Here is a 57,671-nt window from a genome sequence, read left to right as displayed (position 1 = left end):
CGTTGACGGTGTTCCTGCTGCTGCGGGTGTTGTACGGCGTGGCGATGGGTGGGATCTGGGGCGTGGCATCGTCGCTGGCGATGGAAACCATTCCCGATCGTTCTCGCGGCCTGATGTCGGGGATTTTCCAGGCCGGTTACCCCTTTGGCTACCTGTTGGCGGCGGTGGTGTATGGCCTGCTGTTCGAGGTGATTGGCTGGCGCGGCATGTTCGTGATCGGTGCCGCCCCCATTTTACTGTTGCCGTTTATTTACTACTGCGTGCAGGAATCGCCGGTGTGGTTGGCGGCCCGAGAACGCAAAGAAAGCAGCGCATTGCTGCCGGTGTTGAAGAGCCATTGGAAGCTGTGCGGCTACTTGGTATTGCTGATGGCGGCATTCAATTTCTTCTCGCACGGCACCCAGGATATGTACCCGGTGTTTTTGAAAGTTCAGCACGGGTTCGATCCTAAAACCGTCAGTATCATCGCCATTAGCTACAATATTGCGTCAATCATCGGCGGCGTTTTCTTTGGGGCGTTATCGGAAAAAATCGGCCGCAAGAAGGCGATTATCATCGCTGCGTTGCTGGCGCTGCCGGTGATCCCGCTATGGGCATTTTCCAGCGGCTCGCTGATGCTGGGGATTGGCGCATTCCTGATGCAGTTCATGGTGCAGGGGGCCTGGGGCGTGGTGCCGACTTACCTCACCGAATTGGTGCCGGCCAATACCCGCGCGGTGCTGCCGGGATTTGTTTACCAATTGGGCAACCTGATTGCCTCGGTCAATGCCACGCTGCAGGCGACGATCGCCGAGCATAACGGCCACAATTACGGGCTGGCGATGGCGATTATCGCCGGTACGGTGGCGATCGTGATTGCGTTGCTGGTGTTCTTCGGCAAGGACACGCGCGGCAAAGCGATTTCGGGGGCCGTGAAGTCTTCGGGTGTGCACGCTAACGTTTGAAAACCGGATATTTTGCACGAGGTATGACCAGATTGCGCCGAATAATAACGCAAAAAAAGTGTTGTCATGCCGCGCGGGACTATGGTACCTCTGTAGGCATTAGTTCGAAACGAGCACAGTGAACAAACCCATTATGAAAGCCTTTGCCCAAGTGATTAGCCTAGTCGTGATTAGCGTGGTGGTGATTATTATCCCACCGTGCGGGGCTGCACTTGGACGAAGAATGGCTTAGAAAACAAGCCGGAATCGCAAGAGAACCCCCGCACCGAAAGGTCCGGGGGTTTTTTATTGGCAAGAGAAAAGTGAAGCGAGGATAAGAAAATGAACAACAGAACAAAATCCTGCAGTTGTCGAAGTAAGGCGGGGAAATAACTATGAATGGGGCTCAGTGGGTAGTACAAGCATTGCGTGCACAGGGAGTTGATAAGGTTTTCGGCTATCCGGGCGGCGCAATCATGCCGGTCTACGATGCATTGTATGACGGTGGGGTGGAACACCTACTGTGCCGCCACGAACAAGGCGCCGCAATGGCGGCCATTGGCTATGCTCGCTCAACCGGCAGAGTCGGCGTTTGTATCGCCACCTCTGGTCCCGGTGCCACCAATTTGATCACCGGCCTGGCCGATGCGCTGCTGGACTCGGTTCCGGTGGTGGCTATCACCGGCCAGGTGGGCTCTGCGCTGATTGGCACCGATGCCTTTCAGGAGATCGATGTTCTCGGCCTGTCTCTGGCCTGTACCAAACACAGCTTCCTGGTGGAATCACTGGACGCGCTGCCGGGTATCATGGCGGAAGCCTTCGCCATTGCCTGCAGCGGGCGCCCTGGCCCGGTGCTGATCGATATCCCGAAAGACATCCAACTGGCCCACGGCGAACTGCACCCGCATCTGGTGCCGGTCGTTGAGGAACTGCACTACCCGGCAGCGGAGGTGGCGCAGGCTGTCGAATTATTGGCGCAGGCACACAAGCCGATGTTGTACGTCGGTGGCGGCGTGGGCATGGCGCAGGCGGTACCGGCGCTGCGTGAGTTTATCGCGGTGACTCAAATGCCCAACGTTGTCACGCTGAAAGGGCTGGGCGCGGCCGATGCCGCCGACCCGTATTACCTCGGCATGCTCGGCATGCATGGCACCAAGGGCGCCAACCTGGCAGTGCAGGAATGCGATCTGTTGATCGCCGTCGGCGCGCGTTTTGACGACCGCGTGACCGGCAAACTGAATGCTTTTGCTCCGCACGCCAAGGTGATCCACATGGATATCGACCCGGCGGAAATGAGCAAATTGCGTCAGGCGCACGTCGCGCTGCAGGGCGATTTGAAAGCGTTGTTGCCGGCGTTGCAGCAGCCGCTGAAGATTGCCGCCTGGCAGCAACGGGTGGTTGAGCTGAAAGAAACCCATACCTGGCGTTACGACCATCCGGGGCAGCCAATCTACGCGCCGTTGCTGTTGAAACAGCTGTCCGAGCGCAAGCCGGCCAATAGCGTGGTTACCACCGACGTGGGCCAGCACCAGATGTGGACCGCTCAGCACATGACTTTCGAACGCCCGGAGAATTTCATCACCTCCAGCGGTTTGGGCACCATGGGGTTCGGCGTGCCGGCCGCGGTTGGCGCCCAAATGGCACGCCCGGAAGATACGGTGATCTGCGTGTCGGGCGACGGTTCTTTCATGATGAACGTACAGGAACTGGGCACCATAAAACGCAAGCAACTGCCGCTGAAAATCGTGTTACTGGATAACCAGCGTTTAGGCATGGTTCGCCAGTGGCAACAGCTGTTTTTTGACGGGCGTTACAGCGAAACCAATCTCTCCGATAACCCCGATTTCCTGATGCTGGCCAACGCCTTCGGCATTCCCGGCCAACGTATCACCCGTAAAGACCAGGTGGCAGACGCACTCGACGCCTTATTCAACAGTGAAGGCCCTTATCTGCTGCATGTGTCGATAGATGAACTCGAAAACGTCTGGCCGCTGGTGCCGCCGGGTGCCGGTAACGAAACCATGTTGGAGAAAATCTCATGATGCAGCATCAACTCTCGATCCAGGCCCGCTTTCGCCCTGAAATGTTAGAGCGCGTATTGCGCGTCGTGCGTCATCGCGGCTTTCAGGTTTGTGCTATGAATATGGTTTCGGCGTCAAATACCGACAAGATTAATATTGAATTGACCGTTGCCAGCCAGCGCCCGGTGGATCTACTGTCATCTCAGTTGAGCAAACTGATGGATGTCTCCTGCGTTGAGATCCAACAACAAACATCACAACAAATACGCGCCTGATGCGTGAGAAGGATAAAGAACAATGACGAAGAAAGCCGATTACATTTGGTTCAATGGTGAGATGGTTCCCTGGGCTGACGCCAAAGTGCACGTGATGTCGCACGCACTGCACTACGGCACTTCGGTGTTTGAAGGAGTCCGTTGCTACGACTCCCATAAAGGTCCGGTGGTGTTCCGTCACCGTGAGCATATGCAGCGCCTGCATGACTCGGCAAAAATCTACCGTATGCCGGTATCGCAAAGCGTTGATGAACTGATGGAAGCCTGCCGCGCCACGTTGCGTAAAAACAACCTGGTCAGCGCTTATATTCGCCCGTTGGTGTTTGTGGGTGACGTCGGCATGGGGGTTAACCCGCCGGACGGTTACAAAACCGACGTGATTATCGCGGCGTTTCCTTGGGGCGCGTACCTGGGTGAAGAGGCGCTGGATCAAGGTATCGATGCCATGGTTTCGTCCTGGCAGCGCGTAGCGCCAAACACCATCCCAACCGCGGCCAAAGCCGGCGGTAATTACCTTTCCTCCTTGCTGGTAGGCAGCGAAGCGCGCCGCCACGGTTATCAGGAAGGGATTGCGCTTGACGTGCACGGCTATATTTCCGAAGGCGCGGGCGAGAACCTGTTTGAAGTGAAAGACGGCGTGTTGTTCACCCCACCGTTTACCTCTTCCGCACTGCCGGGCATTACCCGTGACGCCATCATCAAGTTGGCGAAAGACATGGGCTTCGAAGTGCGTGAGCAGGTGCTGTCGCGTGAGTCGCTGTACCTGGCCGACGAAGTGTTCATGTCCGGCACCGCAGCGGAAATCACCCCGGTGCGCAGCGTTGACGGCATCCAGGTCGGCATTGGCAAATGCGGCCCGGTGACCAAACAAATTCAACAGGCGTTCTTTGGCCTGTTTACCGGCAAGACCGAAGACAAGTACGGTTGGCTGGATCCGGTAAACCCATAAATAACGACGTTACCTGTTAGGGTAAAGCGACAGACAGACAAGAATATCCAGGCGGTTCGTTCGCCGCCTGTAATAAATACATTTGGAGTGAAGAGCATGCCTAAGTACCGTTCCGCCACCACCACCCACGGCCGCAACATGGCGGGTGCCCGCGCATTATGGCGCGCGACCGGAATGACCGATGACGATTTTGGCAAACCCATTATCGCGGTGGTTAACTCCTTTACCCAGTTCGTTCCGGGCCATGTGCATCTGCGTGATTTGGGCAAGCTGGTTGCAGAACAGATCGAAGCCTCAGGCGGCGTAGCCAAAGAGTTCAACACCATTGCGGTGGATGACGGTATCGCCATGGGCCACGGCGGCATGCTCTATTCCCTGCCGTCGCGCGAACTGATCGCCGACTCGGTCGAATACATGGTCAATGCCCACTGTGCGGATGCGATGGTGTGCATTTCCAACTGCGACAAAATCACCCCGGGCATGTTGATGGCGTCACTGCGCCTGAACATTCCGGTGATTTTCGTTTCCGGCGGCCCGATGGAAGCCGGTAAAACCAAGCTCTCCAATCAAATCATCAAGCTGGATCTGGTCGATGCAATGATCCAGGGGGCCAACCCGAACGTCAGCGACGCCGACAGCGAACAAATTGAACGCTCAGCCTGCCCGACCTGCGGTTCCTGTTCCGGCATGTTCACCGCCAACTCAATGAACTGTTTGACCGAAGCGCTGGGCCTGTCGCAACCGGGTAACGGCTCGCTGCTGGCGACCCATGCCGACCGTAAGGATCTGTTCCTCAACGCCGGTAAACGCATCGTTGCCCTGACCAAACGCTACTACGAGCAAGACGACGAAAGCGCACTGCCGCGCAGCATCGCCAACAAGGCGGCGTTTGAAAACGCCATGACGCTGGATATCGCCATGGGCGGGTCGACCAATACCGTGCTGCACCTGCTGGCTGCCGCGCAGGAGGGCGAAATTGATTTCACCATGGAAGATATCGACCGCCTGTCACGCAAGGTGCCGCACCTGTGTAAAGTGGCGCCAAGCACCCCGAAATACCATATGGAAGACGTGCACCGCGCCGGCGGCGTGCTGGCGATCCTCGGTGAGCTGGACCGCGCAAACCTGCTGAACCGCGATGTGTACAACATCCTGGGGCTGACCCTGCCGCAGACGCTGGATCGGTACGACATCATGCTGACCAAGGATGAGGCGGTGAAAAAAATGTTCCGCGCCGGTCCGGCGGGCATTCGTACCACCAAGGCGTTCTCGCAAGATTGCCGCTGGGATACGCTGGACGATGATCGTGCCGAAGGCTGTATCCGCTCGCTGGAAAATGCGTTCAGCCAGGATGGTGGCTTGGCCGTGCTGTACGGCAACATGGCGCTGGACGGCAGCATCGTCAAGACCGCCGGCGTCGATAAAGACAACCTGACTTTCCGTGGTCCGGCCAAAGTGTATGAAAGCCAGGACTCCGCGGTGGAAGCGATCCTCGGCGGCAAAGTGGTTGCCGGCGATGTGGTGGTGATCCGCTACGAAGGGCCGAAGGGCGGGCCGGGCATGCAGGAAATGCTGTACCCAACCACCTACCTGAAGTCGATGGGCCTGGGCAAAGCCTGTGCGCTGATCACCGACGGACGTTTCTCGGGCGGGACTTCGGGCCTGTCTATCGGCCACGTTTCTCCGGAAGCGGGCAGCGGCGGCCTGATTGCGCTGGTCGAAGATGGCGACATGATCGACATCGATATTCCTAATCGCAGCATGGTGCTGGACGTCACGGACAGCGAACTGGCGGCTCGCCGTGAAGTGGAGCTGGCGCGTGGCGATCTGGCCTGGACACCGAAAAACCGTGAGCGTCAGGTTTCCTTTGCCCTGCGTGCCTATGCCATGTTGGCGACCAGCGCCGACAAAGGTGCCGTACGCGACAAGAGCAAGCTGGGAGGCTAAGCATCATGGCGGTATCGCAACCCCTACCCGACGCCCCCTGTGGCGCGGAGTATTTGCGAGCGGTGCTCCGCTCGCCGGTTTACGAGGTGGCTCAGGTCACCCCGTTGCAGGCCATGAGCAAAATTTCTTCGCGCCTCGGCAATACCATTCTGGTGAAGCGCGAAGATCGTCAGCCGGTGCACAGTTTCAAGCTGCGCGGGGCCTATGCCATGATCGCCAGCCTGAACGAAGAGCAAAAAGCGCGCGGCGTGGTGACGGCTTCGGCCGGCAACCATGCGCAAGGCGTGGCTTATTCCGGCAAACGGCTGGGGATTAAAACGCTGATCGTCATGCCGGTGTCCACTGCAGACATCAAAGTGGATGCGGTGCGTGGTTTCGGCGGCGAAGTGCTGTTGCACGGCGCTAATTTTGATGAAGCCAAGGCCAGAGCGATCGAGCTTTCGCACAAGCAGGGCATGACCTTCGTTCCCCCGTTTGATCACCCGACGGTGATCGCCGGGCAGGGCACGCTGGCGATGGAACTGTTGCAACAGGACGCGCACCTTGACCGGGTGTTTGTTCCGGTTGGCGGCGGTGGCCTGGCGGCCGGCGTGGCGGTATTAATCAAGCAACTGATGCCGCAGATCAAAGTGATCGGCGTGGAGGCGGAAGACTCCGCCTGTCTGCGAGCGGCGCTGGATGCCGGGCATCCGGTGGATCTGGCGCGTGTCGGGCTGTTTGCCGAAGGCGTGGCGGTGAAGCGCATCGGTGACGAAACCTTCCGCCTGTGCCGGGAATATCTGGACGACGTGATCACCGTCGACAGCGACGCTATCTGCGCGGCGGTCAAAGATTTGTTCGAAGACGTACGCGCCATTGCTGAACCCTCCGGCGCGCTGGCGTTGGCCGGGCTGAAGAAGTATGTGCAGCAGCACAACATCCAGGGCGAACGCCTGGCGCATGTGCTGTCCGGCGCCAACCTGAACTTCCACGGTTTGCGCTATGTGTCGGAACGCTGCGAATTGGGCGAACAGCGCGAAGCCCTGCTGGCGGTGACCATTCCGGAGCAAAAAGGCAGCTTCCTGAAGTTTTGCCAACTGCTGGGCGGCCGGTCGGTAACCGAGTTCAATTACCGTTACGCCGATGCGGATAACGCCTGCATTTTCGTCGGTGTCCGTCTGACGCGCGGCCATGCCGAACGTCTGGAAATTATCGATGAACTGAACGCCGACGGTTATCAGGTGGTGGATCTGTCCGACGACGAAATGGCCAAGCTGCATGTGCGTTATATGGTGGGCGGGCGTCCTTCGAAACCGCTGCGCGAGCGGCTGTACAGCTTTGAATTCCCGGAGTCGCCGGGCGCGTTGCTGAAGTTTTTGCAAACCCTGGGCACCCACTGGAATATTTCGCTGTTCCATTACCGCAGCCACGGCACCGACTTTGGCCGCGTGCTGGCAGGCTTTGAGCTGTCGCAGACCGAACCTGAGTTTGAGCAGCATCTGCAGGCGCTGGGCTACGACTGCCACGATGAAACCGATAACCCGGCGTTCCGCTTCTTTTTGCAGGGCTAAGGGAACCGACAAGGACGGCGCATGACGGATCAATTTAACGGCTTTAGCCAACAGGGCCTGAATTTTCTGCAGCAGGTGCGGGTCGAGAACGACAAAGAGTGGTTTGAGGCCAACCGCGGCGTTTACGATAGCGAGCTGCTGACGCCGTTCCGTTTGCTGGTGGCTGAGCTGGCCCCGACGATGCTGGCGATCGATCCACAGTTCGAAACCCGGCCGGCGATCGGCAAAACGCTGTCGCGCATTCACCGCGACACGCGTTTTTCGCACGACAAGTCACGTTACCGCAGCCGCATGTGGCTGACGTTCAAACGGCCGAGCAAAGACTGGAAGGACGCACCGGTTTATTTCTTCGAACTGGGGCCGGACATGTTGCGCTACGGGTTGGGCTATTACAGTGCCAACAAGCCAACCATGGACCTGTTTCGCCATACGCTGCAACGTCGTCCGCAGCCATTTCTCGACGTCGCGGCCTGCTGTCGACCCCCTTTCGAGCTGGTGGGGGAAAGCTACAAACGCCCGCTGGTTAAAGAGCAGGCGGCAGACATCGCTACCTGGTACAACCGTAAATCCTTCGCCGTGATGGCCACCGATAGCCAGGTGGAGAGGTTGTTCAACGCTGGTCTGACACAGAGGCTGGCGCAGGGCTTCCGGCAGTTGGAGCCGCTCTACCACTGGTTGATGCAGGTGGAGGCGATGAAGCAAGTCGACCCGGCAGATTTATGACAGCAAGCGCCAGAAAGCATCGATCAGTGGATCGCTGAGGCGTTTTTTCTGCACGCAGACCCCCAGCTCGAACGGCTCGACCATGGAGATGTTCTCTAACTGCGAGATGCGGTTACGCACCGGCTCCGGGCTGTTGTCCACCACCACGCCGGGGATCAGCGCGATGCCGCAACCCAGAGCCACCATGGAAACTATGGCTTCGTGGCCGCCGACGGTGGCGTAAATCAGCGGATTGGCGATGCGCTGGCGGCGGAACCACAGCTCGATGCGTTTTCGTGACGGGCCATGCTCCGGCAGGATAAACGGAATATTGGCCCAGTCGGGCTGCTCGGCAAAGGCCTGACTGCGCACGGCACACGGTAGCGCCGGGGCAATCAGCACCAGCGGGATCTCGCCGATTTTGGTGAAGGCTACGCTGGTGGGCAGGGTTTCAGGCCGGCCGGCAATACCCAGATCGGCTTCGTTGGACTGAACTTTATCGACCGCGTCGGCAGCATCGCCGGTGGTGAGTTTAATTTCTACCAGCGGATGCTGTGCGCGGAAGCGGTCGAGGATCGGCGGCAGGTGGCTGTAGGCGGCGGTGACCGAGCAAAACAGCCGCAGTTCGCCGCTCAGCGAAGGGCCATGTTGGCCTAGCGAATGTTTCAACTGCTGGTATTGCAACAGCGTCTGCTGAGCAAAATCTTTTAGCTGTTCACCGGCATTGGTGAGCTGCACAGTGCGGTTATCGCGCAAAAACAGCGGCTGCCCGAGGATCTCTTCCAGCCGTTGGATCTGGCGGGAAAGCGTCGACGGGCTGACGTGCATCGCCTTGGCGGTGCGGCCAAAGTGATGGCTTTCGGCCAGATGAAGAAACAGCTTTAAATCACGCAAATCCATATCAGTACGCTCGCAGCAAGAGTGTTGCATAAATTGCAATATCACGTTCGTAATATATCAATTTAAGCAACGCGTTTCCTGTTATACATTGAGTTTAACGAATCTCCGCACAGACAGGGCGGGGAATGAAAATAACATCGATGACCAAAATCGACACAACATCTAACTGGAGTACCACCATGGCTAACTATTTCAACACATTGAACCTGCGTCAGCAGTTGGCGCAATTGGGTAAATGCCGCTTTATGACACGTGACGAATTCGCTGACGAAGCCGGCTACCTGAAAGGCAAAAAAGTGGTGATTGTCGGCTGTGGCGCCCAGGGTCTGAACCAAGGCCTGAACATGCGTGACTCGGGCCTGGATGTTGCCTACGCCCTGCGCAAAGAAGCCATCGACGAAAAACGCCCTTCATGGCGTAAAGCGACCGAGAACGGTTTCAAGGTGGGGACTTACGAAGAACTGATCCCGCAGGCAGACCTGGTGGTTAACCTGACGCCGGACAAGCAGCACACCTCCGTAGTGCGTGCCGTACAGCCGCTGATGAAAGACGGCGCGGCGCTGGGCTACTCTCACGGCTTCAACATCGTTGAAGTGGGTGAGCAGGTGCGTAAAGACATCACCGTGGTGATGGTTGCGCCAAAATGTCCGGGCACCGAAGTGCGTGAAGAATACAAACGCGGTTTCGGCGTACCGACCCTGATTGCGGTTCACCCGGAAAACGACCCTAAAGGCGAAGGCATGGCGATTGCCAAGGCTTGGGCTGCCGCGACCGGCGGTCATCGTGCCGGCGTACTGGAATCTTCCTTCGTTGCCGAAGTGAAATCTGACCTGATGGGTGAGCAAACCATCCTGTGTGGCATGTTGCAGGCGGGTTCACTGCTGTGTTTCGACAAACTGGTTGCTGAAGGCACCGAACCGGCTTATGCAGAAAAACTGATCCAGTTCGGTTGGGAAACCATTACCGAAGCGCTGAAGCAGGGCGGCATCACCCTGATGATGGATCGCCTGTCCAACCCGGCTAAACTGCGTGCTTATGCGCTGTCCGAACAGCTGAAAGAGATCATGGCGCCACTGTTCCAGAAACACATGGACGACATCATCTCCGGCGCCTTCTCCAGCGGCATGATGGCCGACTGGGCAGAAGACGACGTGAAACTGCTGAACTGGCGTGAAGAGACCGGCAAATCGGCGTTTGAAAACGCGCCGCAGTTTGAAGGCAAAATCAGCGAGCAGGAATACTTTGACCACGGCGTACTGATGGTCGCGATGGTTAAAGCCGGTGTTGAGTTGGCGTTCGAAACCATGGTGGATGCAGGCATCATCGAAGAATCCGCTTACTACGAATCACTGCACGAGCTGCCGCTGATCGCCAACACCATTGCGCGTAAGCGTCTGTACGAAATGAACGTGGTTATCTCTGATACCGCGGAGTACGGTAACTACCTGTTCGCCAACGCGGCAGTGCCATTGCTGAAAGAGTTCATGACCACCCTGCAAGCGGGTGACCTGGGCAAATCCGTGGCCGGCACTTCAGTCGACAACGCGCAACTGCGTGACGTGAACGAAGCGGTGCGTAATCACCCAATCGAATCCGTTGGCCGTAAGCTGCGCGGGTATATGACGGATATGAAACGTATCGCGGTAGCAGGCTAAATACCCGTCGTCTTTCAGGCTGTAGCGTTGTTACCTGCACTATCACACCCCAGTCACTTACTAAAGTAAGCTCCTGGGGATGAGATAGCTTGGCGCCTGGCTACAACCTGAAATCCATAGGGTATTAAGATGGATTTTCGAGTCCAATAAAAAGGCCAGCGTTGATGCTGGCCTTTCGCATTTCTACGGAACCGGAATTACTGCGGCATGGCTGCGAGCGGAATAATGGCGCCGCGATGCTGGATCACCGTGCTGGCCGTCAGATGGCCGCGTTGCGCCGCTTGTGCGGTATCACCGCCGGTTAAGCGCACCGCCAGGTAACCGGCGCTGAAGGAATCTCCGGCCGCTGTGGTATCCACCACTTTTTCTTTCGGCAGCCGTACCGCCGGGATTTCCAATTCCGTGCCTTCGGCGCTGAACACCAGACAGGCATCCGCACCGCGTTTGATCACAATCTCTGCCACGCCCAGTTGTTGCGTACGCTGCACCACCTGTTCCACCGGCTGTTTGCCCCACAGCAAATCTTCATCATCCAGCGTCAGGAAGGCGATGTCGGTGCAGGCCAGTACCTCGCGATAAACCTGCTGCGTTTCCTCCCTGTTTTGCCACAGGCGCGGGCGATAGTTGTTATCGAAAATCACCTTACCGCCGTTGGCTCGACACTGACGCAACAACGCCAGCAGCTTGGTGCGGCTGGCCGCGTCGAGGATCGCCACGCTGATGCCGCTAAGGTATAAATAGTCGAAATGGGCCAGTTGCTCGCACAAACTCTCTGCCTGCGGGCTGGTCAGCCAGTAGCGGGCAGCCGCGTCGTTACGCCAGTAGTAAAAGGTACGTTCGCCGGTTTCATCGGTTTCGATCACGTACAACCCCGGCAGCTTGTTTTCCAGCCGTTGGATCAAACCGATGTTCACCTTTTCCTGCTGCCAGGCCTGCAGCATTTCCTCGCTGAAACTGTCGGTGCCGAGTGCGGTAACGTAATGCACCTGCAGCGTGGTTTCCGCCACCTGGCGGGCGATGTAAACGGCGGTGTTTAGCGTATCGCCGCCAAAACCGCGGCTAAGGTCCGCGCCTTTCTGCGACAGTTCAATCATGCATTCGCCGATCACGGCAAGATTCTGGGTGGTCATAGTCAACGAGCCCTGGCTGAAAGAAGAAGGTGGATGGATGCGAAACGCATCCAGTCTCAACGCAAGGGACGGGGGAGTCAATAAAAATAAAACAACGTTTTAATTTAATCATGACGGCGATCGGGAAACCCAAAAGTTTCCCGATCCAGGGGCCAGATCCCGGCGTTATTTAGCGGCGGCGCGCAGGTCGGTGACGCATTTGCCGCCGATACCCCAGTTGTCGGTTTCCACTTCATCGATGACCACCACGGTAGTGGCCGGGTTTTTCCCCAGCGTATCTACCAGCAGTTGGGTTACACCGGCGATCAACTGCTTCTTTTGCTCCGCTGTCGCGCCTTCACGGGTAATTTTGATATTGACGTAGGGCATGTTTTTTTCCTTGGTGTTTGATATCGCTATTCACTGTAGAAGGCTTTCGCCGCCGCTTAAAGTTTTATCGCCCGCTGCCGATAAACCCAAGGGAGCAATCACGCAGCCTGAGCGTTTTCATTTCCCTTCAATGGCGATAGTCCCAATGACAACCAAGATGATTTCTGGTCTGCTGGCGCCATTCCTTGCCGTATGCACGCAGGTAAAAGCGCAGCATTATTGGCGGCAATGCCGGCGGCAGTATACCTTCCAGCCGATCTACCGCACCTGCGGCACTTTACTGGCGCTCGAACTGCTGACGGCGGTGTCGCATCCTGCCGCGCCGGACAAGCCCCTGTCGCCTGAGCATTATTTTGCCGCCCTCGATGTTCGCAAGCGTCTGCAGATCATTCAGGAACAACTGACGTTGCTCCAGCACTGGCAGCCGTTGCTGACCCGCCAGGCGCTGATGGTATCGGTCAATATCGATGGCATTGCGTTGCAGGCGCTACAGCGGCACGGCGCATTGCAACGCCAGATTGCCGGCATGCCTTATCTGCGCTTCGAGCTGGTGGAGCACGCAGGCATGGCTTTGAACGGCTCGTTGCAGCAAATTGCCGGCGCAGAGCGGCTGTGGCTGGATGACTTCGGCAGCGGGCTGGCGAACTTCTCCGCCGTCAGTACCTGGCGCTATCAATACATCAAGGTAGCGCGTGAATTATTCACTTTGCTTAAGCAAACGGAAGATGGGATCCAACTGCTCTCCACCCTGGTCAGAATAATGAATCAGCACAGCGAAGGGGTGATTGTCGAAGGGGTGGAAACCGAGCAGGAATGGCGGCTGGTGCAGCGTTCCGGCGCCCTGGCAGCGCAGGGCTACTACCTTTCCCGTCCGGCCCGTTTCGAAACCCTGCAAACCTTGCCCAGGTTGTTTTCCGCGCCAGCGGCCTGATCCCGGTCCCCCTAAAGCGTGAACTCTTGCCTATCCTCGGCTAGGCTTGATAAAAGTGGCTTATCAATTATTGGCAAGTTATCGCGTTCAGGGAGCCGTTATGACAAGAACAGGAAAAGCGTTCACTTGGGTGGGGGGGATTGTGCTGCTGATCATCGCTGCGTTGGTGATCTTTGCGCTGGCCTTCGACTGGAATCGCCTCAAACCGACTATCAATGACAAAGTGTCTGCCGAGTTGCACCGTCCGTTCGCTATCCGTGGCGATTTAGGCGTGGCGTGGACGCGCGATAAGGAGGAAGGCGGCTGGCGCGCCTGGGTACCCTGGCCGCGAATTCATGCCGAAGACATCGTGCTGGGTAACCCGAAAAATATCCCGGGTGACCACATGGTCCAGTTGCAACGCGTCGAAGCCAGCATCTCGCCGCTGGCACTGCTGGGCAAAGAAGTGTTGATCCCGCGTATCTGGCTAAAGCAGCCAAACGCCAGCCTGCAGCGCCTGGCCAACGGCGAGAATAACTGGACCTTTAACCTGGCCGGCGATCCCAACCAGCCGCCGTCCGCCTGGTCGGTGAACATTCATGACATCGTATTCGATCGCGGCCAGATTGCGTTCAAAGACGCCACGCTGAAGGCGAATTTTCGCGCGGAGATTGACCCGCTCGGCAAACCTCTGCCGTTCAGCGAGGTGACGGGCAAAAAAGACGCCGACAAAGCCATCGCGCCTGACTATGTTTTCGGTTGGAAGGTGAAAGGCACCTATAACGGCGAGCCACTGGCAGGCAGCGGCAAGATCGGCGGGATGCTGTCGTTGCAAAGCGCCGATCAGCCATTCCCGCTGCAGGCCGATGTACGTTCCGGCACCACCCGGGTGGTGGTGGCGGGCACGCTGTCTGATCCGATGAACCTCGGCGGGCTGGACTTGCAGCTTAAATTCTCCGGCGACAGCCTGGGGAATCTGTATGGCCTGACCGGCGTGCTGCTGCCCAATACCCCGCCGTATTCCACCGATGGTCACCTGATTGCCCGGCTGCACGAAAAAGGCGGTGCGGTATTCCAGTACCAGAAATTCGACGGCAAAATCGGCGACAGCGATATTCACGGCGATTTGAAATATGTCGCCGGCAAACCCCGGCCGAAGCTGAGCGGTGAAGTGCTGTCGAAACAGCTGCGTTTCGCCGATCTGGCGCCCCTGATTGGGGCGGATTCCAACACGGAAAAAGCCGGACGCGGTGAGAAGAGCCGCCAGCCGGCCGGCAAGGTGCTGCCGGTAGAGAAATTTGAGACCCAAAGCTGGAAGGTGATGGATGCGGACGTCAAATTCACCGCCAAGCGCATCGAGCACGGCAGTTCGCTGCCGCTGAGCGATCTCTATACCCATTTGCAGTTGGATAACGGCGCCATCCTGATGGATCCGTTGCGCTTCGGCGTGGCCGGGGGCAACTTAAACTCTACCCTGCGCCTCGACGGCAGTAAAAATCCGATGCAGGGCCGGGTGGATATGCATGCGCGTAAATTCCAACTCAAGCAGTTGCTGCCGAATGTGGGATCGATGAAACGCAGCCTGGGGCAATTGAACGGCGATGCCAAACTGACCGGCCGCGGCAATTCGGTGGCCGATCTGCTGGCGACCAGCAGCGGCGATCTGCGCATGGTGATCAACAACGGGGTCATCAGCCGCAGCCTGATGGAAATTCTCGGGTTAAACGTCGGCAACTATTTGGTGGCGCAGCTGTTTGGTGACGACGTCGTGGGCATCAACTGCGCGGCGGCGGATGTCGGGATCAGCAACGGCGTGGCCGCCCCGCGGTTGTTTGTGTTCGACACCGAGAACGCGATTATCAATATCAGTGGCAATACTAATTTCGCCACGGAGCGGCTGGATTTGTCCATCGATCCGGAAAGTAAGGGGATGCGCGTGCTGACGCTGCGTTCGCCGCTGTATGTGAAGGGGACGTTCGCGCACCCGGATGCCGGGGTGAAGGCCGGCCCGTTGATTGCGCGCGGTGCGGCTGCGGTGGCGCTGGGGGTGGTACTGACACCGGCTGCGGCCCTGCTGGCACTGGTTTCCCCAAGCGAAGGCGGCGAGGAAAACCAGTGCGGCCAAATTCTGCAGCAAATGAAGAAGAAAAAATGACTGTAACGGCCCGCACTGCGGGCCATTTTTATTGCAGAACCCGGCAGTCGTGATCCTGAATTTCTTCCGCCGAAGCCAGGGTAAACGGCAGCAGACTGCGCTCGGTGGCCAACAACAGGAAGTCGCCACCCGGCAATGCGGTCATCGCCAGGCCGAAACTGCCCATACGGCCCTCTGTGCGTTGTACGCCCTCCGCCAGCAAGCGGAACGCACCCTGTTTTTCCAGGTCGTCAGCGGTGACCTTACGCACCAAATAGTCATGCCCAAGCAAGCCGCCCGGCATCGGCTCCCACTGTTCGCTGTAATCCTTCGCATACTGCGCCAGCCGCGTTTTTACCGCCGGCAGCAGGCAGGAGATGTGGATGTGCAGCTGATTCTGAGTTCGCCCATATTCTGAATTGATCGCCAGCGAAATATCAGCGTCATCAATCTCTTTGCCGTACTTATCTGCCATGAAATGCCGCGCCGCCCAGGCTTGCGCAAAGAAATTCGGGGTGTCGGCTTCCAGTACTTCAGGGCTTTCAATACCGGTGATTTTTGCGGTTGGCATCAGCAAATACTGCAGCGGCCCGTTGCGGTCCTTAAACACCACAAAACCGGCCTGTGGGTCGACTTGCGCACAGGGAGCGGGGTTGTTATGCGCTTGCTGGTTGGGCAAACACTGCTGGCTGACGATGCGCCACAGCGCGTTTGAGTGGGAGGGCATCAACCAGAACCAGATACCCAGCGCAATGGCGATCACCACCAACGGCGCAACGTACAAAGACAGCCTGCGGCGCAGAGACATTATTGATTTCCATTTCCGTCAAAAGAGAAGCATTCAGCATAGTCTGATTTTATGACAGGAGACAACGCGGGAAGTGCGGCCCGCCTGACGGGGGCCGCATAAGCAGGGTTACAGCGACTGGTCGCGGGTCTCTTTCATCAGCAACAGGGCGATCAGCGTGAGGCTGGCCATCGCCGCCAGATACAGGCCAACGTAGAACAGACCGTAGTGCGTTGCCAGCCAGGTGGCGATATAAGGTGCCACCGCGGCCCCGAGGATCGACGCCACGTTGTAGGAAAACGATGCGCCGGTATAACGGACTTCGGTCGGGAACAGCTCTGGCAGCAGCGCGCCCATCGGACCGAAGGTCAGCCCCATGATGCTCAGGCCGCACAGCAGGAAGCCCATCACCAGCGTCTGGTTACCGGAGCCCAACATGCTTGGGAACAGGAAGGCGAAGGCGATCATCAGCAGGGTGATGACGATCATGGTCTTGCGGCGGCCAAAGGCATCCGCCAGCAGGCCGGCAATCGGCACCATAACGCCAAAGCCGATCACCGCCACCATCAGCATCCACAGGAAGCTGTTACGCGAGTAACCCAGCCCCAGCGGTTGCGGTGTGGTGCCATAGGTCATCGAGTACACCGTCATCAGGTAGAACAGCGTATAGGTCGCCAGCATGATGAAGGTGCCGAGGATGGTCACTTTCAGATGCTTGCTGAGCAGGGTACCAAGTGGAATTTTCACCTGTTTGCCGGCTTTCGCTACCTTGGCGAACACCGGCGTTTCATGCAGCGATACGCGCACGTACAGGCCAATCAACACCAGCGCGGCGGACAGGATAAACGGCACGCGCCAGCCCCATTCCATAAACTGTTGGTCAGTCAGCAGCCAGGAGAGCAGCAGGAAGGTGCCGTTGGCGAAGAAGAAGCCGATAGGGGCGCCCAACTGCGGGAACGAGCCGTACAGCGCCCGCTTTTTGGCCGGGGCATTCTCGGTGGCCAACAAGGCCGCTCCGCCCCATTCACCGCCCAGACCCAAGCCCTGACCGAAACGCGCCAGTGCCAGCAGGATAGGGGCAAAGATGCCAATGGTTTCGTAGCTTGGCAACAGGCCGATCAGCACGGTGGAAATCCCCATGGTGAGCAGCGAGGCGACCAGCGTCACCTTACGCCCCACGCGATCGCCGAAGTGGCCGAACAGCGCCGAACCAATCGGACGCGCCACGAAAGCGACGGCGAAAGTGGCCAGCGACTGCAGCGTAGCCGTGGTGGGATCGCCCTGCGGGAAGAAGATATGCGGGAACACGATCACCGCCGCGGTGGCGTAAATATAGAAATCGAAAAACTCGATGGCCGTCCCGACCAGCGAGGCGACAATCACTTTTCCGCGTGAGTTAACCGGTGTTGACGCGTCGTCGGCGTCCAGAGTTGGTGCGATGGAGGCTTGCATAATGTTTCTTATATTTTGAATTTGTAAAAATCCATCTTAGTCATAGCAAAATGCCTTTTCAATGATGAAACTTTGTACAATGCCGTGATTAACCGGTTAAAAAGCTTAATGTTTCATTGGTGCGTTCTCGCATAGATTTTAACGTTGCCAAATGAATGATTTGCAGACTGAACATCTGTAAAAGCCGGAAAGAAAAGTTAGCCGGTAGTTTGTTATGCTGGTTTTGGCCGGTGTGGTGTCTTTGAATTGGTTTTATATGCTGGATTTTCGGCTTAAATGCGGAATAAAAAACCGGCCATTAGGAAATGACCGGTATGATTGCGTTGATTTAGGGCACGGATTGTTCTGACTCCGGCAGGGTTTTATCCTCTTTATACTGCGCCGTCGCGATCCAGGCAGCGCAAAACAGCGTCAGGCGGGCGAAGAAATAGAAAAACGCCATCAGCCCAATCACCGAACCAAAGGCGGCGCCGGAAGGGGATTTTGCCACCTGCGGCAAGGTCATGGTCATTACAAACTTAATCACCTCGAAACCGATAGCGGCAAGCAGCGTACCGCGCAGCAGCGCTTTCTTCTTCGGCTTATGCCGTGGCAGCATCCAGAAGATCCACAGGAACAGCAGGTAGTTGGCAAAGATGGAGATCGACAGCGCAATCAGCGTCATCGCCGGTCGCAGCCATTCGATGCCTTCCAGGCCCAGCGCGTGGACGATTGCTGCCTGTGCCGAACCGGCGATTGAGGTCAGCGTCAGGGTGATAATCAGCGCCACCACCAGGCCGGTCAGCGAGACAAAGTCGCGGGTGTATTTGAAGTAGATTTTTTCCTGATCCTGCGGATTGCGTTCCCAGACGTCACGCGACTGCGCGCGGATCGCCTCACGCAGGTTGCCCATCCAACTGATCCCTGAATACAGCGCCAGCGCCAGGCCGGTTAACCCGACCGTGGTACGTTGCTGAATGGCGGTATTGACGGTGTTTTTCAGCGTGCCGGCCAGGGTCGGATCGCTGATGCTGCCGACAATTTTATTAATCAGCCCGGTCAGCAGGTCCGGGTTGGATGCCAGTACAAAGCCGACGGCGGCGAACGACACCATCAGAATCGGGATCAGCGAAAGAAACGAGAAATAGGTGATGGCCGCGCCGAATTGGCTGCCCAGACGATCGTTAAAGCGCTCGGTAGCGCGCAGCAGGTGGGCGATGCTTGGCCAGGCCTTGATACGCTCAATCAGGCGTGAAAATCCGGAAATGCGCCGGTCAATTTTCTGGTGGCCGGTCTTGATGTCGATCAGCGGTTTTTGCGGCGCTTCACTGTTGGGCTGATGGGGGTCTTTATCTGATCCTGTAGGCATTACGTCACGATATCCTTAACGATAAATAAGCTGTCTCAATTTTGATTATAGCCAAAAGGCTCGGCGTTTTGGCTGTCGGGGGCGGCAACCGGCTAATTTGTGAGCTTAGCGCGTTCGCCCTCCCGGTGAAATGTTGCGACGCGCCGATGGGTAAAATTCTTATGTCAGCCGCGTCCCAGCGCGGTTTTTTTCATTCTCCGACCTTCAATTTTTATCTGTTTCATCACCAAGAAAGCGTTTACTCATGATGTGGCGCAGCGGTTTACCCACCGTTGCGCGACTGCAGCCGTAGGGGCTGGAACGGTTTCAACTGTTATCACTAGAGAAAATGGAAGGTCATTATGAAATTACTTAATCATCCCACCTGTCGTCCGTTTACCGAAGCGGGTCCTTTGACACAGATTTCTGCCTATTATGAGGAGGGGCGGCGCATCATGTGGATGCTGCTGCGTGCCGAGCCGCGCCCTTGTTTCAACCAGGCGTTAATCGAAGACATCATGACGCTGGCGCAGGCAGCAAAAGAGTCCTCATTGCAGTTTGATTTTTGGGTCACCGGGTCGTTGGTGCCGAATATGTTCAATGTCGGCGGCGATCTGCAGTTCTTTGCCGAGGCGATTAAAAACCGCAAACGTGAGGCGATGATGGCTTACGCCCGCGCCTGTATTGACTGTGTACATGCGGCGGCTCGCGGGTTCGATACCGGCGCGGTCAGTATTGCGATGGTGGAGGGCAGTGCGTTGGGAGGCGGTTTTGAAGCGGCGCTGGCGCACCATTTCGTTCTGGCGCAGAACAATGCGCGTATGGGGTTCCCGGAAATTGCGTTTAACCTGTTCCCCGGCATGGGCGGTTATTCACTGGTGGCGCGCAAGGCGGGCATGCGCCTGGCGGAAGAACTGATCTGGGGAGGCGAGTCACACACCGCAGAATGGTTCGAAAGCCGTGGTCTGGTCGATCAACTGTTCCAGCCCGGTGATGCCTATGTGGCCACCCGTACCTTCATCGATACCATTCGGCCCAAACTGAACGGGATGCGCGCGATGTTGCGCGCCCGCCAGCGGGTGCTGCAGTTGACGCGTTCGGAGCTGATGGATATTACCGAAGACTGGGTGCATTCGGCCTTCACCATCGAGGAAAAAGATCGCGCCTATATCGAACGTCTGGTTATGCTGCAAGACCGCCATACGTTAAACCTGCGTCGTGCAGGCTAATATGACCCTGCCCGCATCACGCTGAGGGGGGCTGCGGGCGATAAGATTGCAGCCAATGTTCCAACTGGTCCGGGAGCATTGGCCGCGCAAACAGAAACCCTTGCTTCTCATCCACGCCGACCTCATCGAGGAATTGGTTCTCGCTTTCGGTCTCTACGCCTTCAGCAATCACCCGGAACCTGAGCGCTTCGGCCGCGGCCACGATGGCACGCACCAGCGACTGCGAAACCGGATTGCCATTCACGCCACGCACAAAGCTTTTATCCAGTTTAATGGCATCCAGCGGAATACGTGCCAGTTGCGCCAGCGATGAGTAGCCGGTACCAAAATCATCGAGATGAACCTGCGCACCCAAATCGCGTAACCGGGTAATCACCTCGCGCGCACGTTTTTCATCCTCAATCAGGCTGCTTTCCGTTAGCTCGAAGTCCAGCAGGCAGGGCGACAGCTGATTGCACTGCAATACCTGAGCGAGATCTTCAACGATGGAGTCATCAACCAACTGCCGGGCCGAAAGATTAACCGCCACCCGCAATTTCAGCCCCTGGCGTTGCCACTGTGCGGCCTGCCTGGCGGCGGTTTGCAGCACCCAGCGGCCGAGTGGGCCTATCAGACCGGATTCTTCGGCATAAGAGATAAATTGCAGCGGCGGGATCAGCCCGCGTTCGGGGGAATCCCAGCGCACCAAGGCTTCCACGCTGCACACCTGGCCGCTGAGCGCCTCGATTTTGGGCTGGTAATACACCACCAGTTGATCTTGTTCCAGCCCCTTTCGCAGGTTGGTATCCAGCCACATATATTCAGCGACGCGTTTATTCATTTCCGGCGAGAATACGGTATAGGTACGTTTGCCGTGCTCCTTGGCGACGTACATGGCGGTATCGGCGCTGCGGATCAGACTGTCGAGATCGTTGCCATGCTCGGGACACAGCGCGATACCGATGGAACAGCCGGTATACACCTCGATAAGGCCGATGCGGAAGGGCGTTTTCAAGCGGTCGATAATGCGCTGGGCCAACCGTTGCAGCATCTCGCGGTCAGCCTGCTGGGCTAATACCAGAAATTCATCTCCGCCCAGACGCGCCAGGGTTTGGTCGGGATCCAGGCAACCAAGTACTGCCAACGACACTTCCACCAGTAAACGATCGCCGAACATATGGCCGTAGGCGTCGTTAACTTTTTTAAAGTTGTCGAGATCGAGATACACCAGCCCAACATGGTTGCCGTCGCGCGCGGTTATCGCCTGGGTGATTTTGTCCTGAATGGCATTGCGGTTGGGCAGGCCGGTAATAATGTCGGTATTGGCCAGCACCCGCAAACGTTCCTGGGCGCGGCGCTCTTCGGTAATGTCGGTGCCGGAGCAAATCAGGAAGACTTCATTTTTACCGCTGCCGCTGTGGACGAACTTGTTGCGGAACAAAAACAGCCGTTCGCCCTTTACCGTTTTGATCCAGCGCTCCACCTCATAGGAGGATCCGTTGCGGAAAAAGCCGGCGATGTTACGCCGTGATGCTGCCGCTTCTTCCGGGCTCATAAACAGTTGAAAGACGTTTTTACCAATCACATCATGTTCGTGCAGGCCGGTGTACTCTTCGCTCAGCCGGTTAAAGCGCTGTATGCGGCCGTGCTGGTCGACAATCACAATCACGGAGTTGGCCTCTGACACCACCTGTTCGGCAAAGGAAAGGCCGTGCACCAGATCGCGGGCGACCGATTGGGTATCACTGAAGGCGGAGGCGGTCCCTGCCCATTCCAGATTGTTGATCCGGCGGCCCACCAGATGCAGGTGTATCGGCTCGCCGCTCAGCGTGATGGTGATGTCGAGGCTGGCGGTAATGCCGCTCAGACGGCGGATCTTGGCGGCCTGCATGGCGCTGAGCGCCACGGCCATATGGGTTTTGCCTTTGACTGCCGACAACGCCAGGGCATTGCTGTCAAACGTCAACCGCCAATAAGGGCTGTTGGTGCCGAAGTGGGCATTAAGAAGCATAGGGCCTTGGTCTGCGAACATGATGATTCCTCAAAAGGGCACGACGGCCGGCTCGGTGCGAGGGCGCAACAGCAACTGCTGGCCCGGTAGTGGCCGTAGTGCACGTATCTCCATCATATAACACGTTTTTCACGGGCAGAGGATGAAACTATTATATCGCCAATAATTAGTTTTGCAGTGTAAGTGTCGTGTTGCCGCTGCTGTAGAAGGCTACCCTGCGCGTCGGATCCTGACGTTCACACCGCTTGTGGATACCAGCTTAAGTGTAAGTGAGAACCGGCGCTTGCGAGAGATTCGTACGATTGTTGCTGTTCGACGCCGTCGTCATCTTGTTGCAGAATGGTTGCAGTGGATAAGCCTAAATTATAATAAAGTCGGCCGATGACAGGAATAACCCCATCGGGGTGAGTGGCCTCATCGGGCGAAAATCATGTTATGGGAAACCAAAATTTCCAGATAATACACAGCATCTCCATAATTCATTCATTATTGCCGAATAAATCTGTTGTGGGCTTTAATAAATTTACACAGCATCGCATTACTATATATTTATCGGCCTATTATTATCTCCGACGAAAGATGAGCCTGTTCACGTACAGCGCTCCTGATGAAGAATAATTTTAAGGAAATGATTATGCGTAAACTAACCGCTTTATTTGTCGCCTCTACTCTGGCACTGGGTTCTGCTTCTATGGCTTTCGCTGCAGATACTACGGCGACACCGGCGACAACGGATGCCACTCCGATGAAAATGATGCACCACAAAGGTGAAGGTAAAGGCGGGCCATTCGCCGGTCTGAACCTGACTGAACAGCAGCGCCAGCAAATGCGCGACATCATGAAGGAATCGCACCAGAAGCGCGGCGCCGGCATGAAAGAGGATCGTCAGGCCCTGCATAGCCTGGTTGCCTCCGACAGCTTCGATGAAGCCAAAGCGAAAGCCCAAATTGACGCCATCAGCAAAACGCAGTCCGAGCATATGCTGGAACGCGCCAAAGCTGAAAATAAAATGTACAACCTGCTGACCCCAGAGCAGAAAAAACAATACAATGAGAATTATCAGAAACGTGAACAAAAAATGATGGACCACATGAATAACATGAAGTCGAAAATGACGACCGAACAGTAATAATTTCATGCGGTAAATAAAAAGGGCCAGAGGATAACTCTGGCCCTTTTGCCTATCTCACTGCAACTTCACTTCCCGCTAATTAGCGGGTTTCCCCTAGTGTTGTGTGCGAGAGAGTTATTTCCCCGTCAATTTTCTGCTAATGCTTTTAAATTGACGTGTAGTTTCAGTCAAGGCGAGCTCTGTAGGTAACCGTTCCATTGAACTGGCACCGTAGAAACCGTCCACTAATGGGCAATGTTGCATGATATAAGCAGCGTCTTCAGGTGTGGCTATTGGACCGCCGTGACACAGGACGATCACGTCTTTGCGGACTTTTTTGGCTGCCTGAGCCCAGTCGTTAATGAGTGGAACACAATCAGCCAGGGTCAGTGCCGTTTCTGCACCAATGCTGCCTCCTGTCGTCAACCCCATGTGCGGTACTATGATATCGGCGCCAGCTTCTGTCATGGCGATCGCATCTTGCGCATTAAAAACGTAGGGGGTGGTCAGTAGATCTTTTTCATGCGCCAGACGAATCATATCCACTTCCAACGCATACCCCATCCCGGTTTCCTCAAGATTGGCGCGGAAGTTGCCGTCAATCAGACCGACCGTCGGAAAGTTTTGTACTCCTGCGAAGCCTGTGCTCTTGATCTCATCAAGAAATTTATCAAAATGGCAAAAAGGATCCGTGCCGTTTACCCCAGCTAAAACCGGGGTTTGTTTGACTACGGGTAATACCTCTTTAGCCATGTCCATCACGATTTCGTTTGCATTGCCATAGGCTAACAGGCCCGCCAGAGAGCCGCGGCCCGCCATGCGATATCGGCCCGAGTTATAAATGACAATCAGATCGATACCGCCAGCCTCTTCACACTTGGCCGAAAGCCCGGTGCCGGCGCCGCCACCGATGATCGGTTCGCGACGGGCGATCATTTCCCGGAATTGACTAAGTAATGCTTGTCGAGTGTGTTTGGCCATTTGTAACTCCAATCAATAAGAATGAGAGATCTCCCTAAACTGTTGCACGGCAGCGTCGGCAAAGTGGGGATCGTTAATGTTGTAAGGAATTTTGATCAAACGGTGTTTTGCTGTGGGGCGCCATGTTGTTTCCAGCGCATCAACGAAAGCAGCCAACGCCTCAGGGTGCCAAAATGCTTGTCCTGGGGCATCGAGCGCCGAAACGCCGCCTTCAGGGATCAGGAAGCGAACCTCTCCTGAACATGCGTTAAGCCTTTCACCGATCCAACGGCCCATTTGCGTATTTTCCTCTGGTGTAGTCCGCATCAGAGTCACTTGGGCATTGTGGTTATAGAACTGACGGTCAGCGTAACGGGAAGGGATGGTGTCGGGGTGTCCAAAGTTGATCATATCCAAAGCACCACAGGACATGACGCAGGGAATACCGGTACGGGATATGGCGCCGAAACGATCTTCTGTGCAGGCCAGCACGCCACCAAACAGATGGTCACAGACTTCGGTGGTGGTTAAATCGAACACACCGCTTAACAGGTGGCTATCAATGAGCTTTTCCATCGCCCGGCCACCGCTGCCGGTTGCATGGAATACCAGGCAATCCCATTCATTTTCAATTGCTGCGGTTACCGCCTGAATACAAGGGGTCGTGACACCAAACATGGTGAGGCCAACGGCAGGCTGACTGTTGGTATCAACCTGGGTTGCAAAACGAACGGCACCGGCAATTTGATGGGCGGCATTACCCAAGACGATACGTGAAATACGGTTCAGCCCCGCGACGTCGGTAACCGAATACAACATGCTGATATCGCTGGCGCCAACATAACCGGAGGTATCGCCAGAAGCCATGGTCGACACCATCAACTTTGGCAGGCCAATGGGGAGTTGTTGCATGGCGGGTGTAATCAATGCGGTACCGCCGGATCCACCGAGGCCAAGTAATGCTGCGACATCTTGGCGCGAAAGCATAAAGCGTTCGAAAGCTATGGCCATGGCGGCAATGGCTTTACCTCGATCGCCACAAAATACCGCTTTTTCGCCTGCCGGGTGATAGCTGGCGACGGTGGCGGCAGAAATATCTGCAGGGTAGCTGGCCGGAACATGATGGGTAGATAAATCGACGGTGAGCGTGGGGAGGCCGGTATCGGCGATCAGGCTACGAACATAAGCCAATTCTCGCCCTTTGGTATCCGCCGTCGTCGCAATATAAATAATCGCTTGTTTATTATTCATTAGCCTGTTCCTGAATTGTAGGTCCGGATGGCCGCCACGCTATATAATATATTTTCTTATAATTTAATTGGTTAGATAAATTGAATCCCTGGTGCTGACTAAGGTTGCTGAGCGTAGTCGGTGAATTCGTCATCATAATGAGACGACTGTATCATTTATGCAAGAGGGTTTGGTTAAAAAATGAGACTAAAGTCTCATTTGAGAGAGGCGGGAAAATTTACCGTATCTCCTGCATGGCGCAGTGTTGGGCAAGTTTGTTACAGTGAACTTTATTCGCCTGAGCTATTGTTCTGGCCAGCGTTATAATTGGTGAAAAGAGGTCTCAGTGCCATCAACCGTGCCCCAAAATTTGACCCACACCCGAGCAAAAACCCGTAAGTTATTACTCGCCAGCGCAATGACATTGTTCGATGGCGGAGCCTTTCCCTCAATCACTGAATTGGCCCAGCATGCGCAGGTTTCCCGTGCTACGGCTTACCGTTACTTCCCCACCCAGAGCGCATTGATCACGGCGGTCGTCGCAGAGAGTTTAGGACCTATTCTCGCATGGCAACCGACAGACGATGATGCCGGGGTTCGTATTCAGCAATTATTGGGCTTTGCTTACCCGCAAATGGAGCAGCATGAGGGCGCTTTGCGTGCTGCATTGTTGCTGTCTCTCCAGCAATGGGCTGAGGCGCGATCCAACTCTCTTAAACCCGTGGAAAAGTTTGTCCGTGGCAACCGCAAGCGGCTGCTGAAACTGGCGGTAGAACCGCTGCAGGATAAACTGCCGTCTGAGGCGTTACAGCGGGTGATTCATTCTTTCTCACTGATTTATGGTTCGGAAGTTTTCCTGGTACTGAAAGATATCTGGGGGCTGGATCTCGGTGGTATTCAGGATGTGACGCAGTGGATGGCGAAAGCCATTATCCGTCAGGCCGAAGAAGATGCGACGAACAGCAGAAAACCGCTAGCATGATAGTCCAATTTTTACTGCCCTTCTCAGCGAAAACCAGCACATTTCACTGAGTGAATATTGGCAATTGTTATAATTAAAAGTAATAAAAAGAGCGTATTAAGCATTTTTAAACAGGCCGAAGGGGGCATCCTCCTTCGGCCTGTTTCGTTTATATTATCCCTATTTATCATTTAATTATGTTTTTTGAATGCCGTCATCAACCGGCAGTTTCCGCTGGCTTTCAGCCATTGGAGATCCTTATGTTTATTCCCCTATTTGCCCGATTCTTGCGCCTGCCGATGGGCCCCTTGTGCCAATGACACATTAGGCGGGCTTGAGATTGTTGTGCTTTATTTATTTGGTGTTACGAAACTGTTACACAAAATAAATCAATAAAACATTTGCAAACAACAATGGACGGTATCTGGGATGGAAAATAGACGTAGAGGAGTCAAGCCTGTTCAGGCAGCCTTCGGCTGGCCTGAAATTGGCGTTAACCGCGCACAGTGGAGCGCGATGCTTTTTTGCCTGGCGGCGATCGGTGGGGCGCAGGCTGCACCCTATGTAGAGAGCGGTAAGTCGGGCGATCCTGCCAGTTGGCGCAGTAATGAATTCAATGCCGAATGGGGCCTGGGAGCGATCCACGCCGATCAGGCCTACGCCGCCGGTTATACCGGAAAAGGCGTCAAGCTCGGTATTTTCGATCAGCCGGTGTACGCCAAACACCCGGAGTTCGCCAGCCAGGACAAAGTGGTCAATTTGGTGACTACCGGCATCCGCGAGTACACCGATCCCTATATCCCGGTGAAAAAAGGCGACGTATTCCGTTATGACGGGACGCCGAGCGTGGATTCCGACGGTACGCTGGGCTCGCATGGTACCCACGTGGGCGGGATCGCCGCCGGTAACCGCGATGGTGGCGAGATGCACGGCGTGGCGTTCAACGCACAAATCATCAGTGCGGAAAATGGCGACCCGGGGCCGGAAGACGGCATCATTCTCGGCAATGACGGTGCGGTATATCAGGCAGGTTGGAATGGGTTGATCGCCAGTGGCGCGCGCATCATCAACAACAGCTGGGGCATCGGCATAACCGAGAAATTCGATCAGGGCGGCAAGGATCCGGCCTATCCCCATTTCACGCTCGCCGACGCGCAGAAACAGTTCGATCAAATCAAACAGATACTCGGCACCAAAGCCGGTGGTGCTTATCAGGGCGCGATCGATGCGGCGCGCAGCGGCATTGTCACCATCTTTGCCGCCGGTAACGATTACAACCTGAATAACCCCGATGCGATGGCCGGTCTGGCCTATTTCGTGCCGGAGATCGCCCCTAACTGGCTGTCGGTCGCCAGCCTGCAGGATCCAAACAACACCGGCGACTACAGCATCAGCACCTTCTCCTCGCGCTGCGGCTATACCGCCAGCTTCTGCGTTGCCGCACCGGGCACCAGGGTGTACAGCTCGATCATCGAAGGCAACAGCGTAGATAACCTGACCACTGGCTATGCCAAATACAGTGGGACTTCCATGGCGGCGCCGCACGTTGCAGGCAGCATTGCGGTGCTGATGGAGCGTTTCCCCTACATGACCGGCGCGCAGGTGGCTTCGGTGTTGAAGACCACGACCGTCGATATGGGGGCGCCGGGCATCGATGCGCTGTACGGCTGGGGCATGATCGACCTGGGCAAAGCGATTAACGGCCCGGGCATGTTCGTCACCGAGCAGGATATTCCGGAGGAATTCCGTGTTAGCGGCGCTTATGGGCCGGAACAATTTGTGGTGAATCTGCCGGGCATCGGCGCGGTGTTAGACCAGGGTAAACCGACCGAACGCGTATGTGACGATATCCATTGCGGATTGGATGTCTGGAGCAACGATATTTCCGGCCACGGCGGCCTGACCAAAGAGGGTATCGGCACATTGGTGCTGACCGGCGACAACCGCTATGCAGGGCCAACCCTGATCAATCAGGGCCTGCTGGCCGTCAACGGCTCGGTGACGTCTGACGTCACGGTACAAAACGCCGGCGTACTGGGCGGCTCCGGTACTGTGGGGTCACTCACTGCCCGCAGCGGCGGTACCGTGGCACCGGGCAACTCGATCGGCACGCTGAACGTGAGCCACAACGTCAGCTTCGAACCGGGTTCCCGTTACGCGGTGGAAGTGGCACCCAACGGCCAGAGCGATCGGATCCAAAGCAACGGATCGGCGACGATCGGCGGCGGTGAAGTGGCGGTATTGCAGGAACAAAACGCCAATCTGCTTTCACAGGGCAGCGCAGGCAGCCTGATTGGACGGCAGTACAACATTCTGACGGCCCAGCAGGGCATCAGCGGGCAGTTTACTTCCACTTCTACCTTCTCTCCCTTCCTGAACGCCGGGCTGACCTATCAGCCGAATCAGGTGACGCTGAACGTCGATCGCAATGACACCAGCTTCGCCAGCGTGGCGGCAACCCAGAACGAGCGTGCGGTAGCCGCGGCGGCGGATGCGCTGGCCGCGGGCAACCCGGTGTTTGAGAGCATTCTCAACGCCGGTTCGACGGGGGAGGCGCGGCAGGCGTTCCGCCAGCTGTCCGGCCAGATCCACGCCGATATTGCCTCGGCACAGGTCAACGACAGCCGCTACCTGCGTGATGCGCTTAACGGCCGCCTGCGTCAGGCGGAAGGGCTGGCGACCTCGCCGGACATCAAGGCTGATGACGACGGCGGTGCCTGGGCGCAGTTGCTGGGGGCCTGGGACCATGCGTCGGGGGACGCCAACGCCACGGGGTATCAGGCATCGACCTACGGCGTGCTGGTGGGGCTGGACTCGGCACTGGCGGATGAATGGCGGTTAGGGGTGGCGACCGGCTACACCCGCACTTCACTAGACGGCGGTTACGGCTCGAACGCTGACAGCGACAACTACCACCTGGCGGTGTACGGCGGCAAACAGTTCGGTGAACTGGCGCTGCGTGCCGGTGGCGGTTACACCTGGCACCGTTTTGACACCTCGCGCTCGGTTAACTACGGCATGCAGTCGGATCGTGAAACCGCGAAATACAGTGCGCGTACCGAGCAGGTGTTCGCCGAAGCGGGCTACAGCATAAAAGCGGCCTGGGTGAATCTGGAGCCATTCGCCAACCTGGCGTACATCAACTTCCAGAACAACGGCATCGCGGAAGACGGCGGAGCGGCGGCGCTGCATGGCGACAAACAGCACACCGACGCGACGGTGTCGACACTGGGGCTGCGTGCAGACACCGAGTGGCAGGCGAGCAAAACCACCGCGGTGGCGCTGCGCAGCGAGCTGGGCTGGCAGCATCAGTACGGCGATCTGGATCGCGGAACCGGGCTGAAGTTCAACGGGGGCAGCTCACCGTTCGTGGTGAACAGCGTGTCGGCGTCGCGTGATGGTGCGGTGCTGAAAGCCAGTGCGGAAGTGGCGGTGAACCAGAACGCCACACTGTCGCTGGGCTACGGTGGGCTGCTGTCGCAAAACTACCAGGACAACAGCGTCAACGCCGGTTTTACCTGGCATTTCTGATCTTAAAAAACAAACGGAACAACCGCCCCGCCTGGGGCGGTTTTACGAACAACAAAAAGGGATAAGGGAATGAAGCAATCTGCAGGAAACAACAAACCGGCATTGACGCCGACATGGAAACTGAATGCCCTGTTATGCGCGCTGTTGGCGGCCGGTGGTGCACAGGCCGCGCCTTATACCGAGGGGGGTAAGAGCGGCGATCCGGCCAGTTGGCGCAGCAATGAATTCAATGCCAACTGGGGGCTGGGGGCGATCAACGCCGACGAGGCTTACGCGGCGGGTTATACCGGCAAAGGGCAAAAGGTGGGGATCTTCGATACCCCGGTGAACCAGCATCCGGAATTTGCCGGTGACGGCAAGCTGACTAACGTTGTCACCAAAGGCTATCGCGCCTATACCGACCCGCATCGTGAGGGGATTAAAGCCGGCGATTATTTTTACTTTGACGGCACTTTCCATTTTTACAGCGGTTCACAAGGCCAGTTAAGCAACCACGGCGTCCACGTCGCCGGTATCAGCGGAGCCAACCGTGACGGCACCGGCATGCACGGTGTGGCCTTTGATTCGCAAATCATCAGCGTCGATAACGACAACGATGGCCCGGCTTACGGTGAGTTCCTCGGGCTGGATGGCAGCGTGACCAACGCGGGTTGGCAGGCGATGATCAACAACGGCGTACGGGTGATCAACAACAGTTGGGGCGTCAGCATTCCGGATTTCCTCTCGGATAATGGCAAAAACCCCGATGCTCTGCATTTCGAACTAAAGGACGCACAGGAACAGTTTGATCAGGTGAAGCCGCTGTTGGGCAGCCTGGCAGGGGCGGGTTATCAGGGCGCGATCGATGCGGCGCGTAAAAATATTCTGGTGCTGTTCGCCGCCGGTAACGATGGCAATTACAACCAACCGGATGTGATCAGCGGCCTGGCCTATTTTGTGCCGGATATTGCGCCTAACTGGCTGTCGGTTGCCAGCGTTGCGGAAGATGCCGCCTCGACCAACAGCGTGCCTTACACCATCAGCAGCTTCTCTTCGCGCTGCGGTTATACCGCCAGCTTCTGCGTCTCGTCACCGGGCAGTAAAATCTACAGTACCGTCGCCAACGGTTCAGATCCGAACCAGTTGGTCTCCGACTATGGCAATAAAAACGGCACCTCCATGGCGACGCCGCACGTGACCGGCGCGGTCGCGGTCTTGCTGCAGCGCTTCCCGTACATGACGTCGGCGCAAATTGCCGATGTGCTTAAAACGACCGCCACCGATATGGGCGCGCCGGGTATCGATGCGCTGTACGGCTGGGGGATGATCAACCTGGGCAAGGCGATTAACGGCCCGGGCATGTTCTATACCGTCGAGGATATCCCCAAAGAGTTCCGTATTCCGGATCCGACAGGGGTGGCTTATGGTTCGTCGCAATTCGTCGCCAATATTCCCGGTGAGGGAGCGATCATCGATCAAGGCACATTGCACGCCAGGGTTTGTGATGATTACCACTGCTCGTTTGAAGTGTATTCCAACGATATTTCCGGCCACGGCGGTCTGACCAAAGAGGGCCAGGGGGCGTTAGTGCTGACCGGCAGTAATACTTACTCCGGCCCGACGTGGGTCAATACGGGTTTGCTGGCGGTGAATGGTTCGGTGACGTCTGACGTGACGGTGCAAAACGCCGGCGTGTTGAGCGGCTCCGGCACGCTAGGGTCACTGACCGCCCGCAGCGGCGGTACCGTGGCACCGGGCAACTCGATCGGCACGCTGAACGTGAGCCAAAACGTCAGTTTCGAGCCGGGTTCCCGTTACGCAGTGGAAGCGGCACCCAACGGCCAGAGCGATCGGATCCAAAGCAACGGATCGGCGACGATCGGCGGCGGTGAAGTGACGGTATCGCTGGAAAACAGCAGCAACCTGCTGTCGCAAAGCGAGGTTCGCAGCCTGCTGGGCCAACAATACAACATTCTGACTGCGCAACAGGGTATCAGCGGGCAGTTTGATTCTGTGGCGCCGAACTACCTGTTCCTCGGTACCGGGCTGACTTACCAGCCGAATCAGGTCACGCTGAACGTCGGTCGTAACGACACCAGTTTCGCCAGCGTGGCGGCAACCCAGAACGAGCGTGCGGTGGCCGCGGCGGCGGATGCGCTGGCCGCGGGCAACCCGGTGTTTGAGAGCATTCTCAACGCCGGTTCGACGGGAGAGGCGCGGCAGGCGTTCCGCCAGCTGTCCGGGCAGATCCACGCCGATATCGCCTCGGCACAGGTCAACGACAGCCGCTATTTGCGTGATGCGCTTAACGGCCGCCTGCGTCAGGCGGAAGGGCTGGCGACCTCGCCGGACATCAAGGCTGACGACGACGGCGGTGCCTGGGCGCAATTGCTGGGTGCCTGGGACCATGCGTCGGGTGATGCCAACGCCACGGGTTATCAGGCATCGACCTACGGCGTGCTGGTGGGGCTGGACTCGGCACTGGCGGATGAATGGCGGTTAGGAGTGGCGACCGGTTACACCCGCACCTCACTGGACGGCGGTTATGGCTCGAACGCGGACAGCGACAACTACCACCTGGCGGTATACGGCGGCAAACAGTTCGGTGAACTGGCGCTGCGTGCCGGTGGCGGTTACACCTGGCACCGTTTTGATACTTCGCGCTCGGTTAACTACGGCATGCAGTCAGATCGTGAAACCGCGAAATACAGCGCGCGCACCGAGCAGGTGTTCGCCGAAGCGGGTTACAGCCTGAAGGCCGGTTGGGTGAATCTGGAGCCGTTCGCCAACCTGGCGTACATCAACTTCCAGAACAACGGCATCTCGGAGGACGGCGGAGCGGCGGCGCTGCACGGCGACAAACAGCACACCGATGCGACAGTCTCGACACTGGGGCTGCGCGCAGACACCGAGTGGCAGGCAAGCAAAACCACCTCGGTGGCGCTGCGCAGCGAGCTGGGCTGGCAGCATCAGTACGGCGATCTGGATCGCGGAACCGGGCTGAAGTTCAACGGTGGGACATCGCCGTTCGTGGTGAACAGCGTGTCGGCATCGCGTGACGGTGCGGTGCTGAAAGCCAGTGCGGAGGTGGCGGTAAACCAGAACGCCACACTGTCGCTGGGCTACGGCGGGCTGCTGTCGCAAAACTACCAGGACAACAGCGTCAACGCCGGTTTCACCTGGAAGTTCTGATCCAACTCATTTCAATCTGGGGTGTTAAACCATGGGGTCAGCTTGCTGGCCCTATTTTTTTGCATTGATTAACAGACGAAAAGGGGGAACGGATGATCCCGCACGCGGTATTGCGGAAAAAACGGCAAGAAAAAACCGGGACCCTTGCGGATCCCGGTTCAAATGCGGGTAAAACAGATTAGCGCTACGGCCCAAGTTTCGGTGAGGGTCTGTTGCATACATTCTCTCGGTACTGCAACCGAAACGAGCTTTCCCTGGTGTTATTGTGATTATTGGTGATGCGATCTTACTATTGTTATATTTTTATTGTGGTGTTGCTGTGTGTCTCTTCTGATACCATGTTTGACTATATGATGTGGTATGTCAAGCAATGTTTAGACAATACATTGTACCATATACCAGTTTTGGATCGCTTTTTTGCACGACAAGTATGAAACCGACTGAAAAAACAGCAAAAAAAATCGAAGGAAAAAATGGATAACAATCACCAGAAATTCGATTCACAGTCGATTGCAAACCGGGTCAGGGAACTGTTTGTACATTATGGGATTGGTAAGCGTCAGCATGCCAAGGAGCTCAGCCGTATTCTGGACCTGAGTTTTTCGCATGCGCATCGCAAACTGAAAGGGCAAAGCCCCTGGACTCTGGAACAGATTAACCACGTCGCGACGGCATTGGGAGAAACGCCGGCAGCGATCGTGGATACCGGCGCTGAACATGACGTCTCTGCGCAAACTATTGCACGGGATGCCATCTTTTACGTGGGCGGGGCGGAGTTAGCCTGCGTCGCTTATGTCGGCCATGAGCTGGTTGGCGGGCGTACCGCGGAATATGTCGCATTGCAGCAGGCTGGACAATGGGGAATTTATCGCGCGGATGATGCGCCACAAGGGCAACGTTATTGCGTGGAACTGATAGAAGTTCGTCCTGCTGCCGTCGAAGACGAGCGCTTGAGCATCGCGGTGCTCGACGATTCGCACCTGGCGGCCGATGAGCTGACCAAATATCTGAACGGGCGCGGTTTCCATGCCGTGGCTTTCTACGACGTCAGCAGTTTTTGTCAGGCATTGCAGCAAAGCCTGTTCGATGGTTACGTGGTCGACTGGTTGATCGGCCAGGAAACGGCGGACCGCTGTATTGAAACCATCCGCGCATCGGATAACCCGGACGCACCGGTTCTGGTGCTGACCGGCCAGTTGGGCACCGACCAGCGCGAGTCTGAAATCGCCAGGGCGATGCGCGACTATGACGTGCTGGGGCCTTATGAAAAACCAGTGCGGCTCCATGTTATCGAAGCCGCACTGCTGCGGTGTTTTAACCTTTAGCGGCGAGCAGTGAAGCCAGAGCGGATGACAACGCGTCCAGCCGAACCGGCTTCATTAAGTAGTTGTCGAACAGCGCCCGCTGTTCGACAGACAGCTGCTCGGGAGTATAAGCACTGATGCCGATAATCGGGATATGGCGATTGGGGCCACGTTGGTTACGCAGTTGTTTAGCCAGCGCGGCACCATCGATACCCGGCATTTGCAGATCCAACAGCAATGCATCGTAAGGCCGTCGCAGCAGCTTTTGCAGCGCCCGTTCAGACGAGTTGCACAGTTCGTGTTGATAGCCAAGCTTGTCCAGTAGCGCCGAGAAGGCGTCACTCACTGACTTATTGTCATCGACGACCAAAACATGCTGCTGTTTCTGCGGCAAGCCGTGAGGGTGATGCGGTGCTTCATCCAACCCCTCTTCATTGCTGACTTCGACCGGAATACTGACGATAAAGGTGCTGCCTTTTTTGATCTCGCTGTAGACGGTAATGGTGCCGTTGAGCAGCGTCACCAGCCCGTGCACAATCGCCAGCCCCATGCCGACGCCGCCATACTGCCGGGTATGCGATTGATCGAGTTGGGTGAAAGGCCGGAATATCTGGTCCAGCATGTCCTTCTCGATGCCAATACCGGTATCGGTAACCTCAATAATCAGCGAACTGCCGCCAGATTGGCTGCGCAAGCAACTGTGCAGCGTGATGGTGCCGCTTTCGGTATATTTGAACGCGTTGGTCAGCAGGTTGACGATAATCTGCCGGATGCGCAGCGGATCGGAATGTATCTGCAGATGGCCACATTCCACTTCACACAGCAGAGTGACCTGATCTTTCTGACGCAGCGTTTTGATTTCATTCGCCGTTTCCTCGACCAGCCGTTGGGCGTCGAAGGGAGCGATGCGCAGCTCCATCATGCCGCTGTCCAGATGGGCATAATCGGTCAGGTCTTTCATCTGACTTTCAATTTGCTGCGCGGCGCTTTCCAGCCGTTGGAAGGTGTCCGCATGTTCGGCCGATACCTGAGTATTCACCAGCACGTCAATGGCGGACATAATGCTCTGCAGCGAGGTGCGTAATTCGTGGCCGATGGCCCCCAAAAAGGCATTTTTGGTGCGGGTGGCTTTTTCCGCCTCAATCGCTTTGGCCTGTTGCCGGATGGTCAGGCGCTGCTGACGGAGCACAATCAGGGTGATGGCGATCAGCGCGATCACCGAGAACATCACGATCACCAGACCATAGAAAATGATGTGGCGCTTTTCGATATAGTCTTCGTAGGCGGCGGTACGCTGCTTCACTTCGGCATGGTCGGTCAGGTTGGCCATCTCAATCGCATAGGGCTTGATTTGCTTCATCGCCTGCGAAATAAGAGAGAAATCAATTTTCGGGCTGTTCAGCAAAATATCAATCTGATCCATTTTCTCGCGCATATGCTTGACCACTTCGGGGTAACCCGGTTCGGCATACAGCGGCTGCGTGGATTCGGATACCGTTTCCAGCACGTAAAAGCGCGAATAAAGGATTTCAAATTTGAGCCGGAGATCTTCGCTATTCACCTGCGGCGCGTGTTTTTGCTGTTCGACCAGCGTGTCGAACTCGGCCAGCTTGATCGAGAATTTGGCGATCGACCAGGAGTAATTTTCTTGTGTGCCGGCGATGGCATACAACCCTTTTTTCGACAGGGTCGCGCTGTAGTAATACAGCGTCACCGTAGAGGCAACCAGAAACAGTGCGGCAAAGATAGCCGGGATCGCCAGCCTGCTGCCGCTTTTAAACCCTATGAGCTTCATTTAATCACGATCCTGTCCACTTGCCAGATAAAGCGCGAGTTGTAGAGCGGAGAATTTAACTCAGGCCCAGCGGCATCCCTCGGGTAAACCAAAAACAGCGGGCCGAAGTTTCTGATCTTCAGCATTACGCCGTCCATTTTGTAAGCCAAAATCATATTGTATTTTTCGACATCGGACAGCGGCACGTCGATGTAATAATCGTTCAGCGCATAAAACGTCAGCGTGCTGCCCTTGGCGCCGACGCGCGCCAAAATGTCCGCCACGGCAATCCCTTCGAACTTTCTTTGTGGCGTCCAGGAGGTTGAGGTGGTGATGCTGTGTACCGGCATCGCCAACAGTTGTTTATCGGTAAACAGATAGCTTTTCTTTACCGGATCTGTGGTGTTTTTGATGTTGCCTGCGACTTCCAGGCTAAAACTTAACGCGCTGGATTGAACCATGACCAGCGCAAAAAATGCCCAAAGGGTGTTTTTAAACAGAGTGAACCGCATCGATGTTCTCCAGGGTCGCGGATGCTTGCATGAGCCCGCCTATTTATCAGGCAAAATAATGGCAGAAAATGGAGGGGTGTGTCGAAGGAAAGGGTAAAGAGTACGAAAAGAAAAGGCCAGGGGTATCCTGGCCTCAGACTGCTGACAAAGCCCGTTATTAGGGAGAGCGTGCCGAAGGGGTCGTAGCGGCTTGTCCGCCGGAGCGCCCCTCGGTGCGCTAGGCCCGAGTATCTCGGGTCCAAAGACAACTTCGTTTTAGCTGATGCCAATGCTTAGCGCATGGTGACAAACTCTTCCGCGGCGGTCGGGTGGATCGCGACGGTGTTGTCGAAGTCTTTCTTGGTGGCGCCCATCTTAATCGCGACGGCGAAGCCCTGCAGGATCTCGTCCATGCCGAAACCGATGCCGTGCAGGCCGACAATCTTCTCTTCTTTGCCCACGCAGACCAGCTTCATGCGGCACGGTTGACGGTGCTGCGTCACGGCGCTGTACATGGCGGTGAAGGAAGATTTGTACACTTTCACGTTGTCCGCGCCGAATTTCTCAATCGCTTCCGGCTCGGTCAGGCCAATGGTACCGATCGGCGGGTGGCTGAACACCACGGTGGCGATGTTGCTGTAATCCAGGTGCTCTTCCGGCTTGTTGTTGAACAGGCGTTCGGACAGGCGGCGACCGGCGGCCACGGCGACCGGCGTCAGTTCGACAGCGCCGGTATTGTCACCCACGGCGTAAATCCCCTGTACGTTGGTATTTTGGTATTTATCGACGTCGATATAGCCTTTTTCGTTGGTTTTCACCCCGGTTACGGCCAGGTTCAGGTTATCGGTCGCCGGCTCGCGGCCAATCGCCCACACCAGGCTGTCGACGGTGAATTCCTTGCCGTTTTCCAGTTGCAGCGTCAGGCTGCCGTCGGCGTTCTTGACGATGGCTTTTGGCACGGATTCGGTGTGCAGGCTTGGCCCTTCGGTGTTCATCACTTCGACCAGGGTTTCGACCACCATCGGATCGAAAGTGCGCAGCGGCGCGTGTTTACGCACGAACAGGTGCGTTTCGGCACCCAGCGCGTTCAATACGCCGGCGATTTCCACGGCGATGTAACCTGCGCCCACAACCGCAACGCGTTTCGGCATGGCGTCCAGATCGAAGAAGCCGTCGGAGTCGATGCCGTATTCTGCACCCGGAATGTCAGGGTGGCTTGGGCGGCCGCCGGTGGCGATCAGGATATGGTCGGCGGTGATCTTTTCACCGTTCACTTCCACCGTGTGGGCGTCGATAAAGCGCGCGAAGCCTTTGATCACGTCGACCTTGTTTTTGCCCAGCACGTTGTCGTAGGAATTATGGATGCGGTCGATATAAGCTGTGCGGTTAGCGACCAGCTTCTTCCAGTCAAACGCGTTGACGGTGGTATCGAAACCGTAATCCGGGCCGTACAGGTGGATGGCCTCGGCGATTTGCGCCGCATGCCACATAACTTTTTTCGGTACACAACCCACGTTGACGCAGGTGCCGCCCAGTTCCTTGGCTTCAATCAGTGCGCATTTCTGGCCGTACATGGCTGCCCGGTTGATCGATGCGATGCCGCCGCTGCCGCCGCCAATTGCTAGATAATCGTAATGTTTGGTCATCTGGGATTTCCATGAATTGTGTGAATCGAAGAGCGTAAGAGTTTAACGCCTGATGCAGGTTTGTCGCAAAGATTGCGTCGATGGCTGTGATAGGTGGGGTAAAGGCGCGGCAGGCCGCGCCCCGGAAGCTTATTCCGGCACCACCCAGTTAACCAAATGGTGACCATTGCCGGACGGCACCAAGGTTTTGTGCAGCCACGGCAACACGTTTTTCATCTGTTGTTCCAGCTTCCACGGCGGGTTAATCACGATCATGCCGGAGGCGGTCATGCCGCGTTGGTCGCTGTCGGGTCTTACCGCCAGTTCGATCTGCAGAATATTGCGGATGCCGGTGGCTTCCAGATCTTTCAGCATGCGCTTGATTTGCTGGCGCATCACCACCGGGTACCACAACGCATAGGTGCCGGTAGCAAAGCGTTTGTAGCCTTCCTGCAGGCCTTTTACCACGTCCTGGTAATCGGTTTTCATTTCGTACGGCGGGTCCATCAGGATCAGCCCACGGCGTGACTGCGGTGGCAACTGGGATTTCAACTGCTGGTAGCCGTCGGCGCGTTGCACCTTGGCGCGCTCGTCCTTCTGGAACTCACTGCGCAGCAACGGGAAGTCGCTTGGGTGCAGTTCGGTCAGGTGGATTTTATCCTGCGGGCGCAGCAGTTGGCGGGCAATCAGTGGCGAGCCAGGGTAGTAACGCAACCTTTCGGTACGGTTAAAGTTGTGCACGACGCTCATGTAGGCCGCCAGCTCTTCCGGCAGGTCATCACGTTGCCACAGCAGACCGATGCCTTCCAGGTATTCCCCGGTGCGTTCGGCGTGCTCACCGCTCAGCTGATAGCGCCCTGCGCCGGAGTGGGTATCCAGGTACAGGAACGGCTTCTCTTTTTCTTTCAGCGATTCGATGATCAGGCTTTGAACGGTGTGCTTGAGCACGTCGGCGTGGTTGCCGGCGTGGAAACTGTGGCGGTAACTTAACATGGCTTGTGGTAATTCCTTGTGCTCCCGACGGAGCCTGCTGAACAGATTAAAGGCTTATATTCTGCACAGTATAAACTGTCTGGACGGGAAAAAGTGAAATGCGTTACCGCGAGCTACTCCAGAGCGTCAACTACCTGCTCGCGCAACCAGCTATGGGCCGGATCAAGGTGCGATCGCTCATGCCATACCATCACCATGTCATAGCCGGGTATTTCCAGCGGTGCCGGCCAGGTGCGCAGACTGCCCAGCAGCTCGCCCAGCATGCGCGAAGGCAGCATCGCGACCATATCGGATCTCGCCAGCAGCGCGGGGATGAACAGGAAGTGCGGCAGCGACATCACAACGCGCCGCGCTAATCCTTGTGCTTCCAACAGCGTGTCAATCAGGGTGCGAAAACCGCCGCCGTCTTGCGAGACCATCACAAACTCCAACTGACAAAACTGCTCCAGCGAAGGCGGAGCCTGCAACAATGGGTGATCACGACGGCCTACCAGCAGGTACTCCTCGCGAAACAGCTGCCGGTGGCGCAGCTCGGCGGGCGCTTCTTCCCGTGCCAGAAAACCGAGGTCGATCACGCCGTCCGCCAGTTCGCGGCTCATGTGTTTCGGTGACGCTTCGCGGATCGCCAGACGGGATTTTGGTGCCGCCAACCGCAGTTTGGGCAGCATCGGCAGCAGGATGGCGTATTCGGCGGCGTCGGCGGCGGCCAGTTGCCAGGTCATTTCGGCCAACAGCGGATCAAAGGGGTGTTCCGGCGCCACCAGACGGCCGAGATCGGCCAGCGTCTGGCGCAGCGGCGTCAGCAGACCGAGTGCGCGCGCCGTGGGCAACATTCCTCGCGGGCCGGGCAGCAGCAGGGGATCATGATAAATCTCGCGCAGTTTGGCGAGTTGAATGCTGACCGAAGGCTGGCTCAGATTGAGGCGCGCTGCCGCGCGTGTCACGTTGCGCTCGCTGAGCAGCGCTTCCAGCGTGACCAGCAAGTTGAGATCGACCCGCTTTAAATTGTTGATAACTATTCCTCGTATTAAATCTATCAATTTCAACTATAGCGCCAATCCTCCTACCGTGAAATGGACGTCGGAAAAGCCGGCGAAACCATAACGGATGAAGGAAGAGACGATGAAATTGAGCGAGTACGTTAGCTACGATGCGCTGGGGTTGGCCGAACTGGTACAGGGTGGTGAAGTCAGTGCGCAAGAGCTGCAGCAAGCGGCGAGTGCTGCGGTGGCGGCGGTAAACCCGACGATCAACGCGGTGGTGGAACATTGGTCGCAACCACAGACGCAGGGGAACGGTCCGCTGTCCGGCGTGCCCTTCTTGATCAAGGATATCGCCATCAGCATGGCCGGTAAGCGTCTTGAACTGGGCAGCCGGTTGGCACAAGGCCATATCGCCGCTGAAGACAGCTATCTGATGAGTAATATCCAGCGTGCAGGGCTGGTGACCTTTGGCCGAACCACCACGCCGGAGATGGCGTTCAGCACCACAACCGAAGCGGTGCTTTACGGCCCCACGCGCAATCCCTGGAACCCTGATTTCAGCGCCGGTGGTTCCAGCGGAGGAGCCGGTGCGGCGGTCGCTGCCGGGATCGTGCCTATGGCTCATGCCACTGATGCCGCCGGTTCTATTCGCGTACCGGCTTCGTCGAATGGGCTGTTTGGCCTCAAACCGACGCGCGGTCGGGTATCACATGGCCCGAGGATGGATGAAGTGTTCAACGGTTTTGGCGTTCAATTGGGGCTGAGTCGCACGGTACGCGACAGCGCCGCTCTACTGGATGCGTTACAGCACCCACATCCCGGTGAACCTTATTACACGGCACCGCAGGCAGAGAGCTGGCTGTCGCAGGTCACCCGCGAGCCTGGCCGATTGCGTATCGGCATGATGACCCAGGCGTGGAATGGGGGAAAAACCGATCCGCAAATAGTCCGGGCCACTCACGACACCGCTGTGCTGCTGAGCGAACTGGGCCATCAGGTGACCGAGGCGGAAATGGCCATTGGCGTCAGTTGGCAGGAACTGGTATTCGCCAATGCGCAAATTTGGTGTGCCAATCTGGTCGGTTGGGTCGAAGGGCTGAGCCAAACCACCGGGCGAGCGATTTCAACCGACATGCTGGAGCCGGAAACACTGGCCTGTTACCGCTACGGGTTGGCTGCCAGGGCGGTGGATATGGTTGCGGCGCTTGAGGTGCGTAACCGGGTGACCCGTGCCGTGGGGGCCTATTTCCAGCAGTACGATCTGTTGTTGACCCCGACCCTGCCCGATTTGCCCTGGCGGATCGGCCGTTACGGCACCGGGACGGCCGACATGAATGGTCTGGAGTGGACCGCGCATTTATTCGACCATTCACCGTTCACGCCGGTGTTTAACGTGGCAGGCGTGCCGGCGATGTCGGTACCGCTGGCGCATGACGCGCAACACAATCTGCCGATCGGCATGCAATTCGTGGCCGGTTTTGGCCGTGAGGATCAGTTGCTGCAACTGGCGGGGCAACTGGAGCGGGCTGCGCCCTGGCATCAACGGCATCCGGCTATTTGGGCGGGAAATGCAGGGCAGTAGCAGTCAAAAGGCAAAATATCCGCTATGTTGCTGAAAGGTTTTTTACGGCGGGCCGTTGCTCGCCGCTGCATTCTGGAGGGGACGATGAGCTGCATCTTTTGCGAAATGGTGGCGGGCAGGGTGCCGTGCCATAAAATTTGGGAGGACGATAACCATATGGCGTTCCTTTCCATCTATCCGAATACCGAGGGGTTCAGCGTGGTGATCCCCAAGGCGCACTATGAGAGCTACGCTTTTGCGTTGCCGGATGAGGTGCTCGGCGAACTGATGTTGGCGACCAAGCGGGTGGCGCAGTTGCTCGACCGGGCGTTTGACGACGTGGGCCGTTGCGGCATGGTGTTCGAAGGTTTTGGCGTCGACCATGTGCATGCCAAGCTGATCCCGATGCACGGCACTGCTGCGCTGGAGCAATGGCAGCCGATCGAGTCGACCTCGACGAAGTTTTTCGACCGTTATGAAGGCTATCTGTCTTCCCACGATGCGCCGCGTGCCGACGACGAACATCTGGCCGTGCTGGCGACGCAGATCCGCCAGAGTGCGGTTTAAGGCACTATCTATCAACGCCGGACCATTGATTTTCCTGCCGCTTGGCTCCATGTTAAGTATTCATACGCATTTTAAGGCCTGCCCACTGTGGCGGGCCCCAACGCTAATCAGGACTGCCCTATGACAAATCCGTTGCTGACCCCGTTTTCCCTGCCGCCGTTTTCCGCCATTCGCCCAGAAGATATCGTGCCTGCGGTGCAATCCGCCCTGGACGACTGCCGCGCTGCGGTAGAGCGCGTTGTCGCGCAGCCGGGGCCATTCACCTGGGATAACCTGTGTCAGCCGCTGGCGGAGTCCGACGATCGTCTGTCGCGCATCTGGTCGCCGGTGGGGCATCTGAACTCGGTGAAAAACAGCCCGGAACTGCGTGCCGCCTATGAGCAGGCGCTGCCGTTGCTGTCTGAGTACGGCACCTGGGTAGGGCAGCACGAAGGGCTGTACCAGGCGTACCGCAGCCTGAAAGAAGGCGAAGCCTTCAATCAACTGACCGCGCCGCAGCGCAAGTCGGTAGAAAACGCGCTGCGTGATTTCGAGCTGTCGGGCATCGGCCTGTCGCCGGAAAAACAGCATCGCTACGGCGAGATTGTCGCGCGCCTGTCCGAACTGGGTTCCACTTACAGCAACAACGTGCTCGACGCCACCATGGGCTGGAGCAAGTTGATCACCGATCAAACCGAACTTAGCGGCCTGCCGGAAAGCGCGCTGGCTCAGGCCCAGGCGATGGCGCAGGCCAAAGAGCAGGAAGGCTGGTTGCTGACGCTGGATATGCCAAGCTATCTGCCGGTGCTGACTTACGGCGACAACCGCGCGCTGCGTGAAGAAATGTATCGTGCTTTTGCCACTCGCGCCTCCGATCAGGGGCCGAACGCCGGCAAATGGGACAACAGCGAAGTGATGGCGGAAACGCTGGCGCTGCGCCACGAACTGGCCCAACTGCTGGGCTTTGGCAGCTACGCCGACAAGTCGCTGGCGACCAAAATGGCGGAAAACCCAGAGCAGGTGCTCGGCTTCCTGAGCGATTTGGCCAAACGCGCCCGTCCGCAGGCCGAGCAGGAACTGGCTCAGCTGCGTGCCTTCGCCAAACAGCATTACGGTGTGGATGAGCTGGAAGCCTGGGATATCACCTATTACGGCGAAAAGCAGAAACAACACCTGTTCTCGATCAGCGACGAGCAACTGCGCCCTTACTTCCCGGAACAGCGGGTGGTGGAAGGGCTGTTCGAAGTGGTCAAACGCATTTACGGCATCACCGCCAAAGAGCGCAAGGATGTGGATACCTGGCATCCGGAAGTACGCTTCTTCGATCTGTTCGATGCTAACGGCGAGCTGCGCGGCAGCTTCTATCTCGACCTGTATGCGCGCGAAAACAAGCGCGGCGGGGCCTGGATGGACGACTGCGTCGGCAGCCTGCGCAAGGCCAACGGCGAACTGCAAAAACCGGTCGCCTACCTGACCTGTAACTTCAACCGTCCGCTGGGCGACAAACCGGCGCTGTTCACCCATAACGAAGTGACCACGCTGTTCCACGAGTTCGGTCACGGTCTGCACCATATGCTGACTCAGATCGACACCGCCGGTGTTTCCGGCATTAGCGGTGTGCCATGGGACGCGGTCGAATTGCCGAGCCAGTTTATGGAAAACTGGTGCTGGGAGCCGGAAGCGCTGGCGTTTATCTCCGGCCATTATCAAAGCGGCGAGCCGCTGCCGAAAGAGATGCTGGACAAGCTGCTGGCGGCTAAAAACTACCAGGCGGCGCTGTTTATCCTGCGTCAGTTGGAATTTGGCCTGTTCGATTTCCGCATGCACGCCGAATACAGCCCAGAGAAAGGGGCGCAGATCCTGCCAACGCTGGCAGAAGTGAAAAAAATGGTGGCGGTAGTGCCTTCACCAAGCTGGGGTCGTTTCCCGCATGCTTTCAGCCATATCTTTGCCGGCGGTTACGCGGCGGGTTACTACAGCTACCTGTGGGCGGAAGTGCTGTCGGCCGATGCCTATTCGCGCTTTGAGGAAGAGGGGATTTTCAACGCCGAAACCGGCAAATCCTTCCTCGACAACATCCTGTCGCGCGGCGGTTCGGAAGAGCCGATGGAACTGTTCAAACGCTTCCGTGGCCGAGAGCCGCAGCTGGATGCTATGCTGCGCCATTACGGCATTAAAGGATAACCCCACCGGTGAGCGTGTGTTTATTGTGTGAAGAAGGCGCCGATCCCGGCGCCTTGTCTATTCTGGCGGAACGCTGGCAATTAGTTTCGGATGACGACGCGACGATGGCGTTGGTGTTGACGCCGGAACGGCTCGAGCTGCGCAAGCGCGACGAACCCAAACTGGGGGCGATCTACGTCGATTTCATCTCCGGCACTATGGCGCACCGGCGCCGCTTCGGCGGCGGGCGCGGCGAGGCGGTGGCGAAGGCGGTCGGCATCAAGGGCAGCTATCGACCTGACGTGGTGGATGCTACGGCCGGTTTGGGGCGCGATGCCTTTGTGCTGGCGTCGCTGGGGTGCCGGGTTCGGATGCTGGAGCGCAACCCGGTGGTGGCTGCCTTGCTGGACGATGGCCTGCGGCGCGGCTATCAGGATGGGGAAATCGGCCCGTGGCTGCGTGAGCGCATGACGCTGCTGCACGCCTCCAGCCTGACGGCATTGGGTGATATCAACCCACGGCCGGAGGTGGTGTACCTGGATCCCATGTATCCCCACAAGCAGAAAAGCGCGCTGGTGAAGAAAGAGATGCGGGTATTCCAGTCGCTGGTGGGCAGCGACGACGACGCCGATGGTCTGCTGGAACCGGCACGCCGCCTGGCGACCAAGCGCGTGGTGGTCAAGCGACCGGATTACGCCCCGCCGCTGGCTAACGTACAGGCGCATGCGGCGTCGACCACCAAGAGTCATCGTTTCGATATATATATGCCCTATCCCCTTCATACTTGACGCTGTATCTGTGTTGGCTGCATTACTCGGCCCGTCCATGGGCCTCGCCCCTTAACGGGGCCAACGCAAACGTTGTTCAAATCTGTTCCCGACAGATTTGTTGTGCGCCCCAGTCACTTACTTGAGTAAGCTCCTGGGGACTTACAAACTTGCCGCCTTGATACAACGCCAATTATTTAGGGCATAGAGGGCGAAATAGGGAGGTATTCATTGATCCACCTCCCAATTTTATTTTTTACCTTGCAAAGATACTGGCAAGCTTGTGTTCCTGATCGCATGATTCCTGTTCGTTCCCCTTCCTATACCCTATGGCTTTCAAGTTGCAGCTAGGCGGCCAGCTCGCTCATCCCCAGGCGCTTACTTTAGTAAGTAACTGGGGTGAGCGAGTGCAGGTAACAACGCTGCGGCTTGAAAGACGACGGGTATATAATTAGATGAAAAATGAAGAAGACACTCCTTGCTGCTTTGCTTTGCCTGGGTACCTCTGCAATCGCTTCTGAACCTGTCAATATCACCATCCTTGGCACCTCTGATCTGCACGGCACCTTTGTGCCCTGGGATTACTCGACCGACACTGAAAATCTGGCCGGCAGCCTGAGCCAAATCGCCACTCAGGTGCAACAGGTACGCGCCAAGCAGCCGAACGTGATCCTGGTCGATGCTGGTGACACCATTCAGGGCAACTTTGTCGAGACGTTTAAAAACGACAAAACCAGCCCGATGATCCTCGGCTTTAACGCGCTGGACTATGACGTCTGGGTGATGGGCAATCACGAATTCGACTTCGGCCTCAAACCGCTTTCCACCTCACTGAACCAGTTCAAGGGCACGGCATTGGCCGGCAATATTTTGTGGGAGAGCGGCAAGCCCTACTTGCCGGCGTATAAAATCATCGAACGTCAGGGGGTGAAAATCGGCATTATCGGCATGGATACGCCGATGACCGCGGAGTTCGCCAAAGGCACCGACCGGGTGAAAGGGCTGAACTTTACCGATCCGGTGCAGGCGGTGAAGCAGGTGATCCAGCAGATTCAGGGTGAAGTGGACGCCATTGTGCTGGTGGCCCACATGGGGATCGACAACGAGAACCAGCGCCCGGGCACCGGCGTGGGCGACATTGCCCGCGCTAACCCGGAACTGGCGGCGATCGTCGCCGGGCATATGCATGTGAAAGTCGATAAAGAAGTGATTAACGGCGTGATTGTCACCGAACCGGACAAGTATGGTCGCGCGCTGTCACGCATCGATTTGCAGTTTGAGCAGCACAACGGCAAGTACGTGCTGATCAACAAAGACAGCTACACCTATCCGATCAAAGGCATAGCGTCGGATAAGGCGTTGGAAGAGATTTATCAGCCCTACCACAAGATTTTGCGCGCTAATGCCAACCGACCGATTGCGCAGCTCAGCGGCCAGGATCTGGTGCCGCCGGATGCGGTGAAGGGCATTCCGCAGGTGCACGTGCAGGATACCGGCATCAGCAAACTGTATCAGGAAGCCAGTCGTTACTATGCGCCACAGGCGCAGGTGATTGCGTTGCAGATTGATAACGACCGACCGAAATTGAACGTCGGCACCATCACTGCCAAAGATATCGCCTTCAATTATCAATATGCCGGCGGTGAGATCACCGTTTACCAGCTCAGCGGCAAAGAGTTGAAAAAGTACATGGAATGGTCGGCGGGCTACTTCAATCAGCTGCATGATGGCGACGTGACCTACAGCTTCAACCCGCAGCGTCGTGCGTCCAAATACTCCACCAATGATTTCTTCGATGGCGTGACCTATAAAATCGACCTGCGCCAACCGGCCGGGCAGCGCATTCGCGATCTGTACATGGCCGACGGCACACCGGTGACCGACAGCACGCCGATCCGTCTGGGCATGAACAGCTACCGCATGGGGCATCTGACGCAAAAAGGCGGCGCGCTGGAAGGCATGCAGTTCCCGGTGCTGTCGGACAGCAAGGCGGAATATGGCGAAGAGGCCGGAACCATCCGCAATCTGACCATCCGTTATCTGACCGAAGTGAAAAAAGGCCAGTATCAGGGGCAGGCGGTGCAGCGCTGGCAGTTGGTCGGGTTGGAAGGCTATGAACCTGAGCGTAAAATCGTCGAAAAACTGCTGAACGACGGCAAAATCAGCGTACCGGTCAGCGAAGATGGGCGTTACGGTAATGTCGCGTCGTTCAACGTGAAACCGCTGCTGATCGGCGAGCCGCAGGCGCGCCAACGGCAACAGGCCGCGTTGAAAGCGCAGTTGACCGCCGCCAGCGATCCGGTGGTGAAAAAGCGTTTGAGCGATCAGTTAGTGATTCTCGAGGCGATTAACAAGGCCTGAGAGTGATAACGGGCTCGGCATGCCTATGCCGGGCCCTTCCTCGAACTAGTTCCCCTGCAGCAAGCGCTTGCCGACATCCCCACCCGGATGTACCGCCAGCAGCGTTTCTTTGTCGTAACCGCTACGCTCCATCAGGCAGGCACAGGCCGCGTCGAAGATTGCCAATACCAGCACGATAGAGGTGGTTGCCAGCATATTCAGCGGATCTATCTCATTTTCCACGCCGGTGCGCATCACCAATTTCGCCGCTTTGGCGATCGCCGAATCCGGATTTTCCGTCACGCCGATCAGCGGCACGCCCTTGGCCTGCAATGTCGGCAGCAGGCGGGTTAGTTCGTCGGAATTGCCGCCGCGTGAAATCAGGATCATCAGGTCATCGCCGCGCAGAAAGCCCAGATCGCCGTGCGCCGCATCGGTGGCGTTCAGGTAGATAGCCGGTCGTTCTACGCAGGCCAGCATATGGGCAATTTTGCGTGCCGCGATGCCGGAAGTCCCGACGCCGGTGACCACAATTTTGCCCCGGCACTCCGCCAGCAGCGTCAGCAGTCGTTGCCAGCTTTGCGCGTCGATGCGTTGGCCCAACTGGGCCAGCTCCCGGCTGTAGATTGCCCAGGCTTCAGTGGCCCGCTGCCATTCCTGCTGCATCAGGCTTCCTCCTGCATCAGTTGGCGGTATTTCATGTGATCGTTATACAGCTCATGGAACACGCGGTATTTACGGTCGTAATAGCGTTTGATTTTGTTGGTCTGTGGCGTCACGGTTTTACCGATGCGGCTCATGGCGCTCATGGCTTCCGGCAGGGTGTCGAATACCCCGGCCGCCACGGTACCCATCATCGCACCGCCCAACAGCATCGCCTCGCTCTCTTCCGGCAACAGCATGGCGCAGCCGGTGGCATTGGCATGTTCCTGCACGAAAATCGGGTTTTTGGTGCCGCCGCCGCTGGCCATGATGGTGTCGATGCGGTAACCGCTTTGGTTCATGGTTTCGATAATATGGCGGGTTCCGAGCGCGATTGCCTGGATGGTCGCCAGATAATGCAACGCCATGTCTTCCGGGGTGCGTGACAGCTTCAGCCCGGTCAGGGTGCCGGTTAGCGTCGGGTTGGCGCGTGGCGAACGGTTGCCGTGGAAATACGGCAACATATGAATGTCCTGGGTCAGGAAGGCAATGTCCTCCGGCTCCCCGGCCATGCGGCGCAGCAGGGCATTCAGCATTTCATAAATCGTCTGCCCCTGAGTTTTTGCCTGCGCCAGCAGCTCCTGATAACAAGGATGCGACTGGATCACGTGGTCAATCAGCGCGCCGGTCGCGGACTGGCCGCCCTCGTTCAGCCAGTATTCCGGCAGGATCGCCGAGTAATACGGCCCCCATACGCCGCCGATAAAGCGCGCGGTGCGGGACATTGCCATATGGCCGGTGGAGGTGCCGCCGATCAACGCGACGCGGCGGTTAAAGTCTGCCACTTCACCGGAAACCCCGGTCGCGCCCAGCGTGCCGAGGGTCCCGGCGTGGGCATCGATGATCGAAACGCTGACCGCCGTGCCGGCAATCAGCCCCATTTCACTGGCGGCTCGCTGGGTGAGGCCGTGACCGAGTGGTTCGCCCATCATTTTGACGTCGCTGCCGATCTTGGCGGCATCGTGCTCCAGCACGTCTTCCAACCCAATCTGTTTGAAATAGCTTTTGTCCCAGCGCTGCTCATGGCCGAGATAGGTCCATTTGCACACCGTTGAACACAGCGAACGGGTGGCGTCCTGGGTGGCGCGCCAGGTGAGGAAGTCCGGCAGATCAAACAGGTAACCGGCGTTGGCCCAGGTGGTGGGCATATGCTGTTTCAGCCACAGCATTTTGGGGGTCTGCATCTCCGGCGAAATGATGCCGCCAACGAAATCCAGCACCCGGTGTTTGGTGGCGTTGATGCGTTCGGCCTGGGTGATGGCCCGGTGATCCATCCACACGATGATGTTTTGCTCGGTGCGGCCGGACGGGCTGACGGTCAGCGGTTGGCCCTCTTTGTCCAGCACCACCAGGGAGCAGGTAGCGTCGAAACCCAGCCCTTTGACCTGAATCGGGTTGATGTCGGCCTGATTGACCGCATCGCGCACCGCGTTGCATACCGCCTGCCAGATGTTGTCCGAGGACTGCTCAACGAAATCCGTCTTTGGGCGGTACAGGTCGATAGTTCGGCTGGCCTGTCCGACCATGTGGCCGTTGAGATCGAATACCCCTGCGCGCGCACTTCCGGTGCCTACATCTACGCCAATAAAATAGCTCGCCATTATATTTCTCCAGTCAGGCTTTTCGATTCTGTAATGCGATAAACAGGATCAGCACCGCACCCCACAGGGCCATGGTCAGATAGCTGCTGACGCCCAGCAGGTTGAGGCCGCTTTCCAGCATTTGCAGCACAATCAGTGCCAGCACCAGGCCCAGCACCCGGCCAAAACCGCCGTCCGGATTAATGCCGCCCAGCACCGAGGCCAGAATGGTCACCAGCAGATAGGATTCGCCGTAACCGGCCTTGGCCGAGTTGAATTTGGCCATCATCAGCAGTGCCGCGCCCCAGCCGAGCAGGGCAGACAGGATATACACCGCGATCTGCACCCGGGCGGTGTTCACCCCGCTAAAACGGGTGGCTTGCTCGTTGGAGCCAATCAGATACAGGCTGCGCCCGAGCGTGGTGTGCTCCAGCAACAGCCACAGGCCAACGGAAACCAGCAGGAACAGCAGCAGCGCCACGGGAATGCCGAGCAGGCTGCCGTTGCCGAGATACTGAATGGCCGCCGGGAAGCCGGAGATCACCGCGCCGTTGGACAGCAGAATATTCAGGCCGGTGATCAGCGTCATGGTGCCGAGCGAAGCCAGGATGGGCGAAACGCCGACCCAGGCGACCAGCACGCCGTTAAGCGCGCCAATGGCGACGGCGACCAGCAGCCCGGCCAGCAGCGCCAGCGCCAGAAACAGCGGTTGGTCCGGGTGGCTGACGATAATCGCCGCCATCACCAGCGAGCAGGCATTGGCACCGGCGATAATCGACAGATTGATGCCGCCGGTCAGCATGGTAATGCCCATACCGAGCGCCAGCATGCCGAGGATCGGCAACTGCGAGGCGATCGACTGGAAATTGCCGAGGCTGAAGAAGCGCGATCCGAGCAGCCCGGCGAACAGCAGCGCGACAACGATGATAATCACGCTTTGCAGGCGGATGATCCGATCGTTGGGGATCAAACGGGTTAACTGGGTCATGTCATAGCTCCTTGGCCAGCTTGCGTTTTTCATTCCAGGCGGTGCTGCTGATGCTGATCAAAATGATCGCGCCGCTGAACACCTGGTGCCAATAGGCCGACACGCTGAGCAGCGTCAGACCGTTCTGCAGGAAGGCCAGCAGCACCACGCCGAGCAGCGTGCCGGTCAGCGAACCGCGTCCGCCGGTCATGCTGGTGCCGCCCAGTACCACCGCCGCCAGCACCGTCAACTCAAAACCGAGCAATGAATTGGGTGCTACCGACTGGGTTATCTGCGCCTGCACCACCGCGGCGATACCCGCCAGAATGCCCATGTAACCGTAAACGTAAAAGTGCAGCCGCAGCAGGTTCAGGCCCAGACGCGACGCCGCATCGCGGTTGCCGCCCATGGCGAAGATCTGACGGCCGAGGCGGGTGAAATTCATCAGCACGCCGGTGACGATAATCACCGCCAGCAGGCACAACAGCGGCAGCGTCAGGCCATAGTCATAACCGTCGGTACCCTGGAACGAGAACCAGCTGATGCCGTCCATAAACCAGTCGGGGAAACCGTACAGCCAGGTGCCGTTGGTGGCGTACACCAGTAAGCCGTAGAACAGGTTCAGCGTGGCGATGGTAATAATGATCGCCGGCACCTTCAGCCAGTAGACCAGAAAGCCGTTCACCAGGCCGAGCAGCAGCCCGACGCCCATCGCCAGTGCGAATGCCAATGGGAAACCGCCGCCGTGCTGAATGACCCAACTGGCCATCACGTACTGCGCAATCGAGGTGATTGCCGGGAACGAAATGTCGATGCCGCCGGCAATCAGCACCACGAACAGGCCGCAGGCAAGAATGCCGAGAATGGCGTAGCTGGTGGCGACGTCGGTCAGGTTGCCCAGCGTCAGAAACTCGCTGGTGCTGACGCTCAGACCGACAGCCAGCAGCAACACCAGCAGGCCCAGGTAAAACTCATGTCGGCCGGCCAGGCGGGCCAATAATGACTTATCCATTCACCACCTCGGCGATCTGTTGTTCGGTACTGTGGTGCGGCGAAAACTCGGCGATCAGCTCGCCCTTGCGCATCACCATCACCCGATGGCTGTTGTAATAGGCTTCCGGGATCTCGTCGCAGATCATCAGCACTGCCATGCCGAGCGCGGCCAGATCTTTGGCGATCTGGTAGATCCCCTCTTTGTTGGCGATATCTACCCCGACGGTCGGCGAGTCGAGGATCAGGATCTTCGGCTGCGTCGCGACCCACTTGGCGATAGCGATACGTTGGGCGTTACCGCCGGACAGGGTTTTTACCGGCAACGCGCTGTCGGACACCTTGATGTTCAGATCGCGGATCAGTCGGTTGACCAGCTCGGTCGCTTTGGCATGGTCCAGCAGCCCGAGTGGGGTATGCAGTTGATCAAACACCGTGACGATGGTGTTGTCGTAGATCGACTGCTCCATGATCAGCCCTTGCGTCAGACGATCCTCCGACACATAGCCGATCCCCTGGCGCACCGCTTCACGGTTGTTGTGCAGCCGCACCGGTTGGCCGTCGATCCGAATTTCGCCGCTGTCGGGGCGGGTCATGCCGAACAGGCTGAGGCACAGTTCAGTACGGCCTGCGCCGAGCAGCCCGACGATCGAAACGATCTCGCCGCCGTGCAGGGAAAGGTTGATGTCCTGGTATTTGCCGCGTCGGCTGAGGTTGCGGACTTCGAGCAGCGGAGCGCTGTCGATGGACGCCAGCGACGGCAGTTGGCTGTAGTGGAAGCGTTGGCCGGTCATCAGGAACGCCAGTTCATGGCTGTCCAACTGGCTGGCCGGATAGGTGCCGACCAGCTTGCCGTCGCGCATTACGCTGATGCGGTCGGCGACTTCCATCACTTCATCCAGCCGGTGGCTGACAAATACCACGCAGATGCCTGCCGCTTTCAGTTCGTTGACCACCCGCAGCAGGCCGTCGACCTCTTGCCGCGTCAGCGAGGCGGTCGGCTCATCCATGATCACCAGCCGCGCTTCGGCGGCAATGGCGCGGCATATCGCCACCAGTTGGCGATCGGCAATCGACAGCTTTTCGACTTTCTTGTCGGGATCGATATGTACGCCAACCCGCGCCATGGCGTCCAGCGCCGTTTGGCGCATCACCTGCTTGCGCACCCAGAAATGGCCGCCGGGCAGGTAGCGGTGAATGGCGATATTTTCCGCTACGGTCAGATTGGGGAATAACGACAAATCCTGATAAATCACCTGAATGCCGTAATAACCGGACAGTTGCGGCGTCAGAGAATGAAAGAGTTTACCTTCCAGCGAAATATTGGCGCCTTTTTCCGGCTGATAAACACCGGAAATGATTTTAATTATGGTGCTTTTGCCGCAGCCATTTTGTCCGGCCAGGCAATGCACTTCGCCAATATTGAGCGTCAGGTTGATCTGGTCCAGTGCCAGCACGCCTGGAAATTGTTTACTGATATTTTCCAGAGTGATAAATGCGGTGGATGTGGTCATAGCGTTAACCTGTGCAGGTTTTATTATGGTAGTGACTAAAACTCGGGGCGCAATATATTGCGCCCTTCGTTGTTTCATGACTTTCCCGGTGTGGAGCAATATTACTTAAGGTTAGAATCCTAGCGATTTGGCATTATCTTTGGTGACTTCAAGAATTTTATTAAACCGAATCACTTTTTTATCCATATCGACGTCGGCTTTACCCAAACCTTCGATCGCCAAATCTTTGGTCACTTCTTTGCCCTGCAAGAGCTGATCGGCCACCGTCACCAGTGCATAACCGGCGTCTTTCGGATCCCACAACAGGGCTTTCTTGATGTCGCCCCGCACCAGGTAAGGTGCGGCCTGTGCCGGCATGGCGATGCCGACGACGGCGATCTTGTCCTTGGCGCGTTTCTTGGCGACCGCCTGGCCGGCACCGATCGGGCCGAGGGAGCCGAAACCGATAATGCCTTTCATCTGCGGATAGGTTTTCATCAGATCCAGCGTGGTGGCGTAGGATTTATCGATGCTTTCCGCCACCGGCAGGCGCGAAGTCACTTCGAACATGTCCGGGTATTTGGCTTTCTGGTACTTGATGGCGGAATCCGCCCAGGCGTTGTGCAGAGGCACGGTCAGCGAGCCGACATAAATGGCATAGCCGCCTTTGCCGCCCATGTCCTTCGCCAGTTCATCGACGTTGGCCTGCGCATATTTCTCGCTGTCGATGGTTTCAATGTCCCACTGGCCAATCTGCTGGTCAGGGGATTCATGCGTCAGCACTACGATGCCTTTCTCACGGGCCTTTTTCAGCACCGGCTCCAACACCTTGGCGTCGTTGGGTACCACGATGATGGCGTTAACGTTCTTGGCGATCAGGTCTTCAATCACTTTCACCTGTGCGGCCGGGTCTGGGGTAGAAGGCCCGGTCTGGTAGGCATTGACGTCGAGCTTTTTGGCCGCGTCGTTGACGCCGACTTCCATACGGTTGAACCAGGGAATGCCGGTCACTTTGGCAACCACGGCAATCTCGTACTTTTCAGCGGCAAAGGCAGGTGTTGTCGATAACATGCACGCAGAAACCACACATGCATTTAATAATGCGAGGTTAAATTTCATTCGCTGTACCTTTTTTATCTGTAGGGGTGGCTGTTTTTCCACCTAAGCAGATTACAAAGGAATGGAAGAGGGGACGTAACGAGAGTTGGGGAATTGTGAGCTGTGCACATTGAAGTAAAATTATGACGGTTTTAATGTTAATTAAATGTTGAATAATTCAGTGGTGGTAATTTTACCACGAAAAACCATCATTTATTTAACAAATAAACTCATAGTAATTTACATAACAAATACAAATCAACGACGGCAACCGGGTTTTTGGTCAGAAAAAATGCCGGCCCAAGTGCCGGCATCGAAGCATTTAACCGATGTGTGAACAAGATCACCTTATGGGCGGGTTACAGCACGCCCTGCGCCAGCATGGCGTCGGCAACCTTGACGAATCCAGCGATATTGGCGCCGTGTACGTAGTGAGTTTGCTTACCCTCGCCACCGTATTCCACGCAGGCGTGATGAATATCCGCCATGATATGTTGTAAACGTACATCCACTTTCTCTGCGCGCCAGCTGATGCGCGCGGCATTCTGCGCCATCTCCAGCCCGGAGGTCGCGACCCCGCCGGCGTTGGCGGCCTTGCCTGGGGCAAACAGCACTCCAGCGTCCAGGAACGCATCGGTCGCCTGAATGGTGGTTGGCATATTCGCGCCCTCCGCCACAGCTTTGACTCCGTTGCGGATCAAGGTTTGTGCGGCGGCCAGATCCAGCTCGTTTTGGGTGGCGCACGGCAGGGCGATATCCACTGGCACGCTCCACGGCTGTTGGCCGGCCAGATAGGTCAGGCCGCGTTCGCGGGCATAATCTTCCACCCGACCATAGCGCTGATTCTTGATCTCCACCAAATGGGCCAGTTTCTCGGTGGTGAAACCGGCCTCATCGACCAGAGTACCGCCGGAGTCTGATACGGTGATCACGCGCGCATCCAGCTCCAGCGCCTTCTCAATGGTGTACTGCGCCACGTTGCCAGATCCGGAAACCGCAACCCGCATGCCTTCAAAACCCAGCCCGTGACGTTGCAGCATGGCGTCGGTGAAATAGACCAGCCCATAGCCGGTGGCTTCTGGCCGGATCAGACTGCCGCCGAATGACAGCCCCTTGCCGGTAAACACGCAGGCGGTGTTGTTGGACAGCTTCTTCATCATGCCGCTCATAAAGCCAACTTCACGACCGCCGACGCCGATATCCCCGGCGGGCACGTCGGTATCCGGCCCCAGATGGCGATACAGTTCGGTCATCAGCGCCTGACAGAAACGCATGATCTCCGCCTGGCTTTTGCCTTTCGGATCAAAGTCCGAACCGCCTTTACCGCCGCCCATCGGCAGGGTGGTCAGCGCATTTTTAAACGTCTGCTCGAAGCCCAGGAATTTCAGAATCGATAAATTGACCGACGGGTGAAAACGCATGCCGCCCTTATAGGGCCCGATGGCGGAGTTGAACTGCACGCGCCAGGCGCGGTTGACCTGCACCTGGCCGCGATCGTCCACCCAGCTGACACGGAACTGGATGGTGCGCTCCGGTTCGACCAGGCGCTCCAATAACGCATATTCGCGATAGCGCGGATTGCGTTCGATAAACGGCCACAAAGAGGTGAAGACTTCTCTGACCGCCTGTAAATATTCCGGCTGATGGGGATTATGCTGTTGTAGCGAGGACAAGAAAGATTCTACCGATACGGCATGTTCCATGGATAACTCCTTTATACCCGTTGTCTTTCAGGCTGCAGCCCGAAATTCATAGGGTAATACTATTAATTTCCCCCCTTATTTTTATAAAAATAGGTATGGATAAAGCTGGGGGGAGGATGTTGTGTCTTTAACGACTATATCACTGGAGGGCGGTTGATTATCAAGCGATTAATGATATCGGTGGAACGAAAAACGCCCGCAATAGCGGGCGTCAGATTATTGACAAAGGAGGATAAAAGCGTGGTTTTTCCTCCTTTGTGTTATCAGCCGAAAATCAAAAAATTGATTTTCCTGATTTATTTTCAAAATCTTTAGCGCCTGCCGCCAAACATTATATGTTTGTCAGCAGTCTCAACGCCCGCAATAGCGGGCGTTGAGATGTGATGTCAGTGAGTGCTTACTTAATCTTCAGACGTTTCTTCTTCGTCACGCAGCGGCACAATCAGCATGTCGATGTGCACGGTGTTGATCAGCTGGCGTGCGGAGGACATCAGCTTGCTCCAGAAATCCTGGTGGTGGCCGCACAGGACCAGATCCATATCGTATTTCTTGATGGCATCAACCAGCACCTGTGCCAAATCGCCGCTGCCGCTCAGGGTTTCGGTGATCGGATAGCCGGCATTTTGCGACAGTTCGGTTAACGCGTGATGTGTTTCTTCGGAAATGCGTTTTTGCATATCGCCGAGATTAACGTCGATCAGGCCGGTATACAGGTCGGAATAGTTGACATCTACGTGGATCAGGGAAACTTTGGCGTTGTACGGACGCGCCATAGATACGGCTTTCTCCACCAGGATTTTACTTTCCGGGGACAGGTCTACCGCAATCAGAATGTGTTTGTAAGCCATGAGAATACTCCTTCCATATAATGCCGATTAAAAAGGTTAGCAGGCATTCAGCGTACCAGCCTGGCGCTTCAGGTTTACCTGCATTTTATCATTCAGATAACACAATGATATGTTGGGGCGATCACACTGCACCGCATCAAGAAACTCTCTTTATCTCTCTACCGTCAGTTTTACACCCGCCGGGCAGAAAATCCTATCGCCCATAATGCTGTTGACGGGTTGACCGATTGAAATATAAGCATTCTTAAACAGAGTATAGCCCCAAATACCCCATAGGGCTGTGGAAAAGGCCGGCGGCGTCCGGCAGGGCGGTTATCAGTTATAACCAAGAGGCGGGTGACAAATTGGCGGGCTGCGGTAAATTTTATCTACGGCTCAGGCCAGTTTGCGTTTCATTAACCTACAATAATGACTATAGGCCTTATCATTTCTCCTCTGAATCAAACCTACGCGATGTGCATTGGCATGGCGATGGGCTGTCTCCAGAGGCGGTGGGTTATGCGCGGCCTGTGCGGTGCAAAGGGGATCG

General features: G+C 56.9%; 43 protein-coding genes and 1 pseudogene (1 of these 44 cut by a window edge). 22 read left to right on the top strand and 22 right to left on the bottom strand.

The window, feature by feature from the left end; all coding sequences use genetic code 11:
* The 8 genes from ACGS9J_RS19945 to ACGS9J_RS19910 form a co-directional block, all read left to right on the top strand.
* A protein-coding gene (locus ACGS9J_RS19945) for an MFS transporter (protein ID WP_442232511.1) crosses the window boundary here: on the top strand, positions 1-944 show its 3' portion. The gene continues 289 nt to the left of window position 1, outside the view; 944 of the gene's 1,233 nt are visible here — the last part of the coding sequence; the start codon falls outside the window, past its left edge; its stop codon occupies positions 942-944.
* A gap of 133 nt (positions 945-1,077) precedes the next feature.
* Positions 1,078-1,176: an ilv operon leader peptide gene (ilvL, locus tag ACGS9J_RS19940; protein WP_015962288.1), complete on the top strand. Its 99-nt coding sequence runs from the start codon at positions 1,078-1,080 to the stop codon at positions 1,174-1,176.
* Between the two features lie 142 nt (positions 1,177-1,318).
* Complete coding sequence (ilvG, locus tag ACGS9J_RS19935; RefSeq protein WP_442232510.1) at positions 1,319-2,965, top strand: acetolactate synthase 2 catalytic subunit; 1,647 nt, start codon at positions 1,319-1,321, stop codon at positions 2,963-2,965.
* Positions 2,962-3,219, top strand: a complete 258-nt coding sequence (ilvM, locus tag ACGS9J_RS19930) for an acetolactate synthase 2 small subunit (protein ID WP_442232509.1) — start codon at positions 2,962-2,964, stop codon at positions 3,217-3,219. The genes ilvG and ilvM overlap by 4 nt, the downstream gene beginning before the upstream one ends.
* Positions 3,220-3,241: 22 nt before the next feature.
* On the top strand, positions 3,242-4,168 hold the full coding sequence (locus ACGS9J_RS19925) for a branched-chain amino acid transaminase (protein WP_442232508.1): 927 nt from the start codon (positions 3,242-3,244) through the stop codon (positions 4,166-4,168).
* 96 nt (positions 4,169-4,264) lie between these two features.
* Positions 4,265-6,115 carry a dihydroxy-acid dehydratase gene (ilvD, locus tag ACGS9J_RS19920; RefSeq protein WP_442232507.1) on the top strand — a complete coding sequence of 617 codons (1,851 nt, stop codon included), beginning with the start codon at positions 4,265-4,267 and terminating at the stop codon, positions 6,113-6,115.
* Positions 6,116-6,120: 5 nt separating this feature from the next.
* On the top strand, positions 6,121-7,665 hold the full coding sequence (gene ilvA, locus ACGS9J_RS19915; RefSeq protein WP_041415091.1) for a threonine ammonia-lyase, biosynthetic: 1,545 nt from the start codon (positions 6,121-6,123) through the stop codon (positions 7,663-7,665).
* Between the two features lie 21 nt (positions 7,666-7,686).
* Positions 7,687-8,388 carry a DUF2461 domain-containing protein gene (locus tag ACGS9J_RS19910; protein ID WP_442232506.1) on the top strand — a complete coding sequence of 234 codons (702 nt, stop codon included), beginning with the start codon at positions 7,687-7,689 and terminating at the stop codon, positions 8,386-8,388.
* On the opposite strand, the gene ilvY is transcribed toward ACGS9J_RS19910, so the two are convergent.
* Entirely contained in the window at positions 8,383-9,267 is an 885-nt protein-coding gene (gene ilvY, locus ACGS9J_RS19905; RefSeq protein WP_442232505.1) for an HTH-type transcriptional activator IlvY, read from the bottom strand. The two genes, ACGS9J_RS19910 and ilvY, sit on opposite strands and share 6 nt — an antisense overlap.
* Positions 9,268-9,446: 179 nt before the next feature.
* On the opposite strand from ilvY, the gene ilvC reads away from it, so the two are divergent.
* Positions 9,447-10,922: a ketol-acid reductoisomerase gene (gene ilvC / locus ACGS9J_RS19900; protein ID WP_442232530.1), complete on the top strand. Its 1,476-nt coding sequence runs from the start codon at positions 9,447-9,449 to the stop codon at positions 10,920-10,922.
* 197 nt (positions 10,923-11,119) lie between these two features.
* On the opposite strand, the gene ACGS9J_RS19895 is transcribed toward ilvC, so the two are convergent.
* Positions 11,120-12,052, bottom strand: coding sequence for a sugar kinase (locus tag ACGS9J_RS19895; RefSeq protein WP_442232504.1), 933 nt, complete (start codon positions 12,050-12,052; stop codon positions 11,120-11,122).
* Positions 12,053-12,217: 165 nt separating this feature from the next.
* Positions 12,218-12,421, bottom strand: a complete 204-nt coding sequence (locus ACGS9J_RS19890) for a 2-hydroxymuconate tautomerase family protein (RefSeq protein WP_442232503.1) — start codon at positions 12,419-12,421, stop codon at positions 12,218-12,220.
* A 145-nt stretch (positions 12,422-12,566) separates the two neighbouring features.
* On the opposite strand from ACGS9J_RS19890, the gene pdeH reads away from it, so the two are divergent.
* Both pdeH and ACGS9J_RS19880 read left to right on the top strand, forming a co-directional pair.
* Entirely contained in the window at positions 12,567-13,352 is a 786-nt protein-coding gene (gene pdeH / locus ACGS9J_RS19885) for a cyclic-guanylate-specific phosphodiesterase (RefSeq protein ID WP_442232502.1), read from the top strand.
* 100 nt (positions 13,353-13,452) lie between these two features.
* Entirely contained in the window at positions 13,453-15,486 is a 2,034-nt protein-coding gene (locus ACGS9J_RS19880; RefSeq protein ID WP_442232501.1) for an AsmA family protein, read from the top strand.
* 28 nt (positions 15,487-15,514) lie between these two features.
* Here ACGS9J_RS19880 and ACGS9J_RS19875 read toward each other — a convergent pair.
* The 3 genes and pseudogenes from ACGS9J_RS19875 to yhjD all read right to left on the bottom strand — a co-directional run.
* A pseudogene (locus ACGS9J_RS19875) lies at positions 15,515-16,282 on the bottom strand (CDP-diacylglycerol diphosphatase); the annotation flags it as partial.
* 99 nt (positions 16,283-16,381) lie between these two features.
* Positions 16,382-17,704 (bottom strand): MFS transporter, encoded by a 1,323-nt coding sequence (locus ACGS9J_RS19870; RefSeq protein WP_442232500.1) that lies wholly within the window; start codon positions 17,702-17,704, stop codon positions 16,382-16,384.
* Between the two features lie 328 nt (positions 17,705-18,032).
* Positions 18,033-19,052, bottom strand: a complete 1,020-nt coding sequence (gene yhjD / locus ACGS9J_RS19865; protein ID WP_442232499.1) for an inner membrane protein YhjD — start codon at positions 19,050-19,052, stop codon at positions 18,033-18,035.
* Between the two features lie 341 nt (positions 19,053-19,393).
* Here yhjD and ACGS9J_RS19860 point away from each other — a divergent pair, with 341 nt between their 5' ends.
* Positions 19,394-20,260, top strand: coding sequence for a crotonase/enoyl-CoA hydratase family protein (locus ACGS9J_RS19860; RefSeq protein ID WP_442232498.1), 867 nt, complete (start codon positions 19,394-19,396; stop codon positions 20,258-20,260).
* A gap of 16 nt (positions 20,261-20,276) precedes the next feature.
* Here ACGS9J_RS19860 and pdeR read toward each other — a convergent pair whose 3' ends face one another.
* Complete coding sequence (gene pdeR / locus ACGS9J_RS19855; protein WP_442232497.1) at positions 20,277-22,271, bottom strand: cyclic di-GMP phosphodiesterase; 1,995 nt, start codon at positions 22,269-22,271, stop codon at positions 20,277-20,279.
* Between the two features lie 613 nt (positions 22,272-22,884).
* On the opposite strand from pdeR, the gene spy reads away from it, so the two are divergent.
* Entirely contained in the window at positions 22,885-23,379 is a 495-nt protein-coding gene (gene spy, locus ACGS9J_RS19850; protein WP_442232496.1) for an ATP-independent periplasmic protein-refolding chaperone Spy, read from the top strand.
* A gap of 117 nt (positions 23,380-23,496) precedes the next feature.
* Here the strand turns inward: spy and ACGS9J_RS19845 are convergent, their stop codons facing one another.
* Together ACGS9J_RS19845 and ACGS9J_RS19840 are read right to left on the bottom strand one after the other, a co-directional pair.
* On the bottom strand, positions 23,497-24,342 hold the full coding sequence (locus tag ACGS9J_RS19845) for a phosphoenolpyruvate hydrolase family protein (protein WP_442232495.1): 846 nt from the start codon (positions 24,340-24,342) through the stop codon (positions 23,497-23,499).
* A 12-nt stretch (positions 24,343-24,354) separates the two neighbouring features.
* On the bottom strand, positions 24,355-25,572 hold the full coding sequence (locus ACGS9J_RS19840) for a Tm-1-like ATP-binding domain-containing protein (RefSeq protein WP_442232494.1): 1,218 nt from the start codon (positions 25,570-25,572) through the stop codon (positions 24,355-24,357).
* Between the two features lie 325 nt (positions 25,573-25,897).
* Here ACGS9J_RS19840 and ACGS9J_RS19835 point away from each other — a divergent pair, with 325 nt between their 5' ends.
* The 4 genes from ACGS9J_RS19835 (at position 25,898) to ACGS9J_RS19820 (ending at position 34,539) form a co-directional block, all read left to right on the top strand.
* Positions 25,898-26,533, top strand: coding sequence for a TetR/AcrR family transcriptional regulator (locus ACGS9J_RS19835; protein ID WP_442232493.1), 636 nt, complete (start codon positions 25,898-25,900; stop codon positions 26,531-26,533).
* Positions 26,534-26,941: 408 nt separating this feature from the next.
* Entirely contained in the window at positions 26,942-30,043 is a 3,102-nt protein-coding gene (locus ACGS9J_RS19830; RefSeq protein ID WP_442232492.1) for an autotransporter outer membrane beta-barrel domain-containing protein, read from the top strand.
* Between the two features lie 69 nt (positions 30,044-30,112).
* The gene (locus ACGS9J_RS19825; RefSeq protein WP_442232491.1) at positions 30,113-33,214 is read left to right on the top strand and encodes an autotransporter outer membrane beta-barrel domain-containing protein; all 3,102 of its coding nucleotides are present in this window, start codon (positions 30,113-30,115) and stop codon (positions 33,212-33,214) included.
* Positions 33,215-33,687: 473 nt separating this feature from the next.
* Positions 33,688-34,539: a helix-turn-helix domain-containing protein gene (locus ACGS9J_RS19820; protein WP_442232490.1), complete on the top strand. Its 852-nt coding sequence runs from the start codon at positions 33,688-33,690 to the stop codon at positions 34,537-34,539.
* Here ACGS9J_RS19820 and ACGS9J_RS19815 read toward each other — a convergent pair.
* The 5 genes from ACGS9J_RS19815 to ACGS9J_RS19795 all read right to left on the bottom strand — a co-directional run bounded on the left by ACGS9J_RS19815 (position 34,529) and on the right by ACGS9J_RS19795 (position 40,414).
* Positions 34,529-36,313, bottom strand: coding sequence for an ATP-binding response regulator (locus tag ACGS9J_RS19815; protein ID WP_442232489.1), 1,785 nt, complete (start codon positions 36,311-36,313; stop codon positions 34,529-34,531). The two genes, ACGS9J_RS19820 and ACGS9J_RS19815, sit on opposite strands and share 11 nt — an antisense overlap.
* Positions 36,310-36,804: a molybdopterin-dependent oxidoreductase gene (locus ACGS9J_RS19810; protein WP_442232488.1), complete on the bottom strand. Its 495-nt coding sequence runs from the start codon at positions 36,802-36,804 to the stop codon at positions 36,310-36,312. The genes ACGS9J_RS19815 and ACGS9J_RS19810 overlap by 4 nt, the downstream gene beginning before the upstream one ends.
* A gap of 272 nt (positions 36,805-37,076) precedes the next feature.
* Positions 37,077-38,429, bottom strand: a complete 1,353-nt coding sequence (gene gorA / locus ACGS9J_RS19805) for a glutathione-disulfide reductase (protein WP_442232487.1) — start codon at positions 38,427-38,429, stop codon at positions 37,077-37,079.
* Between the two features lie 129 nt (positions 38,430-38,558).
* A complete protein-coding gene (locus tag ACGS9J_RS19800; RefSeq protein WP_442232486.1) occupies positions 38,559-39,401 on the bottom strand; it encodes a 23S rRNA (adenine(2030)-N(6))-methyltransferase RlmJ in 843 nt (280 codons plus the stop codon).
* Positions 39,402-39,514: 113 nt separating this feature from the next.
* Positions 39,515-40,414 (bottom strand): LysR family transcriptional regulator, encoded by a 900-nt coding sequence (locus ACGS9J_RS19795; RefSeq protein WP_442232529.1) that lies wholly within the window; start codon positions 40,412-40,414, stop codon positions 39,515-39,517.
* 109 nt (positions 40,415-40,523) lie between these two features.
* Here ACGS9J_RS19795 and ACGS9J_RS19790 point away from each other — a divergent pair, with 109 nt between their 5' ends.
* The 5 genes from ACGS9J_RS19790 to ACGS9J_RS19770 all read left to right on the top strand — a co-directional run bounded on the left by ACGS9J_RS19790 (position 40,524) and on the right by ACGS9J_RS19770 (position 47,782).
* Positions 40,524-41,966 (top strand): amidase, encoded by a 1,443-nt coding sequence (locus tag ACGS9J_RS19790; protein ID WP_442232485.1) that lies wholly within the window; start codon positions 40,524-40,526, stop codon positions 41,964-41,966.
* An 84-nt stretch (positions 41,967-42,050) separates the two neighbouring features.
* Positions 42,051-42,512 (top strand): HIT family protein, encoded by a 462-nt coding sequence (locus tag ACGS9J_RS19785; RefSeq protein ID WP_442232484.1) that lies wholly within the window; start codon positions 42,051-42,053, stop codon positions 42,510-42,512.
* A gap of 120 nt (positions 42,513-42,632) precedes the next feature.
* Positions 42,633-44,675 (top strand): oligopeptidase A, encoded by a 2,043-nt coding sequence (gene prlC, locus ACGS9J_RS19780; protein WP_442232483.1) that lies wholly within the window; start codon positions 42,633-42,635, stop codon positions 44,673-44,675.
* An 8-nt stretch (positions 44,676-44,683) separates the two neighbouring features.
* Positions 44,684-45,442 (top strand): 16S rRNA (guanine(1516)-N(2))-methyltransferase RsmJ, encoded by a 759-nt coding sequence (rsmJ, locus tag ACGS9J_RS19775; RefSeq protein ID WP_442232482.1) that lies wholly within the window; start codon positions 44,684-44,686, stop codon positions 45,440-45,442.
* Between the two features lie 441 nt (positions 45,443-45,883).
* Positions 45,884-47,782 (top strand): bifunctional metallophosphatase/5'-nucleotidase, encoded by a 1,899-nt coding sequence (locus ACGS9J_RS19770; protein WP_442232481.1) that lies wholly within the window; start codon positions 45,884-45,886, stop codon positions 47,780-47,782.
* A 45-nt stretch (positions 47,783-47,827) separates the two neighbouring features.
* Here the strand turns inward: ACGS9J_RS19770 and ACGS9J_RS19765 are convergent, their stop codons facing one another.
* From ACGS9J_RS19765 to uspA, 8 genes are all read right to left on the bottom strand, one after another.
* Entirely contained in the window at positions 47,828-48,427 is a 600-nt protein-coding gene (locus ACGS9J_RS19765) for a KpsF/GutQ family sugar-phosphate isomerase (protein ID WP_442232480.1), read from the bottom strand.
* Entirely contained in the window at positions 48,427-50,064 is a 1,638-nt protein-coding gene (locus ACGS9J_RS19760) for an FGGY-family carbohydrate kinase (protein ID WP_442232479.1), read from the bottom strand. The genes ACGS9J_RS19765 and ACGS9J_RS19760 overlap by 1 nt, the downstream gene beginning before the upstream one ends.
* 13 nt (positions 50,065-50,077) lie before the next feature.
* Entirely contained in the window at positions 50,078-51,031 is a 954-nt protein-coding gene (locus ACGS9J_RS19755) for an ABC transporter permease (RefSeq protein ID WP_442232478.1), read from the bottom strand.
* 1 nt (position 51,032) lies between these two features.
* On the bottom strand, positions 51,033-52,022 hold the full coding sequence (locus ACGS9J_RS19750; protein WP_442232477.1) for an ABC transporter permease: 990 nt from the start codon (positions 52,020-52,022) through the stop codon (positions 51,033-51,035).
* Complete coding sequence (locus ACGS9J_RS19745) at positions 52,015-53,514, bottom strand: sugar ABC transporter ATP-binding protein (RefSeq protein WP_442232476.1); 1,500 nt, start codon at positions 53,512-53,514, stop codon at positions 52,015-52,017. The genes ACGS9J_RS19750 and ACGS9J_RS19745 overlap by 8 nt, the downstream gene beginning before the upstream one ends.
* A gap of 111 nt (positions 53,515-53,625) precedes the next feature.
* On the bottom strand, positions 53,626-54,612 hold the full coding sequence (locus ACGS9J_RS19740) for an autoinducer 2 ABC transporter substrate-binding protein (protein WP_442232475.1): 987 nt from the start codon (positions 54,610-54,612) through the stop codon (positions 53,626-53,628).
* 338 nt (positions 54,613-54,950) lie between these two features.
* Positions 54,951-56,294, bottom strand: coding sequence for an NADP-specific glutamate dehydrogenase (gene gdhA / locus ACGS9J_RS19735; RefSeq protein WP_442232474.1), 1,344 nt, complete (start codon positions 56,292-56,294; stop codon positions 54,951-54,953).
* Between the two features lie 401 nt (positions 56,295-56,695).
* Entirely contained in the window at positions 56,696-57,142 is a 447-nt protein-coding gene (uspA, locus tag ACGS9J_RS19730) for a universal stress protein UspA (RefSeq protein WP_442232473.1), read from the bottom strand.
* Positions 57,143-57,671 lie beyond the last annotated feature (529 nt).

The organism is Serratia quinivorans (assembly GCF_052113645.1).
In the GTDB taxonomy this organism is placed as follows: Bacteria; Pseudomonadota; Gammaproteobacteria; order Enterobacterales; family Enterobacteriaceae; genus Serratia; species Serratia quinivorans_B.
Note: the sequence above shows the minus strand (reverse complement) of the source record. Positions and strands in the feature narration are given on the sequence as shown.

Coding starts and splice junctions, on each gene's coding strand:
- ilvL (WP_015962288.1), top strand. CDS start 1,078: ATGAAAGCCTTTGCCCAAGTGATTAGCCTAGTCGTGATTAGCGTGGTG.
- ilvG (WP_442232510.1), top strand. CDS start 1,319: ATGAATGGGGCTCAGTGGGTAGTACAAGCATTGCGTGCACAGGGAGTT.
- ilvM (WP_442232509.1), top strand. CDS start 2,962: ATGATGCAGCATCAACTCTCGATCCAGGCCCGCTTTCGCCCTGAAATG.
- ACGS9J_RS19925 (WP_442232508.1), top strand. CDS start 3,242: ATGACGAAGAAAGCCGATTACATTTGGTTCAATGGTGAGATGGTTCCC.
- ilvD (WP_442232507.1), top strand. CDS start 4,265: ATGCCTAAGTACCGTTCCGCCACCACCACCCACGGCCGCAACATGGCG.
- ilvA (WP_041415091.1), top strand. CDS start 6,121: ATGGCGGTATCGCAACCCCTACCCGACGCCCCCTGTGGCGCGGAGTAT.
- ACGS9J_RS19910 (WP_442232506.1), top strand. CDS start 7,687: ATGACGGATCAATTTAACGGCTTTAGCCAACAGGGCCTGAATTTTCTG.
- ilvY (WP_442232505.1), bottom strand. CDS start 9,267: ATGGATTTGCGTGATTTAAAGCTGTTTCTTCATCTGGCCGAAAGCCAT.
- ilvC (WP_442232530.1), top strand. CDS start 9,447: ATGGCTAACTATTTCAACACATTGAACCTGCGTCAGCAGTTGGCGCAA.
- ACGS9J_RS19895 (WP_442232504.1), bottom strand. CDS start 12,052: ATGACCACCCAGAATCTTGCCGTGATCGGCGAATGCATGATTGAACTG.
- ACGS9J_RS19890 (WP_442232503.1), bottom strand. CDS start 12,421: ATGCCCTACGTCAATATCAAAATTACCCGTGAAGGCGCGACAGCGGAG.
- pdeH (WP_442232502.1), top strand. CDS start 12,567: ATGACAACCAAGATGATTTCTGGTCTGCTGGCGCCATTCCTTGCCGTA.
- ACGS9J_RS19880 (WP_442232501.1), top strand. CDS start 13,453: ATGACAAGAACAGGAAAAGCGTTCACTTGGGTGGGGGGGATTGTGCTG.
- ACGS9J_RS19870 (WP_442232500.1), bottom strand. CDS start 17,704: ATGCAAGCCTCCATCGCACCAACTCTGGACGCCGACGACGCGTCAACA.
- yhjD (WP_442232499.1), bottom strand. CDS start 19,052: ATGCCTACAGGATCAGATAAAGACCCCCATCAGCCCAACAGTGAAGCG.
- ACGS9J_RS19860 (WP_442232498.1), top strand. CDS start 19,394: ATGAAATTACTTAATCATCCCACCTGTCGTCCGTTTACCGAAGCGGGT.
- pdeR (WP_442232497.1), bottom strand. CDS start 22,271: ATGTTCGCAGACCAAGGCCCTATGCTTCTTAATGCCCACTTCGGCACC.
- spy (WP_442232496.1), top strand. CDS start 22,885: ATGCGTAAACTAACCGCTTTATTTGTCGCCTCTACTCTGGCACTGGGT.
- ACGS9J_RS19845 (WP_442232495.1), bottom strand. CDS start 24,342: ATGGCCAAACACACTCGACAAGCATTACTTAGTCAATTCCGGGAAATG.
- ACGS9J_RS19840 (WP_442232494.1), bottom strand. CDS start 25,572: ATGAATAATAAACAAGCGATTATTTATATTGCGACGACGGCGGATACC.
- ACGS9J_RS19830 (WP_442232492.1), top strand. CDS start 26,942: ATGGAAAATAGACGTAGAGGAGTCAAGCCTGTTCAGGCAGCCTTCGGC.
- ACGS9J_RS19825 (WP_442232491.1), top strand. CDS start 30,113: ATGAAGCAATCTGCAGGAAACAACAAACCGGCATTGACGCCGACATGG.
- ACGS9J_RS19820 (WP_442232490.1), top strand. CDS start 33,688: ATGGATAACAATCACCAGAAATTCGATTCACAGTCGATTGCAAACCGG.
- ACGS9J_RS19815 (WP_442232489.1), bottom strand. CDS start 36,313: ATGAAGCTCATAGGGTTTAAAAGCGGCAGCAGGCTGGCGATCCCGGCT.
- ACGS9J_RS19810 (WP_442232488.1), bottom strand. CDS start 36,804: ATGCGGTTCACTCTGTTTAAAAACACCCTTTGGGCATTTTTTGCGCTG.
- gorA (WP_442232487.1), bottom strand. CDS start 38,429: ATGACCAAACATTACGATTATCTAGCAATTGGCGGCGGCAGCGGCGGC.
- ACGS9J_RS19800 (WP_442232486.1), bottom strand. CDS start 39,401: ATGTTAAGTTACCGCCACAGTTTCCACGCCGGCAACCACGCCGACGTG.
- ACGS9J_RS19790 (WP_442232485.1), top strand. CDS start 40,524: ATGAAATTGAGCGAGTACGTTAGCTACGATGCGCTGGGGTTGGCCGAA.
- ACGS9J_RS19785 (WP_442232484.1), top strand. CDS start 42,051: ATGAGCTGCATCTTTTGCGAAATGGTGGCGGGCAGGGTGCCGTGCCAT.
- prlC (WP_442232483.1), top strand. CDS start 42,633: ATGACAAATCCGTTGCTGACCCCGTTTTCCCTGCCGCCGTTTTCCGCC.
- ACGS9J_RS19770 (WP_442232481.1), top strand. CDS start 45,884: ATGAAGAAGACACTCCTTGCTGCTTTGCTTTGCCTGGGTACCTCTGCA.
- ACGS9J_RS19765 (WP_442232480.1), bottom strand. CDS start 48,427: ATGCAGCAGGAATGGCAGCGGGCCACTGAAGCCTGGGCAATCTACAGC.
- ACGS9J_RS19760 (WP_442232479.1), bottom strand. CDS start 50,064: ATGGCGAGCTATTTTATTGGCGTAGATGTAGGCACCGGAAGTGCGCGC.
- ACGS9J_RS19755 (WP_442232478.1), bottom strand. CDS start 51,031: ATGACCCAGTTAACCCGTTTGATCCCCAACGATCGGATCATCCGCCTG.
- ACGS9J_RS19750 (WP_442232477.1), bottom strand. CDS start 52,022: ATGGATAAGTCATTATTGGCCCGCCTGGCCGGCCGACATGAGTTTTAC.
- ACGS9J_RS19745 (WP_442232476.1), bottom strand. CDS start 53,514: ATGACCACATCCACCGCATTTATCACTCTGGAAAATATCAGTAAACAA.
- ACGS9J_RS19740 (WP_442232475.1), bottom strand. CDS start 54,612: ATGAAATTTAACCTCGCATTATTAAATGCATGTGTGGTTTCTGCGTGC.
- gdhA (WP_442232474.1), bottom strand. CDS start 56,294: ATGGAACATGCCGTATCGGTAGAATCTTTCTTGTCCTCGCTACAACAG.
- uspA (WP_442232473.1), bottom strand. CDS start 57,142: ATGGCTTACAAACACATTCTGATTGCGGTAGACCTGTCCCCGGAAAGT.